At 48.5% G+C, this 41,050-nt stretch carries 14 protein-coding genes and 1 tRNA gene (1 of these 15 running past the window's edge); 11 read left to right on the top strand and 4 right to left on the bottom strand.

All coding sequences use genetic code 11. The annotated features are described in order from the left end of the window. Positions 1-150 precede the first annotated feature (150 nt). Positions 151-226 (top strand) — tRNA-Val (locus tag CYL31_RS12405). A 277-nt stretch (positions 227-503) separates the two neighbouring features. On the opposite strand, the gene CYL31_RS20725 is transcribed toward CYL31_RS12405, so the two are convergent. Both CYL31_RS20725 and CYL31_RS20915 read right to left on the bottom strand, forming a co-directional pair. Next, positions 504-890 carry a transposase gene (locus tag CYL31_RS20725; RefSeq protein ID WP_249411572.1) on the bottom strand — a complete coding sequence of 129 codons (387 nt, stop codon included), beginning with the start codon at positions 888-890 and terminating at the stop codon, positions 504-506. Positions 891-1,114: 224 nt separating this feature from the next. Further along, complete coding sequence (locus CYL31_RS20915) at positions 1,115-1,258, bottom strand: transposase (RefSeq protein ID WP_502845438.1); 144 nt, start codon at positions 1,256-1,258, stop codon at positions 1,115-1,117. A gap of 689 nt (positions 1,259-1,947) precedes the next feature. Between CYL31_RS20915 and CYL31_RS12395 the strand changes: the two genes are divergently transcribed. From CYL31_RS12395 to CYL31_RS12370, 6 genes are read left to right on the top strand one after another with little or no spacing between them, the layout of a single operon-like run. Continuing rightward, positions 1,948-3,624, top strand: coding sequence for a cyclic peptide export ABC transporter (locus CYL31_RS12395; protein ID WP_212915550.1), 1,677 nt, complete (start codon positions 1,948-1,950; stop codon positions 3,622-3,624). Next, entirely contained in the window at positions 3,618-5,414 is a 1,797-nt protein-coding gene (locus CYL31_RS12390; RefSeq protein WP_212915549.1) for an extracellular solute-binding protein, read from the top strand. Before CYL31_RS12395 ends, CYL31_RS12390 begins: the two co-directional genes overlap by 7 nt. Further along, entirely contained in the window at positions 5,390-6,475 is a 1,086-nt protein-coding gene (locus CYL31_RS12385; RefSeq protein WP_212915548.1) for an ABC transporter permease subunit, read from the top strand. The genes CYL31_RS12390 and CYL31_RS12385 overlap by 25 nt, the downstream gene beginning before the upstream one ends. Further along, entirely contained in the window at positions 6,472-7,500 is a 1,029-nt protein-coding gene (locus tag CYL31_RS12380) for an ABC transporter permease subunit (RefSeq protein WP_212915547.1), read from the top strand. Before CYL31_RS12385 ends, CYL31_RS12380 begins: the two co-directional genes overlap by 4 nt. Then, positions 7,493-9,001, top strand: a complete 1,509-nt coding sequence (locus CYL31_RS12375; RefSeq protein ID WP_212915546.1) for an ATP-binding cassette domain-containing protein — start codon at positions 7,493-7,495, stop codon at positions 8,999-9,001. The genes CYL31_RS12380 and CYL31_RS12375 overlap by 8 nt, the downstream gene beginning before the upstream one ends. Beyond that, on the top strand, positions 8,998-9,609 hold the full coding sequence (locus CYL31_RS12370; protein ID WP_212915545.1) for a nitroreductase family protein: 612 nt from the start codon (positions 8,998-9,000) through the stop codon (positions 9,607-9,609). The genes CYL31_RS12375 and CYL31_RS12370 overlap by 4 nt, the downstream gene beginning before the upstream one ends. Here the strand turns inward: CYL31_RS12370 and CYL31_RS12365 are convergent. Beyond that, on the bottom strand, positions 9,606-10,319 hold the full coding sequence (locus CYL31_RS12365) for a thioesterase II family protein (RefSeq protein WP_212915544.1): 714 nt from the start codon (positions 10,317-10,319) through the stop codon (positions 9,606-9,608). The genes CYL31_RS12370 and CYL31_RS12365 overlap by 4 nt on opposite strands. A gap of 88 nt (positions 10,320-10,407) precedes the next feature. Further along, the gene (locus tag CYL31_RS12360) at positions 10,408-12,714 is read right to left on the bottom strand and encodes a TonB-dependent siderophore receptor (RefSeq protein WP_212915543.1); all 2,307 of its coding nucleotides are present in this window, start codon (positions 12,712-12,714) and stop codon (positions 10,408-10,410) included. A 188-nt stretch (positions 12,715-12,902) separates the two neighbouring features. On the opposite strand from CYL31_RS12360, the gene CYL31_RS12355 reads away from it, so the two are divergent. The 4 genes from CYL31_RS12355 to CYL31_RS12340 form a co-directional block, all read left to right on the top strand. Then, positions 12,903-13,874 (top strand): TauD/TfdA family dioxygenase, encoded by a 972-nt coding sequence (locus CYL31_RS12355; protein WP_212915542.1) that lies wholly within the window; start codon positions 12,903-12,905, stop codon positions 13,872-13,874. A gap of 140 nt (positions 13,875-14,014) precedes the next feature. After that, on the top strand, positions 14,015-20,572 hold the full coding sequence (locus CYL31_RS12350) for a non-ribosomal peptide synthetase (RefSeq protein WP_212915541.1): 6,558 nt from the start codon (positions 14,015-14,017) through the stop codon (positions 20,570-20,572). Next, a complete protein-coding gene (locus tag CYL31_RS12345; protein ID WP_212915540.1) occupies positions 20,569-27,243 on the top strand; it encodes a non-ribosomal peptide synthetase in 6,675 nt (2,224 codons plus the stop codon). Before CYL31_RS12350 ends, CYL31_RS12345 begins: the two co-directional genes overlap by 4 nt. After that, positions 27,240-41,050, top strand: the 5' portion of a protein-coding gene (locus CYL31_RS12340) for a non-ribosomal peptide synthetase (RefSeq protein WP_212915539.1). Its footprint extends 340 nt past the window's final position; the window shows 13,811 of its 14,151 coding nt (coding positions 1-13,811); it begins with the start codon at positions 27,240-27,242; its stop codon lies off the right edge, out of view. The genes CYL31_RS12345 and CYL31_RS12340 overlap by 4 nt, the downstream gene beginning before the upstream one ends.

The raw sequence follows: 41,050 nt of genomic DNA, 5'->3' as shown, positions 1-41,050 counted from the left end.
GCCATTTTCCTTAGTTCTAATATATAAATCTATTAACTCAGGAAAAGGCAATCCCACATAGTGGGAGTGTAGTTAAGATTTTTGGCTTAAAAAATCTCATGTTCTTAGAGTTTCTCTACTTCATATCTTATTTATATAAAAATTATGATTGGGTGTGTAGCTCAGTTGGGAGAGCGTCGCCCTTACAAGGCGAATGTCGGGAGTTCGAACCTCTCCACACCCACCATCTATTCTTGTTTAGGAATTCTTTTACAAGTCTCTGAATTTTAATGGTGTAATCATTCTTTTTATCGCATTGAATTTGTGACCGCGCTGTGACGATGGTCTTTTGAAATTATCCATGTGACCTGGCTATGACCGATTTGTGTCATATTTTGCGAATTCCATTTCTCGTAACCTTTTTTCAAAAGCATTTCTCGTGTGATTTTGTAGCTCATACTAACAAGTCACAGACCCCCTAGTTTCTCTTTTAGAACATCTTGTTTTACTTTATTGGGTCCATATCAGGCCTTTCGGAACCCAAATTGATATTTAAATATTCTAAATTGGTGCTCGCCTGTTGCCATGATACTAGTTTTCAAGTACTCCGTTCGAATAGGTTCTTTGTTAATTCGAGGGTGCTTTTTCCAAACTCGTATCTTGCTCGGTATTTCTGTAACTAACCAACTTAACTTTCTATTCTTCGTTTCTTTGCGATTTTCCACGCCTCGATAGCTGGAATTTGCCGAGATAAAAGATTTCTCTCCATGCATCAGATTTAGCAGTTGGTGAAGGTCGTGTACATTCGCAGAGGTTGTCGTAAGGCTGTGTACTAGGCCACGTTTTCTATCGACATCAATATGGGCTTTCAGGCCAAAATACCATTGCTTCCCTTTCTGTGTTTGATGCATTTCTAGATCGCGTGAGCTCACTTATTTTTAGTAGAGCTTGCCGCCTCAATGATAGTTGCATCAACGATCGTACCTTCTTTGAAACATACGCCAGCATCAGGTAGTCATTTGTGTACTTCTTTAAAAAGCTTATACCCAAGCTTGTGTCTTTTCGGCAAATGTCTGAAGTTCATTATGGTTGTGTGATTAGGTATTGCATCTTCTAATGATAATACTGCAAACAGTCAAATTGGGGGGATCTCGTAAAGTACATATTCCATAGCAGTATCACTCATGCTGTATAAGTTCTGCATAAAGTGAATACGCAGCATAATGGAAAGAGGGTCTGGGTGACGACCGTTGCTGGCTTTTGGATAAAATGGCTCTATTTGAGCTTCAAGTTTGTTGCCAAGGAATCAGCTCATCCATTTAGCAAAGGAAGAGTTCTTTGTGGGTCTTATGGCGTTTGCTGGTAAATTCGGTATCGGCAAAAGGGAGTTGCTTCATGCTGAGGAGGATTGGTTGATTAAGTCGGCATGATTATCTCATGTTGCCGACTTAATCGCATGTTTCTCAACTTGTTTGCAAGCTTATCTTGGCCTCTGAAAAGCAAATTCTTAATCAGCGCATTCTATCTAACCTAAAAACATTTCATCATTCCTCGAATACCACTTTGTCAGATCTACATAAGAAAGCGGTAGGGCTCGTCAAATAAGGAAAAAAGCCTTTCCATTGGCCAGCTAGCAGCCACGCTGAACTTAATAATTACAGCCAGTGTGCCGGCGTCTTATAGGGGGGGGACACAGAAGCTGTTTGAAGCTCAACTTAAGCGTGTGCTATTGAGCAACATACAAGCAGAGTAGCCTGAATTGCTGCCTGTTCCTCCTTTGAGGAGCTCAGAAACTATTTCTTCATGCGAAAGAATTGAATTGACTGGAATAATTCGACAGCAAAGAAGAAGCCGACAAGCAGGTTGATGGCTCTGTAAATCACTTTTTAGTGAAGCAAGAATTGATTCATTTATCTATTGTATATATGATAATCATTATCTCTTTCGTTTCTAGTATTGGTGTATCTCATGTTGCTAGTATGGACACTGTTGCGTGGTAGTTCCTTCAAGTTCTTTGTTGCCGTTATTTTAAGTGCCTTGAGCGGAGGTTGTGGCGTTGCCGTGATCTCTATGATTGGTCGAGTTACCTCAGCTGATGCGATTACCGGACAGGATGTGGTTCTGTTGTTTGCCTTCATTTTTATGCTGTTTGGGTTAAGTTTCTTTTCTCAGGCGATGCTAACTTCGCTTGGTCACCATGTGGTGTATCGGTTACGTCTCCATTTATGTCGTCGTATTCTGAAAACCTCTGTCGAGCGTATTGATCAACTGGGTCAACCTGCGATCTTGGCGAGTCTCACGAAGGATGTGACAGCTATTAGTCAGGCGTTTAACAGTTTGCCTTTTGTTGTTTATGGGGTGGCTGTTTTACTCTGCTGTTACGGATATTTAATACAACTATCCGTGCCTTTTTTCCTCAGTACGCTTGTCATGACAATATTATCGGTTGTTATCGCCAAGCAGCTCATGTCTGCTTCAAGAAGGCTAAAACGGGAAGTCAGGGAAAATGATGACGCCCTTTATGATCGTTACGCAGGATTATTGCTGGGACGAAATGAACTCAAGCTGAGTCGCGCACGGCGCAATCGTTTTTTTGAAGACAGCTTAAAACCCATAGTGGGTAAGGCATTGGGCCTTGAAGTTCGGGCAGATCGCTACACAGTGCTCAATGGTAGTTGGGTAAATACTTCGATTCTCTTATTAATTGCTGCCATCATTTTGATTCATACCTTGTTTGGTATTGGTTCGAAAGAACAACTGATGGGCTTTGCTTTGACTATTCTGTACCTGCGTTCTCCACTGGCGGGAATGATTGGGTCTTTGCCAGCTTTGATACAAGGCTCTGTTGCCTATAACAAGGTCCAGCAGTTGGAACTAAATGAAGCCGAAGACAAACCTGAGCAGGAGAGAGCGTTAACGCAGAATTGGCAGTCGTTACAGCTTCGTGAAGTTACTTACCAATACCCTTCAGAGTCAGATGAGTCGGGTTTTTCTGTGGGGCCTATCAATTTTGAATTAAAACAGGGTGAGTTGGTGTTTTGGGTGGGTGGCAATGGCAGCGGAAAGTCCTCCTGCGCACGCCTTGTAACGGGGCTTTATCACCCTCACGGTGGTGAGGTTCTCTTTGCTGGAGAAAAAATCGATGAGACGAATCGAGACTGGTTTTTGAGTCACTTCTCTGTGGTGTTCGCCGACTTTTACTTGTTTAAACAACTGATTAATGAAACCGGTCACAGGCCTGATGAAGTCTTGGTGGAACATTACCTGAATGCCCTGGCTCTGGAACAAAAAGTCACCGTATCTGAGGGGAAGTTAAGCTCGACCAAATTGTCTCAAGGGCAACGTAAACGCCTTGCTTTGTTGCTGGCCTATTTGGAAAACCGCAGCATTATCTTATTGGATGAGTGGGCAGCGGATCAGGACCCTTCGTTTCGAAAAGTGTTTTATACCGAACTCTTACCTGAACTAAAAGCCAGAGGGAAAACGGTGATCGCCATTACCCATGATGACCATTACTTTTATCTGGCTGACAAAATTTACCGCATCCATCAAGGTGTCATGAGCTTACACGAAGAAGAAAGTTATGATGATCAGGTTACCACGGTAGTGTTCCCGTATAATGATAAGGAAGATATGAAATGTTAAGAAAGACCGGAGGTATATTGGTTCTGATTCTTTCCTGCTGTGTGCATTCTGTTCTGGCAGACGAAGTTACCCATGCGGTTGCACTTTATGGCGACCCGAAATACCCAGCGAATTTTGATCACTTTGAATACGCCAACCCCAATGCTCCTAAGCAAGGAGAGCTTGTGATGGCGGAAATTGGTAGCTTTGACTCACTTCATCAGTTTATTAACCTGGGGTCCAAACCAAGAGGTTTGTTTTGGCTCTATGATAGCCTGACAGATCGTGGCCATGATAAAGATGAAATTAAAACCCGTTACGGTGTACTGGCCGAAACCATTGTCATTGCCGACGATAACTCTTGGGTCAAATACAAAATTAGAAAAGACGCTCGATTCAGCAATGGCACACCAGTCACGGCAGAGGATGTGGCATTCTCCGTCAAGACCTATCAGACACAGGGGCTTAGCAATATTAAATCTCGCTTTCAGGGAGTGAAAAGCGTGGATGTACTAAGTCCAAAAGAAGTGCGGTTTAACTTTGGCAATGAGGGCAGCCGCTTACAGGTATTAAATTCAGGCAATCTGCCGGTATTATCAAAACACTTCTGGCAAGGTAAAGACTTTACCAAGTCTTCTTTGGAGGTGCCGTTGGGTAGTGGCCCTTATAAGATTACCTCTGTTGTGCCTGGGCGCAGTATCACTTACACCTTGCGTGATGATTACTGGGCAAAAGATTTGCCAGCCAACCGAGGCAAGTACAACTTTAAAACCATTCGTGTTGAGTATTTTAGAGACCGAAATGCCGCTGTACAGGCGTTAGAAGCTGGAGAAGTGAATTACATTGCTGAATCCAATCTGGCGCGTTGGCAAAAGTTGTATCAAGGGAAGGCCTTTACCGACGGGGAAGTTGTTAAAGAGAAAATTGATTACGATGCTCCTTCTTTTGTGACTGCGTTCTTGTTTAACTTAAGAGAAGCGAAGTTTGCCAACCCTAAAACCCGCGAAGCGCTGGTGCATGCCTTCGACTTTACATGGCTGAATAAGCGTGCGTTTGGTGGACAATACAAGAGAGCCGAGAGTCTTTTTAATAACAGCTTTCTGGCCTCTAGTGGTGGCGTCTCCCCACAAGAAAAAGCGATCTTAACGCCTTTTCGTCAGAACTTACCGGATGAGTTGTTTAATGAGACCTTTTCCTGGCCAACCACAGACGGATCGGGTGACAACCGACAAAATCTGATAAAAGCCAAGGCATTACTTGACGAGGCGGGTTGGAAATTGGAAGGGGGGAAACTGGTGGATGCTCAGCGTAAGCCGTTTGTCATTCATTTTCTAGTGCCTTCCCCTGATATGAAACCGGCTTTGGGGGCCTATTTACAGAATTTGAAGCGTCTTGGTATTGACGGGCAGATATCCGTTAGAACCGGAACCGAATTTTATAAACAGCTAATGCAGCGTCAATTTGATATGACGCCTATTCAGTATAAGGTGCGTATTCCACCCAATACTGAGGTGCAATCCGCCTTACTGTCTTCGTTTGCCAATGTGGCCACCAGTAGCAATATCGCAGGTTTTAATGACCCTGTGATTGATGCACTGGTAGAGGAGTTGGTTCATGCGAAGGACTATCAGCAGGCAGAAAACTACGGCAGAGCATTAGATCGGGTATTAAAGTGGAAGTATTACTTCTTACCTCTTTGGGCGCGTAATTTCCAATTGGTCGCCCATGCGGATAATATCAAGCGTCCCAAAGTGAATCCGGCTTATGGTTATGAAGTGGAGTTCTGGTGGGACGAGAACGCGAGTCATTAAGTGGGATGATGCGACATTACTTGATAAAACGGTTGCTGCTGATCATACCTACTTTGGTGGCGATTGTGACACTGAATTTTTTTCTGTTGCAGTGGTTACCTGGGGGGCCTGTTGATGCTGTTTTAGCAAAAATGAGTGGCGTTGAAACAGGTACGACCGCACTTTTCGAGAGCGACAGTACAAACCTTGATACAAACCATATTGATGAGCAACTACGTCAAAAGATTGCCCATCAATATGGTTTTGACCAACCGCTCTGGCAGCGCTATTTTGATACTCTTTGGCATTATCTGAGTTTGGATCTAGGGCAGAGTTACTTTAGCGGGCAGTCTGTCTCTTCCCTAATTTTGAGTAAACTGCCAGCTTCATTTTCCATCGGATTTTGGAGTTTGCTGATTATCTATCTTATTGCTGTGCCATTAGGGGTCTGGAAGGCTTTGAGTCGAGGTGGTTGGCTAGATGCTCTAAGTAGCCTTGCCCTGTTTACCTCCTTCGCACTTCCTACTTTTATTGTTGCTATTCTTTTTATGATTATATTCGCCGGTGGCGGAGTGTTTAGCTGGTTTCCCCTAAGAGGGCTTGTATCGGCGGATTTTGCGCAGCTTTCTTTTGGGGCACAGGTGAAAGATTACCTATGGCATCTGGTGTTGCCGGTGATGACTTGTGTGGCAGGTGGCTTGGCCCCTATTACACTGTTGGTTAAAAACGCCGTGATAGACCAACTTCATCAAAATTACGTGGATACGGCGCTCAGTATGGGGGAGAGTCGTCAAAGTGTTATTTTTCGCCATGTGCTGCCAAATAGTTTGTTGGTACTGGTTGCGCGTATTCCCAATGATCTTCTAGCCTTGTTCATTGGTGGTGCTTTGCTTGTGGAAATTATCTTCTCACTTGATGGTATTGCCTTGCTGGCTTTTGAGTCTGTACTGCAACGGGATTATCCTGTGGTGTTGGGTGTTATCTATATTTACTCCCTGTTAGGGCTGTGTATGACACTTTTGGGGGACATGCTTTATCGGCTGGTGGACCCAAGACTAAGCTTTGAGGCGGTGAGAATATGAAGTTTCAGGGAAAGTATGCCGCTATTATGCGCCGTGGGAAAATGGCGGCTTTTTTCTTGGCGCTTGTCTTTTTATTAAGCTGTATCTCCCCGATTATCGCCAACGATAAGCCGTTGATGGTCCACTACAAACAGCACTGGTTTTTTCCTATCGTGAAGGCGTATCCTGAAACAGCATTTGGCGGTTTTTTTGACACCGAGGCCGATTATAAAGACGACTTTATCGCTCAGGAAATCACCCAACAGGGGTGGTGGTTGTGGCCTCCTGTCCGCTTTTCTTATGACACCGTTAATTACAATGTGAGCTTCCCTTCGCCACCTTCTGGTGTGAATTGGCTTGGTGTGGATGATCAGGGGCGCGATGTGCTGGCCCGTATTCTGTATGGTACGCAGATCAGTCTGCTCTTTGCTTTAGGCTTGAGTGTCAGTGTTGCTTTTCTTGCGCTGTGTTTTGGCTCCTGGCAGGGATATTATGGTGGCAAAGTCGATTTGATCGGGCAACGCATAACGGAAATATGGGGAGCCATTCCGGCCATTTTTATTGTCATGATTCTCTCCAGTCTGGTTCGCCCAGGTCCTTGGATGTTGTTGATGATTCTCTCCCTTCTTGGGTGGCATCATCTGGCACAGCAGGTTCGAGCTGAGGTGTTACGTATTCGTCAGTTGGATTATGTACAGGCCGCGATTATTGCGGGTATATCTGATCAACGTATTATTTTTACTCACGTACTGCCTAATGCTCTGGTGTCATTGTTGAGTAACTTACCCTTTATTTTCGCCGGAGCCTTGGGAGCACTAATTACGTTAGATTTTCTCGGGTTTGGCTTGCCTTCTGGTTATCCTTCTTTAGGCGAGTTGTTGGCACAGGGGAAAAACAATTTACAAGCTCCATGGCTTGGCGTGACTGGTTGTGTGTATATTCTGATGTTAGTGACTTCTGTTGTCTTAATGGGCGAAATGGCTCAAGAGCGATCCGCAAAACGTTCTTCCAATATAGAGCAAAGAGGGGAGGGGCAATATGCTTAGTTGTGAAGGTATTTCTTTTTCCATTGCTAATCAGACGTTACTGGAAAATATTCACTTCCACTTGCCAGAAGGAAAAACCTTGGCGATTGTGGGAGAGAGCGGTGCTGGAAAGACCTTGCTTTCCAGGTTAATACTGGGATTGCAACCGGAAAATGGTCGCTTACAAGGAAGCATGTTACTTGCGGGTCAATCTCTTGCTCAGTGCAATGACAAGGATTGGCAAGCAATACGGGGGCGGTTAATTGGGCGAGTGGCACAAGAGCCTTTATCCGCATTAAATCCGGTGAAGCGAATAGAGTGGATATTGACCAGAGTACTTCGCTTGCATGCTGGAAGTAAACTGTCGCAAGACGAATGTACAGAAAAAATACATGCGCTTTTAGAGCAGGTAGGATTGGAAGAAAATCATAAAAGACGTTTTCCCCATCAGCTTTCTGGAGGACAACGGCAACGAGTATTGATCGCCTTGGCGATTGCCAATCAACCAAAACTGATTATTGCAGATGAGCCTTCAACAGCATTGGATAGCCGAACTCAACAGCAAATTATGGCGTTGCTGAAGCAACTTCAAACCAGCTGGAATATGACCATGGTCTTTATTTCTCACGACTTGTCAATGGTGCGGGAAATAGCAGATCAGGTCATGGTGCTAAAACGAGGTAAGATCGTTGAGCAAGGAAGTGTTGAAAGCGTTTTTTCTGCGCCTGAACACGAATATACTAAAAGGCTGCTGGCGCCGGAAATCATACAGGGTGTGACGGCTAACCCAATATCTCCATTGTTAAGCGTGATGGATCTTACGGTGAAGGGCATTCTTCATGGCGTGAGTTTTGACCTATCTCTTGGCGAGAATCTGGGTGTTATCGGAGAGAGCGGGGCAGGAAAATCCACCTTGGCAAAAGCCTTGCTCAGGCTGATACCCGCATCAGGTCATATTTGGTTTAATCGACAGGACTGGTTGTCTTTAACTCCCAATGTTCTACGGCAGCAGCGTGCCAGTATGCAGTTTGTGTTTCAGGATACGGCAGCCAGTTTTAACCCTCGCCTTACTATTCGTCGCTCCTTAAAGGAGGTTTACCGAGTCAGCTGTGCGACAGAAAGCGTGCCATCGCTTGCGGTAAAATTAGCCAGTGCCATGGAAGAGGTGGGGTTAGACTCTGCTTTACTGGATCGCTACCCTCATGAATTATCCGGAGGACAACGACAGAGAATCATGATTGCCCGTGCACTGCTTCTCTCGCCCAGATTGCTGATTCTGGACGAGCCAACAACGGCGCTGGATAAGCTAAGTCGCCAAAGCATTATGGATTTGATCCAGAGATTACAAGCACAGCGCCATTTCAGTTTGATTGTTATTAGCCACGATCAAGGTCTTTTAGAGTGCCTGTGTCATAGGTATCTGGTGTTGTCTCACGGTAGACAGCTGGCATTTGGCGAATGGGAAGATAGGGGCATGCATCAAGTCCAAAACATCACATCATTACAGGTTGAGTCATTATGAACCCCTTGGAGCCACTATTAAACCGACGTTCATATTGTCGGAAAAAACTCACTTCCCCTGCCCCAAACGATCAAGAAATGAGGTCGCTTTTTAATCTGGTGATGACCACCCCTGATCATGGCAACTTAAAACCCTGGCGTTTTCTGGTGGTAAAAGAAGAGAACATGCCCAAGTTGGCCGAGGCCACGCTGGAAATGTATCGACAACAATCCCCAGATGGAAAGGTGACGGAGAAGGCACGTCGTTCAGCAAAAGAGATTGCCGAGTCTCCCATGATGATCATAGCAATCAGCAATGTGAAACCAGAGCATCATGTCTCACTCTGGGATCAGCAGCTATGTGGTGGTGCGGCGGTGCAGAATATCATGAATGGTCTACACCTGATGGGGTATGGCGCTTTCTGGTATACCTTTCTTGCGGGCAATGCGCTAAAGCCTATTCTTGGCATGAAGCCAGAAGATCAGGTTTTAGGGGCAATTGCGGTGGGGACGCCAATAGAACGTTTTAAACGTCCGCTGAAACGTAAGGCTCCTGATGATTATTGTTTTGAATGGCAAGGTTTGGGAGAAGTTGCCACGTCTCTTTTCTCCGATAAAAAATCAGACTAATCCCGTTTATAGACAGCTTCAAGCGATGTGGCTAACGCCGTGAGAAATCTTTCTAGGTCTGGCTGAAAATAGAAATGATCGCCGGGCCAGTTTATATGTTGATAATCCTCACTATAGTGTTTCCATTCCTTTATATACTCAAGTTTGACTACAGGATCATCCGTGCCATGAATCGTGGTAATAGGGCAGGATAACGGCACTTTTTTTGAGATCTGATAATGCTCATTTAAGGCAAGATCTGCGCGAATAATGGGAAGAACCAGTTCCATTAATTCTGGATGATTCAGCACTTCCTGTTTTAGTCCGCCTATTTGCTTGAGTGCGGCAATCAATTCTGAATCGCTTAAATGACTTTTCAATGAGGTTTTTTCCCGTTTATGTGGCGCATGGCTTGACGAGATAAAAACACTTTTAGGAGCCTTATAGGGACTTTGTTGAATTTTTAGCGCTAATTCGTAGGCAACAATACCGCCAAGGCTGTGACCAAAAAGATGGTAATCTTCGTTGTTTTTTAGTTCATCTTGCAGCTGGTGCATCATATCTTGTGCTAGTGCATCTATGCTTTTGGTTGGCGGGTCGTTAAAGCGTCGCCCTCGGGCAGGGTATTCTGGGCAGATAAGTGCGATGTTTTTTTGTTCAAAAAAGAGTTTCCATGGCGCGAAAAGGCTGGAGGAACTACCTGAAGAAGGAAAGCAAATAAGTGTTTTCATAAGCAAAGATTTTTTGAAAGGAAGGTTCAATGAAATAAAGGAAAGGCTTTTTTACAGAGCCTTTCCTTTATTGGTTTTTAAAGCAAGGTTAAAAGCTGTATTTTGCTTTTAAAGAGACAGTGCGAGGTTCACCTAAATAAACTGCATTTTGTGTGGAATCTGAACCAGCGCTGTAATAATCCTCATCAAATATATTTGCAACGGTTAACTGCATGCGTAGCTGGTCGTTTGCGAAACTAGGTTGGTACCAAAGGGTCACATCGGTTGTCGTATAAGCATCCAGTTTGTAGTCGTAGTCTTTCCTGCGATTTCCTGCACGCTCTCCGACATAAAGGATACCTGTGCCGACTCCCCACTCTTCTGTGACATCATAAAATAACCAAGCACTTGCGTTGTGCATCGGCACGTTGACTGGTTTATTCGCACTATCCGGAGAATCTACAAAATCAACGTCTGTATAGCCATATGAAAATAAGGTGGTTAATTGATCGTTGATGGCGTAATCACCATCAATTTCAAAACCTTGGCTGCGTTGTTTGTAGACATCATAACTAATTGGATTGCCATCGTTTCTATAAGCAACGTTATCTAAGTTGATATGGAACGCGGATGTTGTCAAATTAAGTTTGTGATTTAAGAGCGAAAGCCTGATGCCTGCTTCGTATTGTGTACCTTCCTGTGGGTCTACCCATTCTTGCTTCACTGTATCGAAATTGTTGTTTGGTAGATAAGAAGTCGCAATATTTGAGAAGAAAGACACGGATTCAGATAGCTTATATAGGGCGCCTATTTGTCCACTTAGGTTAGAGTCATTCGGACTTTTGGCGTCTGAGTTGCTAAAGTTGGCTCTCCCTGCAGAGTCAGCTAAAATGGCGCTGTCATAGGTGTCTTTGAATTCTCTTGAATAAGTATCATGTCGAAGCCCTACAGCAAAGTTCCAGTCTCCATACTTTATTAAATCATTGATAAAAATGCCGTATTCTTTTATTTCTTCTTTTGTTGTATTTAAGTGGTAGTAATCATTTGGGTCGTTGGCTGCTGAGCTATCTGTGTAATAATTATACAGTCCGGAATTTGGTGATGTTTCACCAAATATTCGAGCAGAGAGTGCTGCCATTGTGGTATTTGACCAGCTTTTAGAGGCATTGTTAATTATTGTCTCTTTGTAACGTGTTGCGTCAGCACCAGTAATAATTGTGTGAGAGCTTTTTCCCCAGTCAAAGTTAAGTTGGTTTTCCCAAGAGAATATGTCTGTGTTGCTGCTTGCTTGGCTATCGTTAACATAGCGGTTGATATTACCGTCAAATGCTACTTTGTATTGATCTTGGTTTCGGACACTTGTGCCAAGAACTGTTGATACTGAAGCGTCTGAAGCTGCATAGAAATGCACTCTGCGACCGTCTGTATCACGCTTTTGATGTTGATATTTGAAGCGAGTCGTCCAGTAATCATTGACGTCATGAGCCACTTCAAAACCAAATTTTTCAGTTTCACGCTCCTGTCTAGAAAAGCTAGTGCCTATTCGGCTAGAGTCAATATCTAGAAAATCCCACCCTGTGTTTGAGGTGTTACGTACCGCCAATGTGCCACGATCGAAAGGAAGCTCCTCTTTATTGTATTTATAAAATAGAGTGACTTCGGTGTCCTCACTAGCAAACCACGTAATGGTCGGAGCAATAAAGGTTTGGGTGCTGTCTGAGTCATCTCGCCATCCATCAGAATCATCCGTTACTCCGACAATACGATAAAGAACCGTTTTGTCTTTATTAAGCGCTCCAGTGCTGTCGATGCTTAGACGTTGTTGTCCATGTTCATCTAGATTCAACTCAATATCTGTTGCTTGGTTAGGTGATGGCTTTTTGCTAATGACGTTGATTAGTCCACCAGGATTCATGTTGCCATACAAAACTGATTCTGGCCCTTTAACTACTTCGACATACTGAATGTCTTCCATAACCGCTTTATCTTGTGCGACGCCATATACTCTAGCGCCATCTTCATAGACGTTGGCATTAAAACCACGAATAGAAAATTGATCTCTTGTTCCGCCATAGTTGTTGTCTTCGGATACGTTGCTGATGTTATGTACTACATCGCTTAAAGAGCTCGCATTTTGCTCACTTGCAATCTCGTCGTTTATAACCACTACAGATCTTGGGATTTCAGCTAGGTTTGCCTCAGTTCGCATGGAGGATTGTGAGACATTTGTTGTTAGCGATTGTTTGACGCCAGAGATAACAAGTGTGTCTAGCGTATTATCCTCTGTAGTTGTGTTTTGATCTGTAAGTTCATCTGCTGCTAGAGCAAGCGGACTGATTATAGCGAGAGCCAGAATAAATGAATGTCTTGGTTTGATCCTAGATGAGACATATTTGGCTATGAGTGTCTTGTTCATATTGTTGCTCTAATCCTATTTTTTTATTGATAGCGTTTGTTAAATGTTTTGTGAATGCAATTAAGGCATTGACATTAATTTACAATTTATAGCAAAAAGAAATATTTATGTAAATGCTGTTGCAATCAATAATCGTTTTCATTTAATGTTTCGACAAATTTTGTCGCATTAGGTAAAGAGGATTAGGGATGTCAGTTATCGTTCAAAACAAAATATTGACTGCTAGCGAAGGGGCGTGTGCAGTATTGCCGCACATTATTTCTCTAGGTGAAGGGAGGAGTTGGCGAGACTCAATCGCTATTATTCACCGCGAAGTTGAGAATCATTTATTAAAATCTGGTGGGTTGTTGTTTAGGGGGGGAGATCTTTTAGGGGAAGCTGAATTCCAGGAATTTGCCAAAACTTTTGGTTTTCCTCTTCTTGATTATGAATTTGGTTCTACTCCGCGTACTGATTTGGGAGAAGGGGTCTACACAACAACGGAATACCCAGCACATCAGGTGATTCCGCTTCATAATGAACAAGCCTACACTCTCAACTGGCCAATGAAAATTTGGTTTCACTGCATTGAACCTGCGCACACAGAGGGGGAAACTCCTATTGCGGATAGCCGTAAAGTGTACCAGCGGATTCCAGTACGCATACGTGAACGCTTCGCAGAGAAAAAGCTAATGTATGTGCGCAATTACGGTAATGGTTTGGACTTGCCTTGGGAGAAAGTCTTTTCCACCGAAGACCCAAAACAGGTAGAAGCATTTTGTCGTCAGAATCAGATCGATTTTGAATGGAAAGGCGATGGTGAGTTAAGAACCCGCCAGATATGTCAATCTGTAGCACAGCACCCTATCACCCAAGAGTGGGTTTGGTTTAACCAAGCACACCTATTTCATGTTTCCAATCTGGATGCTCATATCCGTGAAACCCTATTGTCTATTGTAGAAGAAGAAGATCTCCCTCGTAATGTTTACTACGGCGATGGCACCCCCATTGAAGACAGTGTTTTGGATGAAATTCGCGGTGTGCTGGATTCGTGTATGGTCAAGTTCCCATGGCAAAAAGGGGACGTGCTGATGCTTGATAACATGTTGGTTGCCCATGCTCGTTCTCGATTTAGCGGCCCTAGAAAAGTAGTCGTTGCAATGGCTGAGCCCAATAAATAGATACATTTTAGATCTTCAATCTCCTCTTTTGTATGAAAATGTGGAGGAGGTAAGAGAGCTGCATACCTCTTCATCTTTGTTAAAAAGTGTGTGGCAGGGATCAGTCTTGATAATACCTTGCGTGACTTAGGAATTTCTTTATGGATATCACCTCTCCAAATCGGGGACATATTCTCGTTTCATCTAATCAATCTGCTCTTTGGTTCTTGTATAAACTGTCTCCTGAATCTTGTGCTTATAATATGCATTTTGCCTGTGTGCTGGGGCGGGATAAAGGTCAATTGCTAGCGCTTGATCAGCTTGAAGAGAGTTTTTATCAAGCGGTTCATCTTCAGCATACGATGCGTACCGGTTATTTCCAGGAGGGGAGCGAAGTAAAAGCCAAGCTCTTTGAGGCAAGTTGTGCTGAGTTTATCTGTGAACGAAAAAAACTGACGGAGCAGGAGCATAAAAGCTGGGTGAACGGGTCGGCAGATCAGCCTTTTTGTCTGGAAAAGGGTTATGTCATCAGAGCCAATGTATGTATTGATCAATACGTTTCCTATTTGGTGGTGACCGCACATCACATAGCAGGTGATTTCTATGCTATGGAGCGATTTATGCAGACCTGGGCTGAGTGTTATCAGCACTTGATGGGAGAAGGGGAAGCTCCACAGGTAAAGGAACAGTTTGCTGACTGGCTAGGACGTCAGGAGGACTGGCTGTCAAGCGAACAGGCGAGTAATACCATGCAGTTTTGGAAAGAAACCATTGGCTCTCTGCCAGAGAGTCTGCATGTTCCTGCGGACTTTGATCGCCCCAATGTCATTGGTTTTAACGGGGATCAGTATGTTTGCCATGCCGATGCAGAACTCTCCGATGCTCTGTTGTATGCTGCGAAAGCCTTAAAAACAACTCCTTATGTTTTGTTATTAAGTGCATTTCAATATTTCCTATATCGCCTAAGTGATCAAAAACGCTTTCTGATTGGTTCGCCGACTTCTGGTAGACGTGGTCGACGGGACCGAGAGGTGGTGGGTTATTGTGCCAACCCAATTCCTGTTTTAGCGGATTTTAACGAAGACACCAGTTTTGCCGAGCTTATCCAAAAAAATGCGAATTTTTTCGCTCAGGCAAGACCTCATCAAAGGTTGCCTTTTGCCAAACTAAGTCAGGCATTGCTCAAAGATCGCAGCGCAGAGAAAAGCGGCCTGACCAGCCATATGATGACCTATACCCAAATGCATGACACGCATTTTGCTTCGCCAATTATGGGGGAAATGTTGCAGCTGGGACAGCGGGGAGCAGCTCATGAGTTGCATCTTGGTGTGTTTAAAACCCAAGTAGGGAAACTGGATTTTATCTGGCGCTTTAATACCAGTTTGTATCGTGCGGACACCGTAGCGGCGATGGCGCAGGATTTTTTTGCCCTGCTGCATTGTTTATTAGCTGCTCCAAATGAGAGGTTATCGATCCAAACCGCGTTACTCTGGCTCGATCGGGCATCAGTAGATACGCAAGCTAGTGAGATGTCTGACGCATCTTGCTCAGCACTTGCCCTCTGGCAAAAACGCTCAAATGACGAAATCGCACTCTTGCATGGTGATAAACGCATTCTTGTTGGAGAGGTTAATCAGACGGCAGAGTGTTTAATAGCGAGCCTTAAATCGCAGAAAGAGCGAATAGGCAGCCCGATTGCCATCTTGTTACCCAGAGGGGAACGGCAAGTGGCTGCCATGCTAGCCGCTTGGAGACTTGGTGTACCCTATGTACCGCTGGATGATAAACAGCCTAGTACTCGTTTACAGCTTATGCTTCAGGAAGTGCAAGTTAGTGCGTGTATTGGTTTGGGTGAACGCCCGGATTTTTTGCCTGAAAACAGTCTTTGGCTGGATATGGGACAAGACATGTCTTCTGCAGGCCGCGTCTTGCCTTCTGTTTCTGGCGAACAGGAATCTGTAGATAAAAATGATACGGCATATCTGATTTTTACTTCTGGCTCAACCGGTACGCCCAAGGCCGTTTCCGTTTCCCAAGGGGCATTGGCCTCCTACGTGGATGCGGTGAACGAGCGGCTTAATTTACCCGCAGGCAGTGTCTATGCAAGTCTTGCCAGCATTGCGACCGACCTCGGTTACACGGCATTATGGGGTGGATTATTGGGTGGGTATCCAGTACGCATTCTGGATGAAGAATGGATGCTGGACGCAGAAGGTTTGGCGGATCACCTACAGACTCATTCTGTGGATATGTTGAAGGTTGTACCATCTCATCTACAGGGGTTACTAGCCTCGGAACGTCTGGAAATACTTCCCAAAAAAGCTCTGGTGTTGGGGGGGGAAGGAGTAACTCCTGAGCTGGTTAAACAACTGCAACAACAGGCCCCAGAACGGGCTCTCTTTAACCACTACGGGCCAACTGAAACCACCGTGGGGGTAATAGCAGGCAAACTGGAAGCCGGGTCTCCCATTTCTTTGGGGACAGCGTTAGCGGGCAATCGACTCTATGTCTTGAGCAATGACATGCTGCCAACACCAGTGGGTGGCATCGGGCAGCTTTATGTTGCGGGGCGTCAACTGGCTCAAGGGTATTGGCAGGACGAAGAGAAGACTGCGCATAGCTTCATTGATAACCCCTTTGCGTCAGGTGAAAAACTCTATCGCACGGGAGATAGGGTAAGGCGTTTGCCAAACCAGCATCTGGCCTTTGTTGGTCGGGGTGATGGTCAGGTGAAAATCCGGGGTTACCGTGTGGAGCTGGCCGAGATCGAGCACAAACTTGCGCAATTGTCTGGTGTGATGGAATGCGCTGTGCATTTTGACAAAATCGAGCAGCGAGAATGCCTCGTGGCTTTTGTGGTTTCAACACAGCCAGTTAAGGACATTGAACAGGCTCTCGCACAAGTGCTACCTGCCTACATGATGCCACACTTCTGGCAGAATCTGGACGTTCTCCCACGTAACAGCAATGGCAAAATTGATCGTAAAACGCTGCGTGAACGCGCGAACCAGTACCTGTCTGAGCAAGAGAGAAAAGAAACAGAAAACCACGTCGGTTCAGAAACTCAAGACAATACTTTGGTTCAAGCACTACAGGCACTTTTTGCCAAGGTGCTACAGCTGGAGGAAAGTCGTGTGGATAAGGAAGCGGGCTTCTTTGCCCTTGGCGGCGATTCCATCCTTGCTTTGCAATTGGTGGCTGCGGCCAGAAAAGATGGCCTGTCGTTAACCCCACAGTTAATCTTTCAACATCAGACACCAGCGGCACTCGGTGCGTTTTTACAGACGCAAGCTCCTGCTAAAAAAGTCGCGCACTCTGGGACGGTTAGTGCTAAGGAAGATGCTCCAGCCAGCACGCCAAATGCGATGCGTCGCGCCAGTATGTTCTTGCCAGACAACCTAACATGCGGTGAGGTCCATGCCCCAGTAAGCCAGCAGGATCTGGAGCAGGTGTGTCGTTTGATTGCCCCAGATACCATTGAAGACATTCTGCCTCTCTCTCCCGGTCAACAAGGTATTTTTTACCATTGTCAACTGGATAACAATCCTAGGCTTTACACCAATGTGACCACCTTGTCGCTCGAGGGCGAGTTAGAGGTATCTGCTTTCTTGCAAGCCTGGAAACAAGCGGGTTTGCGTCATGACATTTTGCGTAGTCAGTTTGTTTGGGAATCATTGGAGCAGCCTGTCATGGTGGTGTGTCGTGACCTTGCCATGCAAACCGATTTTCAGGACTGGCAAGCGTTCTCAGCGCAGATGCAAGAGGCCAGGTTGGCAGACTTTCTGGCAGAAGAAGAACGCAACGGCTTTGTAATCAGCCAAGCGCCTTTAATGCGCATTACTCTGATTCGTTTCTCTCATGATGCGTGGCGCTTGATCTGGGTACGTCATCACCTGGTGGTGGATGGTTGGACATCATCACTGGTGGCGGGTGAAGCCATTGCGCTGTATCAGCAAAAGTCGTTGGCTCCTGCTCCCACACTGGCAGCCTACAGCACATGGTTACTCTCACAGGATGAAGACACCGCGCTGCGCTACTGGCAAGAGGCTCTAATGGGTGTTGAGGAAGCCACAATACTGAGTGACCACCAGATCAAATCGACTGGTGAAAATCAGCAAAACTACCATCAGGCACAACTGCCTATGGCGTTGAGCGAGCAGGTGCAGCACAGCGCACGCCAACATGATTTAACCGTCAACACGCTGGTGCAACTGGCGTGGGCTTTGACCTTGAATCGCTTTACTGGCCGCACCGATGTGGTTTTCGGCACAACCAGCTCCGGGCGCTCGGAGCTGGTGGATGCTATTCAGCAAACCGCTGGTATGTTTATGAATACCCTGCCGCAACGGGTCATATTCAAAGGGGAGCAAACCTTGGCAGAGCAGGCCAGAGCCTTGCAACTGAGTGCGGCAGAAGCACGACAGGCAGAGCATCTTTCTCTGGCGCAAATACAATCCTCCCTGTCTTTACCACCGGGCGAAGCCCTGTTTGATACAGTACTGGTGTACCAGAATTACCCCATTTCTTCGGCGCTGACACAGCTTGAAACACCGAAAATTCAGCTGCTTCATGTGGCGGAACACAGCAACCTGCCGCTCATGCTGCAAGTGGAACCGGGTGAGTCATTATGCCTGCATTGCCGTTACGACCGTCAGCGTATTGCGGACAATACTGTCACAGCACTGCTTGTCACCTTTGAGCGGGCGCTGGAGGGTTTAACCCAGGGGCTTGATCAAACTGTTCACACTTTGCTTGGCAAACTGGTTGAGCAGGAAAAAGCTTTGTCTATGGTGTCTGGTAAGTCACTGGATAGTTCGCAATATCAGGACCTGCTTACCCAAATCCAATATTGGGGACGCACCACTCCGGATAAAAAAGCGCTGATAGTTGAGGATCGAAACTTCACTTACAAAGCATTGTGTGAGGCTATTAGTCAGCGTGCGCTCTATTTTACGGACAGATTAGGCAATGTGCCCGAGGCGGACAAAGTGGTTGCTGTGGCGCTGGCGCGGGATGCTCAACTGGTGATCAATCTTTTGGCTCTATACCAGGCTGGTATTTCCTACATCCCGTTAGATCCAAGCCATCCCAAAGAACGGTTGGAAAGTATTCTGGAGCAAGCGAAGGTGGCCTTTATGTTGGTCACCGAGTCACTTTCTTTAGATGTCGAGGTGGAACAGGTCTCTCTTGCTCAACTGGAACAGGAAAACAGTGCTATTCAGAACGTTGGCGACCTCTTGCCAATCCTATCCGATTCGGCCATTGCCTATCGTATTTTTACTTCTGGCTCGACCGGGAAACCCAAAGGGGTAGAAGTATCCAGAGGTGCATTGAAACACTTTATGCACGTTATTGCGGATGAAGTGCCTGTTTCTATAAACAGTCGCCTGTTGGCTGTGACCACTGTTGGCTTTGATATTGCCGCATTGGAGCTGATATTACCGCTGTTACAAGGTGGAACACTGGTGCTGGCCAATGACGAAAACAGCAAGGATGGACAAGCTCTGGCGCAGTTAATAGACCAGCACCAGATCAATGTGATGCAAGCTACACCGGCAACCTGGCATGGTCTGGTGGAATACGACGGCCCCTGGTGGCAGACACTGGATGTGCTGGTGGGAGGGGAAGCCTTACCTGTCACTTTGGCACGAACCTTACTTAACAAAGCCAACAGCCTCACTAATCTATACGGCCCGACCGAGGCCACTATCTGGGTGAGTTGTGAAAAGGTTACGCTTGCCTCGCTGGATAATCTGGATGGCAACCATGTTGCATTGGGTCATCCGTTTGCCAACACCGCATTGTCTGTGCTCGATAACCTGGGCTATCCGGTGCGTCCTGGTGTAGAAGGGGAGCTGTATATCGGCGGGTATGGGCTGGCGCAGGGCTATCTGAATCAGCCGGAACTGACAGCCGAGAAATTTGTCCCCGTGCCTTTTGCCAAAGAGGTTTTTTCTGCTCAATCCACAGATCTTGAATCCACAGATCTTGAATCCACAGGTCTTAAATCAATAGCACCTGATTTCCCAATTGGCGAAAAACTCTATCGCACCGGAGACCGTGTGCGGATGGATCAGAATAAGGTAATCCATTACCTGGGGCGCATGGATTTTCAAGTCAAACTGCGCGGTTTTCGCATTGAACTGGGGGAAATTGACGCCCTGTTGCAACAACACCCAAGCGTTAGGGAAGCCGTTACCCTCATGTGGGATGAACAGCCAGACAAGGCCTTTATCGCAGCGTATGTATCACTCATGTTTCCTCAAAAAGGGCAGGCAGAGGCAGATCTTATGGCCTATATGGGTGAACATTTGCCAGCTTACATGGTTCCGGCACACATCCAGATACTCAATAATCTACCACTGAATACCAATGGCAAGATCAACCGCCGTGCATTGTCATGCCCGACACTTCTGGAAAGTACCCATTATGAGTGTCCTCAAACCGAGGTGGAACATACCTTGGCGGAGATCTGGCAGCAGATTCTGTCCGTCAAAGATCCCGGTGTGAGGGACAACTTTTTCCATTTGGGAGGCAATTCCCTGTCGGCTACGCGCCTTCAGGCCAGAATCCAGCGGGCGTTTCATATCAGCCTTTCGCTGGCAGACATCTTCCAGAACCCAACCATAAAAGCCTTGGCCGAGAAACTCGACGTGAACACTTCCCAAGAGGATGATCTGGCGGCGATGGCAGCATTATTAGATGAGTTTGAACTATGAGTAAGTCTGACGTGAAACAACAAAATAGCCAGGATGCCAAGCGTATTGCTGAGCGACTGGCCGCATTACCAGCAGAGAAAAAAGCTCAATTTCGCGCGCTATTGGCGTCTAAAAATATCGATAGCTGGCAATTACCCATCGTTCCATTGCCACAAAAAGAGGGCGACAGAAAAGCGGTACTTTCCAGCGCTCAACAACGGCTCTGGTTTATTGATCAATACGAAGAAAACAGCGCTTTATATAACCTAAGTGGCCGTCTGCAACTGACGGGGCGTTTTCACCTTGACGCCATGAAACAGGCCTTTGCTACTTTGCTAGAACGCCATGCTGTTTTACGCAGTACCTATCAGGTAGATGAGCAGGGAGAAGCCTGGCAGCGACAAGAGCGGGATTATACTCTGCCTATGCAAATTGAGCTGAATGTGGTGGATATGGAACAAGCCTGTGGCCGGCTGATTCGCCAGCCCTTTAAGCTGGATCAAGATTTACCGGTACGTATTGCCTTGTTAAGTGAAGGTGGAGAAGACAGCCGGGTCTGGCAATTGCTCTTTGTGATCCACCATATTGCCTTTGATGCCTGGTCCGAAGCTCTGCTGATTCAGGAACTAACAGCGCTGTACGATCAGTTCGTGAAAGGTCAGATTGCTCTTGATACGGAAAAACTGAAACAAGAAAAACAGTTGTCAGCAGCAACACTGCAATACGCGGATTACGCCGTTTGGCAACGGGAATGGTTGAGCAGTGTCCACGCCAGCTCACAACGGGCCTATTGGTGCTCGGTACTACAAGATGCATCGAAAAATACCGCCTTGCCGTTTGATTTTCCCTACCCGGATATGGCGGCAAGAACCTACGAGGGAGCGGAAGAAAGCCTGAGCCTAAGCCAAGATACGGTGCAGCGAGCGAAAGCCTTAGCCAATCGGGAGGGCACCACCTTGTACAATGTAATGCAGGCTGCGTTTGTGCTTTTGCTGAATCAACAAGGCTGCGGTCGGGATCTGTGCCTTGGTACTTCTGTTGCCAATCGTCAGCGCCCGGAGCTGGAAAACCTGCTGGGTTTTTTGGTAAATACTCTTGTATTACGCCATCAATTAGCGGACAAAATGGCGTTTCGTCAACTGCTCTCTAACGTGTCGTCGACCACTCGCTCGGCCTTTGAACATCAGGATTTCCCCTTCGATTTACTGTTGGATGAGCTGAACATTGAACGTGGGCAGGCCTGGAGCCCATTGTTTCAGGTGCTGTTTGTCTATCGCAATGTGCCACGCCAATCCTTGCAACTGACCGACTTAACCGTCGAGGTGGTGGATAAGGAACTGACTCAGGCCCGTTTTGATATGACAGTTCGTTTGAATGAAACCGAACAAGACGATGGTCTACGGGTGGACCTGGAATACAGCACGGAACTCTTTCGCCGGGAAACCATTGTAACGCTACTGAATCAATATCATGACCTTCTAATTAAGGTTCTGGAAGCACCAGACCATGTGTGGCAATTGACAGAACGACAATTGACAAAATTGCCGTTGAGGGAGCAAGAACAACAAGAATCGAACCAGGGGGCAACCCATTCAGATGAGAATCCTCAACAGGAAAGTACCGCTTTATACAGTGACGAGGTTATAGCTCTGGCGCAAAACATTGCCGCAGGTTATCGGGAGTTATTGCGTAAAGACGTAAACCTGGAAGACAGCTTTTTCCAGCAAGGGGGTGATTCCATCCTTTGTTTGCAATTGGTTGCCCGTCTGAAAAAAGACGGAATCAAGCTGACGCCTAAGCTGGTCTTTGCGAAACAAACACCCCTGAGCATTGCCCAGGAAATCATTGACAAGAAAGCGCCAGACACCGCTACTGTGAGCACTCAAGCGGCCGTTGCAGACAGGCAAACCGTGCCTCTTGCGCCAATACAACACTGGTTCTTCGAGCAGAAGCTGACACAGGTAGACCATTGGAATCAGTCGGTGTTACTAAGCTACGAAGGCGAAATGGACAGTATTTACTTTGCCCAGGCGGTAAAACAGGTTTTTGCCTTGCACCCGCAATTGAATACCCGTTTTCAACACAAAACGTCGGATCAGGTAGTGCAAACGCTCACCACAGGGGAATGGGAGATAGCAACACATGCCATTGCCTACGCCGATTTACCTGCTTTGCTGGCACAGCAGCAGTCTTTATTTTCCCTAGTGGACAAAGCGCCTATTCGTGTGGATCTTATCGACTTTACTGACCAAAGCGACGGGCGCATTTTATTGAGTGCCCACCATCTGGTGGTCGATGGTGTTTCCTGGCGCGTGCTCATAGGTCAGCTTTGTCAGGCGTATTTTTCCCAGCTAGCCGGACAATCGACTGAGCTGTTGGCTCCATCGGCGTCTTACGGTCAATGGGTCGCGGAGTTAGGTGCCTGGTCTGAGGCAAAAAAACAGGCAGCTAAAACCTACTGGCAAGCACTAGCCGACACAGACAAAAGCGAACAACAAGCGTGGGTGAGTCTACCCCTAGACCTCTCCAATGCTGACCTTTACCAGACGGCGAATCTTGACCAGCCCAATACACTGGCCGAAAGCGATTCCCTGGAGGTGCACCTGCCCCATGAGCTGACACAAACACTGACTACTCGTGCTTTAACAGCTTATAGCCTGAGGATTGACGATTTACTGCTCGCCGCGTTAAATCATACCTTGTCTCGCTGGCGTGGGCACTCTGACATACTGGTGGAGATGGAAGGTCATGGCCGTCAGCATGACGTACTGGATTTATCTCAGACTGTGGGCTGGTTTACCAGTCGTTACCCCGTGTTGCTGCATTGCCATTCATTGGCACAAACAGAAGATAGCCTGCGCTGCCTGATTCTGGATACTCAAGCCCAACTGAGACGAGTGCCGGATCAGGGGCAAGGCTATGGTGTAATGCGTTACCTGTTTGATGCTTTCCCGTCTCTGGCGACCCCTTCTATTGTATTTAACTACTTGGGACAACTGGATCGTGGATTAAGCTTACAAGACGTGAACGGTACGCGACTGTCTCTGGCAGATGAATCTGTCCCTCACCAACGCCACGGCGATAACCGCCGCAAACAGTGGCTGGACATCAACGGGATGATCAAAAACGGCGAGCTGGTGCTGCGTTGGCAGTTTAATCGCAAGGTGCATTCTTCCAGGACAATACAGACACTGGCAGACCAGTTTATCGACATCTTAAGCATCCTGATCCATCATTGTGAGAAGGCTGAAAAATCAGTTTCTTTGGCGGACTACCCCTTAATTGCACAAAGTATTGTAAGCCAGCAAGCGCTGGAGAGAGTGCTCGACACGCTGCCAGTCTCCCTGGACGAGCTGGTGAACCTGTATCCGCTGACGCCCACTCAACAGGGAATGCTGTACCACACACTGGCCGAGCCAGAAAAAGGTCTGTATTTGAACCAGAGCTTGATTGACTTTCATGGCACTCTGGATGAAAAAGCCCTGCAACAAGCCTGGCAGACATTGATGGATCGCCATGATGTGTTGCGTACTGGTTTTGTCTGGCAAGGGCTGGACTTGCCACTGCAATACGTTAGCAAGCAGGTCGCGCTGGATTGGCAGACGCTAACCTTACCCCATAATGCGTTACATGAAGAAAGCATCCAGACCCTGGCCGAAACGGAACGACAAACCGGGTTTGATGTACAAAAACCGGGATTAATGCGCTTTAAGCTGATTCGTATCCGCCCGGATTATCACTGCCTGATCTGGACACGACACCACTTGATTGTGGACGGCTGGTGTACCGGGCAAATGGTGAGGGAAGTGCGTAACGCTTATCAGGCTTTTGTACAAGGTAAAACCGAGCCGAACACCATGCCGCCTTTGGCTGTAGGCGAGTTTTCCGACTTTGTTGCCTGGTTAGAGCAACAGGATCAGGTGGCGAATCTAAGCTACTGGCAAGGAGTCTTTGCCAATGTTGACAAGGCAGAAAAAGGCCGCCTGCCCAAACCCATCAAAAGCGCCAGCGGGCATGTATCGGCAACAGGTGGTATCCGTCAATTCACTCAGACTTTGAACCCATTGGCAAGCGATGCGTTGAAGCGTCTGGCAGCAGAGCACTCTTTAACCCTGAATGCCTTATGTCAGGCGGCCTGGGCGCTGATTGTCAGTCGTTACACCAATAGTGATCAGGTCGTGCTGGGTATTACCAGCTCGGGCCGACCAGATACCTTGGATCATGCCGAGCGCATCATGGGCGTGATGATCACTACTTTTCCTCTGGTGGTAAACCTCGGTGACCGACAGCAATCCCTGTTGGTTCTGGCTCAGACATTGCAGACTCAACTGGCCGAGAGTCGCGAGCATGAACATGTGCCACTGGTAGAGATACAAAAAGTCGTTGGTGACAGCGAGGCCCTGTTTGACAACCTGCTGGTGTTTGAAAACTACCCAGGTGAGCAGCATGAAATGGGCGGTGATCTCCACTTTCGTCTTAAAGAAACACGTGAAACCAACAACTACCCACTGACGCTGGTGTTAGTGCCTCATACTAAGTTGAAGAATAGCCATTTAGACATTCGTCTTGCAGTGGACACTCAGAAAATGGATCTGTCCGTGGCCTGCGATATGCAAAGGGCATTTGTGACCCTGCTGGAGCAGCTTGCTCAAAATTCTGACAAAGAAAACAACCTGAGCTGCGTCCACCTGATACGTCATCTTGCAAGCGGTCAGGCACTTGATCAGGATAGTAAGAGCCCCTGGCATTGGAACCAAACCCAAAAAGACTACACAGTACCTGCCACGCTGGATACCTATCTGGCTCAGCAAGCGGAGAAAACACCGAATAACACAGCGCTTGTGTGTCCGGCTGCCACCGTTGAATCCTATTGGCAGACGGACGGGGATTTGCAGCTGTCTTATCAGGCATTACATGAGCGTGTCTCGCAATTGGCTGCGTACCTGCAAAGCGCCCACGATGTCCAAAAAGGCGAGCGTATTGCCTTGTGTTTGCACCGCTCCCCGGAGATGGTTATTGCCATGCTGGCCTGTGTGAAACTGGCCTGTGCTTATGTGCCGCTGGACCCAGACATGCCTGCCAAACGTCTGGCGATGATTCTGAATAATGCTCAGCCCTGCCTGATTCTGGCCCAACAACATACCCGGACTTCGTTGCCAGAGAAGAACCACAGTACTGTACTGTGTATGGAAGAGGTGATGGTAGCTTCTCAGTCCATGTCAGCAAAAGAAGCAGAAGGGCAGTTAACAGCCCTTAATGCGTCCCCTCAGGCGGATGACATACTCTATGTACTCTATACCTCAGGCTCGACCGGACAACCCAAAGGTGTGGCGGTGCCCCACGCAGGTATCGTTAACCGCATTGCCTGGATGCAGGAGGCCTTTGGCCTGCAAGCGGAGGATGCGGTGCTACAAAAAACGCCTTATGGGTTTGATGTTTCCGTGTGGGAGTTTTTTTGGCCGCTGGTGACCGGGGCTTGTTTGGTGATGGCTGAGCCAAACGTCCATAAAGACAATCACCGATTGGTCGCGCTGGTACGGGAGTATGGCATCACCACCATGCATTTTGTTCCCGCTATGTTGCATGGTTTTCTGGAACAGCCGCTTGCTGAATCTGGATTAATCAGGCCTGAATCAAAACCACTGGCGCTAAAACGTTTGATTTGTAGTGGTGAAGCCCTGCCTTACCACGTACAACAGACCTGCTTTGAAAAACTGCCGAATGTGGCATTGCATAACCTATACGGCCCAACGGAGGCCTCCATCGATGTGACCTGGTGGGATTGTCAGGCCCAGAACATTGAGAACGAAGTGCCGATTGGTTACCCCATTGCCAACATGCAGACCTGGATTCTGGATAAGGATCTAAACCCGGTTCCTGTGGGTGTTGAAGGAGAACTTTATTTGGCTGGTGTGGGGTTGGCAGCAGGCTATCTGGGGCAGGAAGAACAGACCCAGGCGGCCTTTATTCCCACCCCCTGGGCGCCTGCTAATGCCCGGACGGATGCGCAATATGCCCGCTTATACCGGACACGAGATCTGGCGCGCTATCGTCCTGATGGGGCCATTGAATACCTGGGCCGGGCCGATTTTCAGGTCAAACTGCGCGGTTTGCGTATTGAACTTGGCGAGATCGAAGCGGTGATTGCCCAATACCCACCGGTAAAAGAAGTGATTGTACAACTGCGTCAGCGTGGTCAACAGCAGGCGTTGGTGGGTTACATCGTGGCAGATGCGGCCATTGAAATGGACACCTTAAGTGACTTTATGAAACACAGGCTACCGGCTTATATGGTGCCAGAGCACGTGGAAACACTCGCAGCCCTGCCTTTAACACCAAACGGCAAAGTGGATCGCAAGGCTCTGCCCGAACCCATTTGGGATCAGGTGCCGTTTGAGGCTCCTGCCACCCCGACCGAAGAGGCGTTAGCCGAACTATGGCAAGCCCTGCTGGGAATCGATGCGGCTGGGCGCTGGGATAATTTCTTTGTCCTAGGCGGACATTCTCTGCTCCTGACCCGTTTGGTTAACCGGATTAATCAGCATTTTAACCTGAACCTTCGACTGGCTGAACTGATGGCATTGTCAGACCTACAGGCATTGGCCGCCTATATCGATATGTGTTGCCAATCTTTCACCTCTGCGATCAACACCACAGACAGCGAAGAAGAAAGGGAGAGTTTTGAACTATGAACATGACCGTCTTTTTAACGGAATTATTTCAACAGGGCATTCGAGTACGTCTAGAAGATGACAAACTGAAAGTGGATGCACCAAAGGGCGCGTTAACTCAGGACATCAAGGCGACCTTAAGCGCAAATAAATCGGCATTGATCGACTATCTGCGTTACCAGAATCGTCAGACGTCTCTGCCAGTACTGGCGCGTGTCGACAGAGCACAAGCGCACTTTTCCTTATCCTCAGCCCAGGATCGCATGTGGTTTTTGCAGCGGTTTGAACAGGACAGCGGCGAATACAATGTGAATGCATTGTTGGCTTTGACGCCTTTGACAGAGTCGAATAACTGCAACCATACCGTGCTTTTTAAACGCGTGTTTACAGCACTGATTGCCAAACAGGAAGTTTTTCGCACGGCCTTTGTGGTCGGGGGCGATGGCCGACCACAAGCCAATTTATTACCCTCCGAACTGCTTCTCTCCCATTGGGATATTGCGGTAGAGGATTTTCGTGCCGACCCGAATGGGCAAAGACATTATGAGCAAGCGTTAAAGCGGGTTATGCAAACCCCCTTTAATTTGGCTGAGCCGCCCCTGTTTCGTCTAACCCACTTTCTCTTGCCAACGGGGGAGTCGCACCTTTTATTGACTTTCCATCACATTATTGTGGACCACTGGTCATTACAAAATTTGACACGGTTAATGGTAAAACAGGCCAATGATTTTCTGACGCAAACTACCTCAGACACCGGGTCAGAGAAGGAAACTTGCCAATACCTTGATTATGCCCACTGGCAGAAACAACTTTTGGAAAGCGATATCTACAACACCTTGTTGACCTATTGGCGTAATACCTTGGAGGATGGCGAATACCGTCTGGAACTACCGCTTCGTACCTTGAAAAGTGCCAAAGTGCAGAGCAAGACAGCACCAGAACAAGAAGGCGATCGCTACCATTTTGCGCTGCATCAAGCCGACTATCAGCGCCTGAAACAGGTGTGTGAACAGCAGCGGGTGACACCCTACGTGGTATTGCTGGCAGCGTATCAATGGATGTTGCACCAGCGTACCGGACAACGGGACATTCGCGTTGCCACCCCGGTAACAGAGCGCCCCTTACCAGAGTTGGAAGGCATGTTGGGCTTATTCGTCAATACGCTGATTATCCGTGCCCAATGTGACCGTGATACAAGCGCGGCCTCGTGGCTGGACCGTGTTCATCAAGCCGTAATGGGAGCCCAGAGCCACAGTGCTATGCCATTTGAGAAACTGGTGGAAGAGCTTGTAACAACGCGGGATCAGGAGCACGAACCGCTGGCGCAAACCCTATTTAATTATCTGGAAGCGTCGGACGTGAAAGACATGAGGTTAGGGGATCTGAACGTCACCTCCCTGCCAGTGCCCGAGTTGGGAGCCAAGTTTGATTTGTCCTTGTTTGCGCTTAAGGAAAAAGACGGTATCTCTCTGTCGTTTCAGTACCGCACGGCCTGTTATCAAGCCGAAGACGTGGCACAACTGGTGGCATATTACCAAACGGCACTGTCTCAGTTACTCGGTGCACTGCAAGGGGAACCGGAGCGTTTGTTGCGCACCTTCCCGATATTAAGCGAAGACGAATGGCAGCAATTGAGAGCCTGGAATCGAACAGAAAAAGTGGCCTTCCTGCCGCCGCAATTATCCCACGCCACATTGGGGGACGCCCTGTTGGCACAGGCACAAAAAACACCACAACAAAAGGCATTGGTGTTTACCACCCGCGAAGAGGGTAAAGTGGTCACTCATCACTGGGATTACCAAACCCTGGATCATCAGGTGAATAAACTGGCTCACTGGCTGTTAGAGCAGCCAGGGGTTGGCCCGGAAAGCCGCATTGCAATTTGTATGGAACGCAGCGTTCAAATGGTAGTCAGCCTTTTGGCGACGGTCAAAGCTGGTTGTGCCTATGTACCGGTGGACCCGGAGCACCCAGAACAACGTTTGCAGTCTATTTTGGGACAGGCGAGCCCGGCCCTGATGCTGAGCCAACCCGAGTGGATGGACAAAGCGAGTGGGCTATGTGCGGACCTGCCCTGTTACGTGGTCGATAGCGCGTTCTCTTTATGCGCCTCATTTAGTGATGAGGTGGTTTTGCCGGCAGTGGACCCTGAGCATTTGGCGTATATCCTGTTCACCTCAGGTTCAACTGGAAAACCCAAAGGGGTTGCCGTGCCTCATGTGGGGGTCATGAACCGCTTGCTCTGGATGCAAGATACTTATCCGCTGGATGCCAGCGACGTAGTGCTACAGAAAACCCCATACAGTTTTGATGTGTCCGTGTGGGAGTTTTTCTGGCCTTTAATGGTGGGAGCCACGTTAGTGGTGGCGGAACCTTCGGATCATAAAGATGCGGAAAAGCTGGCTCACCTGATTGAAGCGCATGGCGTGACTACGCTGCATTTTGTCCCCACCATGCTTCAAGCTTTTCTCGATGGGCGGGCTATTCAGAAGGAGCTGTCGATTTTAGAGAACAAGAGCACAGGGAATTGTTCTTCCATTCGGCGTGTCTTCACCAGCGGTGAGGCGTTACCCTTTGCCTTGAAAGAACGCTTCTTATCACATTTTACCTGCGAACTGCATAACCTCTACGGCCCGACAGAAGCCTCCATTGATGTGACCTACTGGGATTGTTCTACGCCTCTGGAAGGCTGTGTGCCTATTGGCTACCCCATTGCCAATATGCAGACCTGGATTCTCGATGATGACCTGAACCCGTTGCCTATTGGTGTCGCAGGCGAGCTGTACCTGACAGGGCCGGGGCTGGCCAGAGGCTACTTTGGTCGGGACGACCTGACCGAGCAGGCCTTTATTGCCAACCCTTATGTGGCACAAATCAGCCCGACCCAAAACCCGCGTTGGTATGCGCGTTTATATCGCACAGGGGATCTGGCGCGCTATCGTTCAGATGGCAGCATCGAATATCTGGGACGTACCGATTTTCAAGTCAAACTGCGTGGCTTGCGCATCGAACTGGGCGAAATTGAAGCGGCGATTCTTAGCTTGCCGTTTGTTAAGGAAACCATTGTGGTGGTAGAAGACCAGACTCTGGCCGCCTATGTAGTGCTGACAGGAGAAGAGCCTTCCTGGCAGAGCTGGCAGGCACAATTGGCGCAGCATCTACCCGCGTATATGATTCCGGCGGTGTTTATGGCGTTGCCTGCCATGCCAGTCAATGTCAACGGTAAGGCTGACCGTAAAGCTCTGCCCAAATTGGATTTGGCCACACACAATGCTGGGGCGTATGTGGCACCGCAAAATGAAAAAGAGCAACACCTGGCCGAGGTGTTTGCCGAGGTACTTAAACTGGATAAGGTCAGTGTGGGAGACAATTTCTTCGCTCTTGGGGGCGATTCCATTTTGAGCCTGCAAGTAGTCTCCAAGGCCCGTGAACGTGGCTTGCAGATACAACCGAAGGATGTCTTTAAGCAAGCCAGTGTGAGAGCTCTGGCGTGGGTGGCAAGCACGGCTCAGGAAACCCGCTTTAGCGCCGAGCAAAGCCATGGTGACACGGAACCGAGTGCTATTCAGCATTGGTTTTTGACACAAAACCTGTCTAACCCAAACCAATTTAACCAGGCTGTTTTACTGGCTTCACAACAAAATATAGATGCCTCTGTGCTGGAAAAAGCCCTTTGGCACCTTTTGCAATCCCATCCACTGCTGTGTGCTCGTTTTAACCGCCGTGAGAAAGAGAGCGACAACGAAAGCAGCAAAGCGTCAGGCTGGACACAGTCTATCCCGAATCCCGCTGAAATAGATCGAAAAGCCGTTGTCCTGAGCCAGCATAAATGGAAGTTAGAAAAGCAAGACGCTTTAGAACTACAGGAAAAAATAGACACTCTGTGTCAGCAGGAACAGGCCAGTTTATCCCTGCAAGAGGGCAGGCTATTTCGTGCCAGCTTGGTGTCAGTTCGTTCACCACAAATCGTTTCTTCACAGAAAGTAGAGACTCAGGCAACGACTTCCTATCGTTTATTGCTGGTGGCGCATCATTTGGTGATCGATGCGGTTTCTTGGCATATATTGCTGGCGGATCTGGGGCAATATTATCGCCACATTCTCGCGGGTAACACGCCAGAAACACAACAACCTCGTACCTTACCTTACAAAGGTTGGCTGGAGCAGGTGGCACGGCATCATGCCAAGGCAGAACAACAGGAAAAAGGCATTGCCGCTTGGCGTACTTGGGAGCAACAAAGCGCCGTACAAAAGGCGCTGCAAAATCGTTACCCCTTTTCGAATACCTCTCTGTTTCCAGAGCAGGCGATTGGCTTAGCTGATACAGTACGTTTTAGCCTGAGTCGGGGCGAGACCGAAAAGCTGCTCTTGCAGGTGGGCCTTGGAGTCAATGCCACTACAGAAGAAGTGTGTCTGGCCGCGCTGTCCCGCGCTTTGTATCAATGGACGGGGGAAAAAACACACCTGATTCAACTGGAAGGGCATGGCCGTGACCAATTGGATCTGGATGTCAGCCAGACGGTGGGCTGGTTTACTCGCTTGTATCCGGCCTTGCTTACTTTTGACAATGAGGGTCTTGGAAATGAGAGCATGGATAACCTCTCGCTCCCCTCTAATCAATGGCGTAAAAGCCTATTAGCGACACGACAAGCTCTAAGCCATCTGCCCGAGCTAAACCATCTTCTTGGGAAAGACGCCGCGTTTCTGTCGGTGCAATCCTCTCTGGTACATCTGCGCTCGGATGAATGGCAAGCCCCTCTGGTCTTTAACTATCTGGGGCAGTTGTCAGTGTCTTCCGATACCTTACAAGCTGGTGATACAGCAGAGATGCTTTTTTATAAAGCTCCAGAAGCTCTCTCTGCCTTTCGGGATGAACAAAATCCTCGTTACTGGCCTATAGAAATGAATGTGTTTGTTCAACAGGACAAATTGAGTGTGAATATCCAATACGCCGCTCAATGTCTCAGCCGGGAACAGGCGCAAACGTTGGCGTCTTTGATGCAGCACAGTCTTTCGTCTCTGGCACAGGTAGACGAGCTTGTGAAAGGTGCCATTGCCGCGGATTATCCACTGGCTAATGTGACTGATCAGCAGGCACTGACACTGGTTGAAAAAATGGATCGTGAAGGCAAGGTGTTAGAGGATCTTTATACCCTTTCACCGGCCCAACAGGGCATGTATTTTTACTGTTTGGATCATCCTCAGGCCTACATCAGCCAAAGCCTCGTGGCATGTCGGGGGGCGTTCCACATTAATCATTTCAAACGGGCCTGGGAGAGGGCCGTTGCACGCCATACGGCGTTACGTACTTGCTTTATTTGTGATGATGTGAATGAACCTCATCAGGCTGTGCTGGCACAGACACCTTTGATCTTTACTCAGCAAGATTACTCGGCTTTGTCCGTCGTGGCTTACAAGAAACAGCAGCAAAGTCTGTTACAGCAGGAACGCCAATCCATCGATCTGGAGCAAGCGCCTTTAATGCGCCTTTCCCTATTGCAGCAAACAGACGAGGCCGGCGAGGCGTGTTATCAGCTTGTCTGGACCATACATCACCTCATTATGGATGGCTGGTGTCTGCAACGTCTGGTCAGTGAAATCATGGCCGACTACCGCACGCTCTGTCTCAATGAAAGAAAAAAAACGGTGGCTCCGGTGCTAGTACGGAATACCGCATATCGTGATTTCATTGAATGGTTAAAAGATAATCAACAAAGTGCCAAGGCAGAGTCCTACTGGCGCTCTGTGTTGCAGGGTTTCGCCCAGGCCAATGCTCTGCCGCGCTACGAAACACTCAGCCAGCATCATGAACAAGCGGCCTGTCAGGATGATTTTGTCAGTATGACGCTGGGCGAACAAAACAGCGAACGTCTTGGACAGTGGGCCAGACAACAGGGCGTCACATTGAATACGGTGATTCAGGGCATTTGGGGACTAGTGTTGTCCCGCTATATGGCGAGCGATGACATCGTCTTTGGGGTGACCACCTCTGGTCGCCCGGCAGACCTTGCTAACGCTGATGGCATTATGGGCGTTTTCATAAACACCTTGCCTCTGCGTCTTCGTATCAATGGACAGGCCGGGTTAACGGACTGGCTACAGGCGCTACAGGCGCAGAACCTGAAAATGCGTGATTATGAGCAAACCCCTTTGGCGAAGATTCTGGGGTGGTCTGAGGTGCCCAGCAACGATGCCCTGTTCCACAGTGTCTTGGTGTTTGAAAACCTGCCTGTTTCGGATTCGTCTCCCATTGAAGGGCTGTCTCTGACGCTGGAAGCTCACCATGTAAAAAACAATTTCCCTCTAACGCTGAGAGTGGTGCCAAAGGCCAACCTGCAATTTGACTTGCTGCTAGACCCAGAAAAGGTCGATAGCCATCTAGCAAAAGACATGGTGCAGGGGATGATGCAGTGTCTTGACCTGATTACGCAAGAGCAGAAAACGCAAAGCAGCCAGAACCCTGAGTATACCCTTGGACATGTTATACGGCATTGGTTAACGACATCAGTGTACAAAGTGCATAAAGCACAGGATACTGAAAATGCCTTACAGCAAATCTATAAGCAAGCACGCCACGCCAAGGCACTGGAATGGGAAAGCCATCAGTCAGATGTGTTGAACACCGACAACTATGAGGCCTTGTTGCAACAGGCCGCAGCCTTTGCGCGCGCTTTGCCTGAGATAAGAGAGTCTGAGATAAGCGCTTCAAACTCAGCCGGCCATGAGCCAGTGGTTGCCATTTGCCTGCCAAGACAGAAAGAGCAGGTGCTTGCCATGCTGGCTGTCTGGTGGAAAGGGGCCGCCTGGGTGTGTATTGATCCCGAGTTCCCACCATCGCGCATTCAGGACATTATCGCCGATGCCAAACCTGTTTACGTGATTGCCAATGATGCGCCTGCTTGGGACACAACATGTACTTGGTTGCCATTAGCACAGATCACAGCCAAAACTGCTACTTTGATCAATACTCCGTTGCCAGAATTGCCGGCGCTTAAAGCTGAGGATACGGCTTATCTGGTGTATACCTCAGGTTCAACTGGTAAGCCCAAAGGAGTACAGGTGAGCCATGGCAATCTGATCAGTTACGTCTCTGCCCTGTTTGATAGAATCGAGCTGCCGCAGGACGCTTCTATGACCACCTTTGCCACCGTAGCAGCCGACCTAGGTTTTACCTGTGTATTGGGGGCATTATGCAGTGGTCGGACGTTACGATTGCTGCCTCCTGAGGCTTACTTTGATCCAGAAACCCTAGCCCTGCGGCTCGGCAAAACCCCCGTATCGATACTGAAAATCGCACCAGCGCACTTAACGGCGCTGATGTCGGTAGAAGAACCAGAGCGGCTTTTGCCCAAGACCTGCCTGATTGTCGGGGGCGAGGTGCTGGACCAAACCCTGTTCGCACGGCTGAAATCCCTGGCACCTGGCATGAAAATCATCAACCACTACGGCCCGACCGAGGCCACCATTGGCTGTGCCGCCGGAGAAATGCACAGCGTAGAAGACCGTGTTTGTATTGGCACCGTTCTGAACAACAATCAGGCCTATGTGGTGGACAACGCCGGGCTTATGGTGCCCCCTTGCATTGGCGGAGAGCTTTGGATTGCCGGTCACGGTGTCGCCAAAGGCTATTTGAATAAGCCGGAGGAAAGTGCCAGACAATTCAGCCGGACAGATATATGTGGTTTAACTGACAGTGATTTAACCAATCACACAGTCTCTCTGACACTCTATAAAACCGGAGATCGAGTGGTTCAAAAGAAAGACGGCTCGCTTATTTATCTAGGACGCAGGGACGATCAGGTGAAAATACGCGGTTTCAGAGTGGAGCCTGATGAAGTCGCCGTCACGCTGAAAAAACTGCCCGAGGTGGTAGACGCTGTGGTCATGGCAATAGACGGAGTGTCGGGTAAGCGTTTGGCTGCTGCGGTGAGGGTGCAAAATGGAGAGATTCTGAACGATAAAAACACAGGAGAGGCTCGTTTTCTGAAACAGTTGGAAATGTCTATGGAACAGGCGTTGCCAGATTACATGGTGCCAAGGCGCTGGCTGGCTCTGACACACTGGCCATTACAACGCAATGGCAAGCTGGATCGTCAGGCGCTGAAAAAACGTTTTATGGAAGAGAAGCAGGCAGTGGAATCCGAAGATACTCAACACCTAGAGGCAGCGTCAACGTCAAAGCCAAAGTCAGCGATGGCATTGCCTGAGGAAAAGGGTACCTCTGTACAAGTGACTTTGCAGTCTATCTGGCAGACGTTGTTAAAACAGGATGTGGGCATTCACGATAACTTCTTTAGCTTGGGAGGCGATTCTATTATCGCCTTGCAAATGGTGGCCAAAGCCAGACAGTACGGCTTTAAACTGACACCGAAGCAACTCTACGCCGCCCCATCAGTGGCGGAGCTGGCGCGTTGTTTAGGCGAGAAAAGTCCGAGAGAAGAAAACCCAAAAGAAGAAAGCTTAAGTAACACGGCTCTGAGAGTAGAAAACTCAAAGAGCAACAGAGACATTCAGGAGACCTTGATCCAGCTCTGGCAGGATTTACTCAAACAAAACGTCGTGCCTGATGATAACTTTTTTAGTCTGGGGGGCGATTCCATTATCGCTTTGCAAATGGTGGCCAAAGCCAGACAACACGGCTTTAAACTGACGCCGAAACAACTCTACGCAGCGCCAACTGTAGCGGAGTTGGCGTCTTATTTGGAAAGCCAGCAGAAAAGCCAACTGGAGAGGAAAACGCAATCAGTGGTTGTGGAGAAATCAAGTTCCAATGAACCGCCTCGTTCTGTCTCTGCAACAGTGTCTAACCAGACAGAGCAAATACCACTCTTGCCGATTCAGCATTGGTTCTTTGAACAAGCTCAACCCCATCCCGATTATTGGAATCAGGCAGTGATGCTGCAATTGCCCCATCGGGTAGAGCATGAGGCGATGAGCAGGGCTCTGGAGGCACTACTGGAAAAACACCCTATCCTGACGGCGCGTTTTGCGACTTCTTCTCTTCAGAAGGGCATTACCTATCAGCCTAGCCATGAAACGGCTGCGGTCTATAGCGCCTTTGAAGCTCAGGACGAAGAGTCGCTGCCAGCATTGGTGGCGGCCATACAAAAAAGTATCAACCTGACTTTGGGGCCGATCTTCAAACTGGCGGCGTTTAACATGGAAAATGGCACAGCTAGGTTGCTGCTGGTGGCCCACCATCTGGTAGTCGATGGCGTTTCATGGCGGATTCTCGGTCAGGATCTGCATCAAGCGTACCACGCACTGTGCCGTGGAGATAAGATGAATATAGGCAGTGAAAGCACCACGGCGGCCCAATGGCAACAGGCCTTGCAACGCTTCCCGGAAGAGAAACGTACATCGGCTCGTCGCTACTGGCAGCCGATGGTCAACCACTATGAGGATGGCATCCTGATTCCTGGTGCTAAACCCGGTCGGGTGAGTGAGGTGCATTCTCGCCAGTGCGTGTTTTCCCAAGTATTAACTGATTATCTACTCAGTTTGGGGCAGATCACGGGGCAGATTACAGAGCATATCTCGAGGGAGAGCCAATCCCATTCGGCCTGTGAAACGGCCATGTTGTCTGCTCTGGTGCAGGCAGTAAATCGTGTCTTTCCTCGCGAGACGATTCTGCTGGAAATGGAGAGCCATGGTCGTCGGCCTCTCCATGATGGGCAGGATTTGAGTGAAACCGTGGGGTGGCTGACCAGCCGTTTCCCTGTGCGTTTTGCAACACAGGCATACACACTGGAAGCCATTGCCGGGCAGTTGAGTTCGGTGCCAGACTTGGGTATCGGCTACGGAGTGCTGCGTTATCTTGAGCAGAGTCTGGCGTTCCCAACGCCGCAACTCCTGTTTAATTACCTTGGACAAACAGGCACTTTGTCTGCGGATTGGCAACCCATCAAAGGGGCTGGGCAAGCGCGCCATCCACGGTCTGTACGCCGTCAATTGATTGATGTGACGGCTCAGGTACGTGATGGGCAATTAGAAGTAAACTGGCAATACCCTGCGTCCTTGCATTCTGCTCTGGAGCCGGTGATAGAAGCCTTTGAAAGCTATTTAAATCAAACTCATCAGCCGGATGGGGGCGGCTCAGGTTCAGGCGTAAAGAGTCAAAACACGCAATCTGATAATCAAGAAGTGCGGGATTACCCCTTAACGCCAGTGCAACAGGGTATGTATCTGCACAGCCTTGCATCGGGTTCGGTATATTTTAACCAAACTGCCGTTGCCATTAACGGTGAGCTTAAGCCAGAGCCGTTTTTGCAAGCCTGGCAGGATACCGTCAACGCGGAGCAAGCACTAAAAGCCTGTTTCTGGGAGACGGAGCAGGGTGAACCAAGGCAAAGCTTTATGCAACGTGTGCATTTACCAGTGCAGATACTGAACTGGTCTGCCTTAAGCAATATTGAGCAACATCAGGCGCTGGAAACATTGTGTCAGCAGGACCGTGCCAAAGGCTTTGAACTGGCAACGCCACCCTTGATGCGTATATTCCTGATTCGTATCTCCGCGCGGGAACATTGGTTAATCTGGAGCCGACATCACCTGATTGTCGATGCTTGGTGTTCGGCTCTGGTGATTCAGGATGTGATGGTGCGTTATCGCAAAGCATTGGGAGATCCGACGGTCTCTTTGCGGCCACGTCCTGATTTTTCCACCTATCTGGACTTTTTAAACCAGCAAGAAAGACAGGCCAGCTTGGGATTCTGGAAAGACTATTTACAGGGCTACGAGACATCAGTGGCACTGCCACGTGGCGAAAGCGGAGTGTCGTTTGAGCTTATTGACCATAGCTTGGATTTCGCAACCACCATTTCCTTAAAAGCTTTGTGCAGAACTCATGGTATCACGCTAAATGCCTTGTTCCAGTCAGCTTGGGCCATGGTGCTGTCTCACCACAGTGGGCAGCAAGACATAGTGTTTGGTATGACGACCTCTGGGCGTCCGCCAGAACTGGATCAGGCTCAGCGCATCGTGGGGATTTTTATTAATACCCTAGCCGTGCGCTTAACTCTGAAAGCGGATGCTACCCTGCAAGACCTGCTGGCTCAGGCTCATCAACAAGGGGTGTCATTGCGTGAGCACGAAAGTGTGCCCTTAGTGGAAATTGCCTCGCAAAGTGCCCTGCAACCAGGGCAGTCGCTTTTTGAGACACTTCTAGTGTTTGAAAATGAAGCCTTGGGAGAAGCATCCAGCGAAGGCGTTTCCGATAATCCCAATAAAAGAAACCAAGGCTTATCCGTCTCGCCGCTAAAAGCCTATGAGCGCAACAATTACCCACTGACATTAACTATCATGCCCCATGATGAGGTTCTGCTGCGGATGGCTTGCGATGGTGAGAGAGTGTCGCTAAAGGCGGCCAAAGCCATGTTGACCTCCCTTGAGGCGCTGCTACGGGTATTCACTCAGGCAGAACAAGGTACATCCTTGACGCACATTGCCCATCGGGCGTTTTCTCGTAACGCCCATTTTCAGGGGACAGAGAGGGACCTTAAAGGCTGGTCTCTTGGTAAAAGCCTACTGGCAGACTGGGAGGCGAAAAAAGATCTTGTGGCGGTGGTCGATGGCAACGGCCAGCTTACTTACGAACAATTGCTGGATCGAGTATTGCTTCTTGCTCAGGGGTTGAGAGAAAAAGGGATAACCGAGCACAGCCGAGTTGCTGTGTGTCATCCTCGCCGAGTTGATATGTTGGTGGCCTTGCTCGGTGTATACGTCAGTGGTGCCAGTTATGTGCCTTTGGACCCACAACAACCGATAGAACGGCTCAATCTGATTCTGGAAGGCGCACAGCCGCACTGCATTTTGACGGATGGTCGTATTGAAATAGGCTCGACATCATTGTGTCATAGTGTGCCTGAGCTGGTAGCTCAGACAGCGTTGAGTGAATATGACCGAGCGGAAGCATTAGCCCGTATGACGGCACAGGACAGCGGCCTGGCGTATACCATCTTTACCTCGGGTTCGACCGGGCGACCCAAAGGCGTTCAGGTCTCCCGTTTTGCCTTGAATAACTTTCTGCACAGCATGGTGGCGCTGATTCAGATACCGCCACAGGAGGCGTTATTGGCGGTGACCACAGTCGGTTTTGACATTGCTGCCCTGGAGCTTTACCTGCCGTTGTTAACGGGAGGTAAAGTGGTGATCGCCGACGAAGAGCAAGTGCGTGACGGGGAGGCGCTAAACCGCTGTCTTAAGGATAAAAATATCCGCTTTATGCAGGCAACGCCTATTACCTGGCAAATGCTAGCCGAACAGGAAACACAGGATTGGTCTGGGCTGACCTCGCTAGTAGGAGGCGAAGCGCTACCTGCCTCTCTGGCGCAGGACATACTTGCCAGAGGGGCCACATTGCTGAACATGTATGGTCCAACGGAAACCACCATCTGGTCTTCTTTCAGCCATATCACCCAGGAGAATGTCCACCAGCCCTCATTGGGTAAGCCTATCACCAATACCCAACTTTATGTGCTGGATGACTGGCTGAATCCGGTGGCGCCTGGCGCGACAGGAGAGTTGTACATCGCCGGAGATGGGTTGGCAGAAGGCTATCTAAATCAGCCTGAGTTAACACAAAGCGTGTTTCTGGATTACCCGCTGACAACAGATGTGTTGGGTGAGACACAATCGATCCGGTTGTATAAAACGGGCGACAAGGTGTTTCTGTCTCCAGAAGGGGAGTTGTACTTTGTTGGGCGCACAGATTTTCAGATAAAACTGCGTGGTTATCGCCTTGAAACCGGAGAAATTGAAGCAAGACTGACGGCCCTTGCCAATATCAAAGAGGCCGTTGTAACACTATGGTACGCCAACACACCCAAAGCCTGTCTGGTGGCGTATGTGACGGGCAATAACGTTGATATCACCAAGATACGGAAGTATCTCAAAGAGGTGCTGCCTTCTTATATGGTGCCGCAGTATATCGTTCCGCTTGATACGATGCCGCTTAATGCCAACAATAAAATAGATCGCAAGGCCTTGTCTGTGTCTATTGAGCAGGTAGTGAGCGCAGATGTCAGCAAAACACCACCAGCTACGCAAACGGAAAAAGCCATTGCCCGTGTTTGGGAATCTCTGTTGGGTGTGAGTGACCTTGCTTTGGAAGATGACTTCTTTGCCTTTGGGGGCAACTCGTTACTGGCGGGCAGAATGATTGCCATGCTGCGCCGCCAGTTAGCCATCGAACTGCCTCTGGCTCAGGTGTTTCGCTATCCAGTGTTAGGCGATCTCGTGGAGCAGGTACAGGCTTTGTTTCTCTCAACAGAGACTGATGATCAGACGGAGAGGTTGTTAGTGCCAATGAATGATCAGGCAAAAGCAAACCTGAAAACGCACAACACACAGGTTGCCAGTGTGTTTGTTCTGCCCCCGGCGGGAGGCATCGTACGGGCTTATCAGGATATGGTACAGGCGTTTGATAACCGTTTTCCGGTGTATGGCATTGAGTCTTTGGCTCTGTATGCAGAGACAAAGACTGAAGAAACGATAGCAGACCTGACCAAGCGCTATGTCCGCTGTATTCGCTCGATACAACCGAAAGGGCCATATCGGTTTGTCGGCTGGTCTTTTGGTGCCTGGCTTGCCATGTCGCTAACCCGTTACCTGGAAGAACAAGGCGAGTGTGTGGAGTGGGTTACCCTTATTGATGCCAGAGCAGATGTGTCCAATGTATCTCTTCAGGTCACTGGTCTTGATCGGGTAAAACGCTATCTGGCTTGTCTGGATCATCATCGCCGGGAATGGCTGTTGGATTATAAACAGGATGCATTACAACGTCTGGAAACCTCGTTGCAGAATGTACAGACCATAAACCGCTCTCAGGA

The organism is Marinomonas sp. A3A (assembly GCF_018336955.1).
GTDB lineage: Bacteria > Pseudomonadota > Gammaproteobacteria > Pseudomonadales > Marinomonadaceae > Marinomonas > Marinomonas lutimaris.
This window is presented reverse-complemented; position numbering and strand designations above follow the sequence as displayed.

Coding starts and splice junctions, on each gene's coding strand:
- CYL31_RS20725 (WP_249411572.1), bottom strand. CDS start 890: ATGCATCAAACACAGAAAGGGAAGCAATGGTATTTTGGCCTGAAAGCC.
- CYL31_RS12395 (WP_212915550.1), top strand. CDS start 1,948: ATGTTGCTAGTATGGACACTGTTGCGTGGTAGTTCCTTCAAGTTCTTT.
- CYL31_RS12390 (WP_212915549.1), top strand. CDS start 3,618: ATGTTAAGAAAGACCGGAGGTATATTGGTTCTGATTCTTTCCTGCTGT.
- CYL31_RS12380 (WP_212915547.1), top strand. CDS start 6,472: ATGAAGTTTCAGGGAAAGTATGCCGCTATTATGCGCCGTGGGAAAATG.
- CYL31_RS12375 (WP_212915546.1), top strand. CDS start 7,493: ATGCTTAGTTGTGAAGGTATTTCTTTTTCCATTGCTAATCAGACGTTA.
- CYL31_RS12370 (WP_212915545.1), top strand. CDS start 8,998: ATGAACCCCTTGGAGCCACTATTAAACCGACGTTCATATTGTCGGAAA.
- CYL31_RS12365 (WP_212915544.1), bottom strand. CDS start 10,319: ATGAAAACACTTATTTGCTTTCCTTCTTCAGGTAGTTCCTCCAGCCTT.
- CYL31_RS12360 (WP_212915543.1), bottom strand. CDS start 12,714: ATGAACAAGACACTCATAGCCAAATATGTCTCATCTAGGATCAAACCA.
- CYL31_RS12355 (WP_212915542.1), top strand. CDS start 12,903: ATGTCAGTTATCGTTCAAAACAAAATATTGACTGCTAGCGAAGGGGCG.
- CYL31_RS12350 (WP_212915541.1), top strand. CDS start 14,015: ATGGATATCACCTCTCCAAATCGGGGACATATTCTCGTTTCATCTAAT.
- CYL31_RS12345 (WP_212915540.1), top strand. CDS start 20,569: ATGAGTAAGTCTGACGTGAAACAACAAAATAGCCAGGATGCCAAGCGT.